The following is a 57671-nucleotide window of genomic DNA, read 5'->3' on the forward strand; positions in this document are numbered from 1 at the left end:
ATACGCCGCGTTCGTCCATCCGCGTTCGGGCCTGGCCGCCCGGCACGGGGTGACACTCGTGAACGCGCCCGGCACCGTGGACGCGGGCTACCGGGGCGAGATCAGGGTGACGCTGATCAACACCGACACCAAGGAGGCCGTACGGCTGCGCAGGGGAGACCGCATCGCGCAGCTCGTCGTCCAGCGGGTGGAGAAGGCGGTGTTCTACGAGGTGGACCGGCTGCCCGGCTCGGCGCGGGGCGCCGGCGGGTTCGGGTCCACCGGACGCTGATGCGGGGCGGGGCCCGGGTGGCGAGCCTCCAGTGAACTCTCAAGGAGCGTGAGGAAAGTGTTCAAACGGCGCCGTCGCGAGGAGCCCCCGGCCACCGCGGAGAAGGCCGCGCAGAGCGAGAAGGCCGTCGAGGAGCCTCGCAGCCGCCCCTCGGGGCCGTGGGACTCGGGTGAGTCGTATCCGGAGCGGGAACGCGTCGATCTCGGCGGGCTGCGCCTGCCCATCGACTCCGGCTTCGAGGTGCAGCTGAACCTGTCCGGCGACCGCATCGTCGGCGCGGTCGTCATGGTCGAGGACAGCGCCCTGCAGGTGCACGCGTTCGCCGCGCCCAGGCGCAGCGGGATCTGGGACGAGGTCCGTACCGACCTCGCCGAGGGGGTGCGCGCCGCGGGCGGCACGGTCGAGGAGCGCGAGGGCCCGTTCGGGGTCGAACTGTTCGCGCGCATCCCCGCCGAGGGGGCGCAGGAACCCCAGCCGGTGCGCTACATCGGCGTGGACGGTCCGCGCTGGTTCCTGCGCGCGGTGGTCAGCGGCCGCGCGGTCGTGGACGAGGAGGTCGCCGCGGTCCTGGAAGGGGTGGTCGGCGACATCGTCGTGGTCCGCGGCGACGAGCCGATGGCCCCGAAGGAGTCGATCGAGCTTCGGCTTCCTCCCGAGGCCAGGCAGGCCGCGGAACAACAGGCCGCCGAGCAGGAGGTGCCCGACCTCAACCCCTTCGAGCGCGGTCCTGAGATCGCCGAGATCCGCTGACGTGAGGGATCGCGTACGCTGATTCAACACGTATGCGAAGGAGAGGTCGTGGGTTCTCAGGAACCGCATAAACAGGGCGGATTTCGAGGCTTCCTCCGTCGGCTGACGACGAGCCAGGCGGAACTGGAGGCCGACGAGCTCCAGCAGGACCTCGATCGTCACGGCGCGACGCCGATCGTCTCCTGCGGCGGGCGACGCAGATTCTGCGTAACCGGTACGCTACGTACGGTCACGTTGCGCCCTCGTGGCGGCGCGCCCGCCCTTGAGGCGGAGCTCTACGACGGTTCCGACGTGATCGACCTGGTCTGGCTCGGACGTAGGAAGATCGCGGGGATCGAGCCGGGCAGGATGGTGCTCGCCGAGGGGCTGGTCAGCCTTCAGGACGGGCGCAAGGTGATGTTCAACCCCAAGTACGAGCTGCGCCCGGCGGGCGGTGCGTGAGTGAAGACGACCACGGAGCGGTGAGCGAGAAGATGAGCACCACCGAGGAGAACGCGGCGTACGTGACCGTCGAGGCGGCGATGCGCGGGCAGCTCGCCAAGGCCTTCGGCGGCGTACGGGGGACCATCGAGGCCGCCGTGCCCACGATCGTCTTCACGCTGATGTGGATCACCACATCCGACCTGAGGACGTCGTTGATCGTCAGCGTCTCCACCTCGGTCGTCCTGCTGCTGGCGCGCGTGCTGCAGCGCTCGACGCCGCAGTTCGTGCTCAACAGCCTGTTCGGCATCGCCATCGGCGCGTTCTTCGCCTCCCGGACGGGTGAGGCGAAGGACGTGTTCCTGCCCGGCATCCTCTACAACGCGGGCTACGCGGTGGCGATGCTGTTGTCGATCGTCGTCCGCTGGCCGGTGGTCGGCTTCCTGATCGGGTCGGTCACCGGTGATCCGACCGCCTGGCGCGCCGACCCGGCCGTGGTGCGCCTGTGCTCCAGGCTCACCTGGCTGCTGATGATCCCCTGTGTGGTGCGGGTGGCCGTGCAGTTGCCCGTCTACCTCATCGGCGGGAACGACGCGGTCGCCGAACTCGGCATCCTGAAGATCGTGATGGGCTGGCCGTTGCAGGTCGCGGCCCTGGGCGCGATGGTCTGGCTGCTGGCCAGGGGCAGGACCCCGGCCACGCCCGCCTCCCCGTGACGACCCTGTGACGAAGAACGGTCCCGTACGGCCAAGCCGTACGGGACCGTTTCGCGTGTGAGGGGGTCAGGCGGAGCGGTGCGGGGACAGCAGCCTGCCCAGTTCCTCCTCGACCTCCTGGCTGGCCACGAACATCAGTTCGTCGCCCGCCTCAAGGGGGTCGTCGGCGCTGGGCACCAGCACCCGGCCCTCGCGCAGGATCGCCACCAGCGCGGTGTCTGCGGGCCAGGGCACCGAGCCCGCCCGGTGGCCGACGACCGGGGCGTCCTCGGGCAGGGTGAGCTCGACCAGGTTGGCCTGTCCCTGGCGGAAGGTCATCAGGCGGACCAGGTCGCCGACGCTCACCGCCTCCTCGACCAGCGCGCTCAGCAGCCTCGGGGTCGAGACGGCCACGTCGACGCCCCACGACTCGTTGAACAGCCACTCGTTCTTGGGGTGGTTGATCCTGGCCACCACGCGCGGCACGCCGTACTCGGTCTTGGCGAGAAGGGAGACGACGAGGTTGACCTTGTCGTCACCGCTGGCGGCCACGACCACGTGACAGTCGGCCAGGCCCGCCTCGTCCAGGGAGGAGATCTCGCAGGCGTCGGCGAGCAGCCACTCCGCCCTCGGCACGGTGTCGATCTTGATGGCCTTGGGGTCGATGTCGATGAGCAGGACCTCGTGGCCGTTCTCCAGGAGTTCGGCGGCGATGGACCGTCCGACGGCTCCGGCGCCCGCGATGGTGACGCGCATCAGTGGCTCCCCTCGGGAGGGCCGGAGAGCACCTTGTTGATGCGCTCCATGTCGTTCTCGGCCGCCATGACGTGCAGGATGTCGCCTTCCTGCACCACGGAGTCGTTCTTGGGCAGCAGGGTCTCGCCCATCCGGTTGATGAACGCGACACGGGTGCCCGCGGCCTCCTCCAGGTCCTTGCTCCTGGTGCCGATCCAGGCGGGGTGGTAGGCCACCTCGGCCAGCACGACGGAGCCGGTGGGGTCGCGCCAGAGGGGTTCGGTCCCCTCGGGCAGGACACGCCGCAGGATCTGGTCGGCGGTCCAGCGCACCGTGGCGACGGTGGGGATGCCGAGACGCTGGTAGACCTCGGCGCGCCGGGGGTCGTAGATCCGGGCGACCACGTTGTCCACGCCGAAGGTCTCGCGGGCGACCCTGGCGGAGATGATGTTGGAGTTGTCGCCGCTGCTGACCGCGACGTAGGCGCTGGCGGTTCCGATGCCCGCCTCCTCCAGCACGTCCCGGTCGAAGCCGATGCCGGTCACCCGGCGTCCCCGGAAACCGGCTCGCAGCCTGCGGAAGGCCTGTGGGTCACGGTCGATGATCGCGACCGAGTGGCCGCTGTCCTCAAGGATGTGCGCCAGAGTCGATCCGACCCGGCCACATCCCATGATCACGATATGCATGCTCCCCCGCCGCTCACATTGAGGCGGATCTTGTTCGTATGTACCTAGTCAGTATGGCCCGCTTCGGGAGTGCCGCGTCAGCGGGGCGTATGGATGGGGACTAGCATCGGCAGACGTGTCAAAGGTGACGGACCTCGTCAAGCGCCTGTTCATCGGGCGCGCGCTGCGCAGCACGCAGTTACACGAGCAATTGCTCCCCAAGCGCATCGCGCTGCCGGTTTTCGCGAGTGACGCGCTCTCCTCGGTCGCCTACGCGCCGCAGGAGATTCTCGTAATCCTCTCCATCGCCGGACTATCGTTCTATCACTTCGCTCCCTGGGTGGCCATCGCGGTCGTCCTGGTGATGCTCACGGTGGTGGCGTCCTACCGGCAGAACGTGCACGCCTACCCCAGCGGAGGCGGGGACTACGAGGTCGCCACGGTCAACCTGGGGCCCAACGCCGGTCTGACCGTCGCCAGCGCCCTCATGGTCGACTACGTGCTGACCGTCGCGGTCTCCGTGGCCAACGGGGTCGACTACGTCGGCGCGACGATCCCCTATGTCGCCGAGCACAAGCCGCTGGTCGCCATCACCATCGTCGTGCTGCTCACACTGGTCAACCTGCGTGGCATCCGCGAGTCCGGTGTGGCGTTCGCGGTCCCCACCTACGCCTTCATGGTCTCGGTCATCGGCCTGGTCCTGTGGGGAGGGTTCCGGCTGCTGGTCATGGGCGAGGAACTGCGCGCGCCGACCGCCGGGTACCAGATCGTCGCCGAACAGACCGACCTGACCTCGCTGGCCGCGGCGTTCCTGATCCTGCGGGCCTTCTCCTCCGGCTGCGCGGCGCTGACCGGTGTCGAGGCGATCAGCAACGGCGTGCCCGCCTTCCGCAAGCCGAAGAGCAAGAACGCCGCGACGACCCTGCTGATGATGGGCCTGATCGCGGTCACGATGTTCGTCGGCATCATCGCGCTCGGCCTGGCCTCCGGCGTCAAGCTCGCCGACCCGGCCACCGCCGCCCGCGACGTGCTCATCAACGGCAAGCCCGCGGGCCCGGACTACTACCAGCAGCCGATCATCGCCCAGGTCGCGGACGCGGTCTTCGGCAACGGCTCGCTGTTCTTCATCGTGATCTCCGCGGTGACGGCCCTCATCCTGTTCCTGGCGGCCAACACGGCCTTCAACGGCTTCCCGGTGCTCGGCTCCATCCTGGCCCAGGACCGCTACCTGCCCCGTCAGCTGCACACCAGGGGCGACCGGCTGGCCTTCTCCAACGGCATCGTCATCCTGGCCGCGGGCGCCTGCCTGCTGCTGTGGGGGTTCCAGGCGGACGTCAGCCGCCTGCTCAACCTCTACATCGTCGGCGTCTTCGTCTCCTTCACGCTGAGCCAGATCGGCATGGTCAGGCACTGGACCAGGCACCTGAAGACCGAGACCGCGCCGAAGACCAGGGCGCAGATGAAGCGCTCGCGGGTCATCAACTTCTTCGGCGCCGTCATGACCGGTGTGGTGCTGGTGGTCGTGCTGCTGACCAAGTTCACCCACGGCGCCTGGATCGTCTGCGTCGCCATGCCGACGCTGTTCCTGATCATGAAGGGCATCCACCGCCACTACGAGAACGTGGCCGCCGAACTCGCGGTCGACGAGGATCTCCAGGTGGACGAGTCGATGCTGCCCGCCCGCAACCACGCCATCGTCCTGGTCTCCAAGATCCACAAGCCCACGTTGCGCGCGCTCAGCTACGCCAGGGCGACCCGGCCCTCGACGCTTGAGGCCGTCACCGTCGGCGTCGAAGGCGAGGACGCGCGGGCGCTGCAGGAGGAGTGGGAGCGCAGGGGCATCCCGGTCCCGCTGAAGATGCTGGACTCGCCCTACCGGGAGATCACCCGGCCGATCCTGGAGTACGTCAAGTCGCTGCGGCGCCGTTCGCCTCGCGACGTGGTGACCGTGTACATCCCGGAGTACGTCGTGGGCCGCTGGTGGGAGCACCTGCTGCACAACCAGAGCGCGCTGCGGCTCAAGGGGCGCCTGCTCTTCCAGCCGGGTGTGATGGTCACCAGCGTCCCCTGGCAGCTGCACTCCTCCGACCGGCTCAAGGGCCGTCCCGAGCCCGCCGCCCCCGGCGCGGTGCGGCGCCCCCGGCACGAGATGGCTCGGGACCAGGGCGCGAAGGCATAACCTTTCGTATGCACTCGTGATCACGAGGAGGCCGGACCGACGAAAGACCTGGGGGCGTGACGATGGCGATCGAACTGACGGTGGGGCCCGTCGCGCACGGTGGCTGGTGCGTCGCGCGCCATGACGGCAGGGTGGTCTTCGTACGGCACGCGCTCCCCGGTGAGCGCGTCCTGGCCGAGATCACCGAGGAGACCACCCGGTTCCTGCGGGCCGACGCGGTCGAGATCCTCGACCCCTCCCCGGACCGGGTGACCCCGCCGTGCCCGTTCGCGGGCCCCGGCCGTTGCGGGGGCTGCGACTGGCAGCACGCCTCCCTCGACGCCCAGCGCCTGCTGAAGACCGCCGTGGTCGCCGAACAGCTGGGCAGGCTCGCCGGGATCGAGTGGAAGGGCGTCGTCGAGGAGGTGCCCGGCGCCCCCGACGGGCTCGGCTGGCGCACCCGGGTTCAGTTCGCCGTCGACCGCGACGGCGTCCTCGGCCTGCGGCGCCACCGCTCCCACGACATCGAGCCGATCGACGCCTGCCTGATCGCCCACCCGGAGGTGGAGAACGTCGGGGCGGAGGTCATGAACTGGCGCAACGCCTCCTCGGTCGAGGTCATCGCCTCGAACACCGGCGACCAGGCCGTCGTGATCGCCCCCAGGCCGCGCCGTACGGTCGCGGTGCCCGACATCGACGCGAGCGTGGCCGTCTTCGTGGACGAGGGCGGGGGCAGAAGCCGTGTCGTCCACGGCCGCAACCATCTCGTCGAGCGGGTCGGCGAACGCGACTTCCAGGTCACGGGCAGCGGCTTCTGGCAGGTCCACCCCGGCGCCGCGGAGACCCTGCTCGGCGCGGTCATGGAGTTCGCCGCCCCACGTCCCGGGGAGTGGGCCCTCGACCTGTACTGCGGTGTCGGCCTGTTCGCCGCGGGCCTGGCCGAGGCGGTCGGCCCGGAGGGCGCGGTCTTCGGCGTCGAGTCGGAGTCGGTGGCCGTACGGGACGCCGAGCGCAACCTGCGCGACCTGCCCCAGGCCCGCTTCGCCAGGGGCCGGGTGGAGAACGCCCTCGACCGCTTCGGCATCGAGCGCGCCGACCTGGTCGTCGTGGACCCGCCCCGCGCCGGTCTCGGCCGCGAGGTCGTCGAGCAACTCGCCGCCCTCGGGGCCACCAGGATCGTCTACGTCTCCTGCGACCCGGCGACGATGGCCCGTGACCTGGCCTGGTTCGGCGACCGTTCCTACCGCCTCGCCGACCTGCGAGCCTTCGACGCGTTCCCGATGACCCACCACGTGGAGTGCGTGGCCCTGCTGACCGGCGAGACGATCTAGCCTCCGGCGGGGAACCGCCCCCGCCTTCAGGGCGGGGGCGCCGTCATGTCCTTGAACCGGGAAGCGCCGCACGCGGGCGTGGCCGGCTCTCTCCCCGTGGAGGCCCTGCCGGCATTCCACGACGTGGACGCGCGGCTGTCCGGAAGGGCGTGGGCAGGGCGACCATTCGCCCGAAATATGGAGAGATGCGAGCTTCTCGCCCGGGGAGGCCGGTAGTCACATTGAGGTGTCCCGATGGATCTCACGAGGAGACAGTGGTGAACCTCCGAAGACCCCATGCCGTCGTGCTCGCGGCGGCACTGACCGCAGGCGTCCTGGCCGTCGTCCCGCCCGCCGCCGCCGACGTTCCCGGCGGGCCGACTGTCGCCCAAGCCGACAACTCTTTCACCAGCATCGTGTGGAGGACCTATTTCCCGTACGAGGTGGGAGAAATAGTCGCCTATCACGGCGCCACCTACCGCTGCCTGCAGGCGCACACCTCGCTGCCCGAATGGGAGCCGGACACGACGCCCCCTCTGTGGCAGCAGATGTAGAAACCGGTCGTGAGGAAGGCTCGGGGGCTGAGCGCCAGTAGGCCCATGGGGCCTACCTGGAATCGAACCAGGAAGAAGGAAGCCCTCGAATGGCCTCACGACCGGACCGCGAGGAGAGCGGGGAGACTACCGGGAAATGGTGAGAAGGAAGTCCCCTCATGGCCTCGCGGCCACACCGTATCAGGCGGGGATCACCTCGTGCAGCGTCGCCGGAGTGTGGACCCGGGCACCCGGCGGCGCCGCCGACGCCTCAAACCCGATGTAGGTGACGTGCCGCCCGGTGGAGGGCCCCTTCGCGCGCCACAGCTCGACCAGGTGACGCACCCGCAGGTAGTCGCGCTCCACGATCGAGCGCACCAGCAGTGAGGCGGTGAGCCGGTTGTCCTCGACCCGGTTGAACTGGGGATAGCCCCTCAGGTAGAGGTGCAGCCACTTCACCCGCCAGTGGCCGTCGTCGCCGCGCAGGAAGACGAGCGGCAGGGCGATCTGCCCCGACCCGCGCAGGTCCGACTTCATCCGCACGGTACGCGGCTCGAAGGGCATGCCCTCCTGCGCGGCGTCTCTCGTCATGTAGCCGAAGAACGCCTCGGCCGCCTCGTCGAACGACTCCCCGGAGAAGACGTTGACCTGGGGGATGACGATCGGACGGGTCGACTCGGCGAGCCGGATGTCGATGAACTCCGAGGCGCCGTGCGGCGCGGGAGCCTCGGTGAGGTCACCGGAGTACCGGGCGAAGCCGTTGGCGAGGTTCGTCCACGAGACGTGCTCAGGGGAGCCGTAGGAGGCGTCGAGCATGAGCGCCGACAGGTCGTAGTCGGTGCGCCGCCTGGCCTCGCGCCAGTGCACGAAGAACCTGAGCAGCTCGCCGTCGACCGCCGAGAGCGAGCCGCGGGGCAGCATGCCGAGCCCGGGGGAGACGGCCTTGGCGGACAGCGGCAGGGCGACGTCCAGCGCGTCGGGATCGACGACCAGCTCACCGGGGTCCGGGAGCCGCCGGACGATCTCGGCGTCCAGTACGGCCAGCACCCGCGTCAGGACCTCCCCGGCGAGCGGCGGACGGAGGTCGGGGGCCGTCCACGCCCTGGCGTGCCGGTTGACGAAGACACGCCCGGCGGCGGGGACGAGCCGGTTCTGCATGTGCTCGCGCAGGGACAGCAGGACACGGCCGGAGGCGCCGGTGACCGCCCTCTCCACGGCCTCGAACACCGCACGCTCGTCGGACCCGGTCCGCAGCAGGTGGTCGAGGCGGCGCAACAGCGCCCCGGGCGCGTTCTCCAGCAGCTCGACGGCCTCGGCCGTACGGCCCGCGGCCAGGGCCGCCTCGACCCGGCTGCCGGTTCCCGCGACCCGCAGGTCGCCCCTGGCCACCTCGAAGACCCGGGCGGCGCGTGGGAAGCCGGGGTGCTCGTGGGGGTGCAGCCGTTCCCCGAGCCGCTTCCACCGCTCCCGGAGACGTGACACGTCGCCGAGCCCGGCCGGGGTGGCCACCGCGTCCAGGGCCCGCAGCAGGGCCCGGCGCTCGGCGCGGCGGAACGAACGGAACCTCGTGGGCACGGCCAGCGTGACGTCGCCTCCGGACAGGCCGCAGGCGAGTCTGAGCACGTCGGTCACCGTGTCGACGAGGAGGGGCAGGCCGGCGGCGAGCCGTACCTCGTTGAGGACCGCGCGGTTCTCCCGCACGGGAACACGCTCGGGGTGACCGGTCCCGGAGGCGACGCAGAAGGCGGCCAGAGCGCGTAGCGCGGCCAGGTCCTCGACGGCAGGCGGCACCTCGGAGCCCGCCAGCGAGAAGTACAGCTCCCGGGCCTCGTCCCGCAGGCTTCCGCCCAGGTCGAGCACGGTCACCCGGTCTCCGGCGAGCGGGACGAGCTCGGCGTGGGCGGCGAGCAGGTCCGCGTAGGTGTGCTGGTAACGGCCGTAGTCGGGCAGTTCGAGCAGGTTGAGCGCGGGGCCCCGGAGGCGGTCCGCGGCGACCGGGTCGAGCAGGGCCTCGTGGAGCATGCCGGCCCAGAACTCCAGGGTGTCCGGCACGTTCCTCGGGAAGTCGACGAAGTAGGCGTTGTGCTGGACGTGGTCGCCGACCAGGCCGCGGACGACGGACACGACCCGTGCGCCGAGGTCGACAACCTCCTCGCCGGGCAGGCTCGACAGGCGTTCGAGCAGCGCGGCCGAGCAGGTGAAGCCGACGCTCAGCAACGCGGCGTCGAGCTGGCGGGCGGCCACCTCCCCCCACCCTGGCGCGGCCTCGTGCGGGGTGTCGACGGGGACCCGAAGCCGTCTCGTGATGACGAGGCTTTCAAGATTGTCCACGGGCGAACCCTATAGCCGTTGCATGTCCGGCTTCAGGGGATTTTTCGCGACAGTCTGGGTGCCCTCACCCCTCCGCGGGCCGGCCGAGCCGTTCCTCAAGCCGTTCCAGGCGCTGGACGATGGGCCGCAGCTCCCGGCGGACGGCCTCGGACAGGGATTCCGGCGAAGACCTCGGCGGCCGTTCGGCCGCGGCCTGGTCCTGCGCCCTGAGGTGGACGTAGCCCGCCAGCGCGGCGGTGACGGCGCGGCGGGTCAGCCTCGGTTCGGCGCCGAGCCTCCGCAGGACGCGTCCCGCCGTTCCCTCCGGCTCCGCGACCAGGCCGAGGAGCAGGTGCTCGCACCCGACGTAGTTGTGTCCCAGGGCGATGGCGTCGGAGACGGTCAGTTCGAGGGCCGCGGCCGCGGGCCCGCTGAATCGCGCCGGGGCGGCGGACACGGCGCCGTTCCCGCCGAGGGCGTCCAGCTCACGCCGTACCTGCCCGGGATCGACCTCCACGGCGCGCAGGACGTGCAGGGCCAGGTTGGTGCCCTCGGCGAGCAGGCCGCCCAGCAGGTGCTCGGTGCCGACCTCGGCGGCCCCGCCCGCGCGTGCCTCCTCAAGCGCGAGGCTCACCGCCGTACGGGCTCGGGGGGTGAAGCTCGCGAAGCGGGCGCCGGAGCCGTCGAGTCCCGGGGAGCCGAGCCCGGTCTCCCTGATGGCGGTGATACGCCGTACGGCCTGCTCCAGGGCACGCTGGCAGACGGCGGAGACCGGGACCCCCGCAGCCTTGACCGCCTCGGCCAGTTCGTCGGGCAGGTACACGTTGATCTTCGGCATGTCTCCCCTGTGGGTTCGACGAGGACTGCGGCGCATGTATAACCCCATGTGGGGTGTCTGTCTAGTGGGCCAGGCCCGCCAGCAGGCGGGACACGCGCCAGGAGGGGGCGGCTCCCCTGGTGGACAGCCAGGCCATCCCCTCGCGGGCGCTGAAGGCGACCAGTTTGCGGGCGTCGGCGGAGGTCAGGTCCTTCGCGCCGCTCAGGAACGGGGACAGGGCGATCCGGTGCCCCGTGCCCGTCCTGCCCAGGGACCTGACGACCTGGGGATGGGCCGCCCGTACGGCCTCGGCGATCGGCCGCAGCCGGGAGCGACGCCCGGGACCGCTCCGGATCGGGACCAGGAGATTGACCGCGGAGACCTCGGCCCCGTGCTTCCGGGTGACCCTGAGCATCCGCTGGTCGGCGAGGCTGAGACCGTCGCCGTTCGCGGGCAGGGTGAAGCTCACCGTGAGGGTCCCGCCCGCCGCGGCGGCCTCACGCTGCAGGGACGCGATGGCCGCCGCGCGGCGCAGGACGGTCGCCTCGTTGTCGCCTCCGCCGAGTTCGAAGTCGACGTAGCCCGCGCCTGAGGCGTTCACCGCGCGCCGGTAGGCGTCGGTGAGGCGCCCGAGGTCGGCGCAGGTGGCGGCCAGTTCCCTGCCTCCGGGACCGCCGAAGACGAGTCCCGCCTCGCCGCCGGAGGCCCGCAGGCGCTCCAGGCGTCCGGCGGGTGACAGACCCGGGTCCCGCCCGTTCCACTCGGGCGTGCAGCCGTCCTCGCCCGCGGTGAGGTGTCCCAGGGTGAACCAGTGCACCCGGCCGGGCGCGGACGGCCCCGGGGGCGTGAACGGCGCCGTGAACGACGGGTTCCTGGCGGCGTCGACGAACGTCACGAACCCCGAGGGGCGTGCGACGGGACCGGGCCGCCCGGCGGGAGACGGGACGGGGGCCGAGGCGAGCGGGGTGGGGACCGGGACGGGCGGGGGAGCGACCGGTCGCTGGGCCCGCGCGGGCCGTACGGCCCCGCCGGGCAGCACCCAGAGGGCGGCGCCCGTCCCCGCGGCGAGGGCCAGGGAGGCGAGCGCGACGAGGGAACGCGGCGGAGTGCCGGGTTCGCGGACGCGGCGGGTGGTGGCTCCGGGCTCAGGACCTGCCTCCGGCCCGGTCGCCGACTCTGTCGCCACCGGCATGGGATCTCCCTCCTCGACGGCACAGAACGGTTGCGATAGGTGCCTGTACGGTCACTTTGCGCACCGAAGAATGAACGGTAGCAAGTGTTCCGCCACGCCGTTGTGTTTCCATGGACGGCGTCCGTAGTGCCCGGATAATGATGTTCATGAAGTTGAGGATCTTCACCGAACCGCAGCAGGGCGCCACATACGACGAGCTCCTGACGGTCGCGCGGACCGCGGAGCGACTGGGCTTCGACGCCTTCTTCCGTTCCGACCACTACCAGCGGATCGGCCCCGGCGACCCCGGCCCCGGCTCGACCGACGCCTGGGTGACCCTCGCGGGCCTGGCCAGGGAGACCTCCACGATCAGGCTCGGCACCCTGGTCACCCCCGCCACCTTCAGGTATCCCGGCGCGCTGGCGATCAGCGTGGCCCAGGTGGACCGGATGAGCGGCGGCCGGGTCGAGCTGGGCCTGGGCACCGGCTGGTTCGACGCCGAGCACGTCGCGTACGGGATCCCCTTCCCGCCGCTCGGCGAGCGCTTCGCCCGTTTCGAGGAGCAGTTGGAGATCCTGACCGGGCTCTGGGGCACGCCGGTCGGGGAGACGTTCTCCTTCGAGGGGGCCCACTACCGGCTCGCGGACTCACCCGCGCTGCCCAAGCCCGAGCAGACCCCCAGGCCGCCGATCATCATCGGCGGGTTCGGCGCCAGGCGCACCCCGCTCCTGGCCGCGCGGTTCGCCGACGAGTACAACGTCCCCTTCCACACCCCGCAGGACAGCGCCGCCGCCTTCGGCCGGGTCAGGAGGGCCTGTGAGGAGGAGGGACGCGACCGGCCGATCGTCTTCTCCGTCGCGCAGACCGTGGCCGTCGGCACCGGCGAGGCAGAGATCGCGCGCCGCGCCCGGGCCGCGGGCCAGGAGCTGGACGCGCTGCGGGCCAGCGGCCTGGCGGGTACCCCGGCCGAGGTGGTCGCCAAGATCGGGGAGTTCGCCGAGCTGGGCGTCGAGCGGGTCTACCTGCAGGTCATGGACCTGTCGGACCTTGAACAGCTCGAACTGATCGCCGCCGAGGTCCTGCCCGGGGTGTAGACCGGGCGCCGGACGCCGGGCGCCCGGCGCCCGGGTAAAGACACGCGCAGCGGAAGGGCATATTCCACGATGCGTCCCATATCCCTCCCGTATCTCTCCTTACTGTGGTGAGAACCCGACCATCAGGGGAGGCGCCGTGGAATTCGAGCGATTCGGCCGTGCAGCTCTGCGGGAGGTCGTCTCCATGCACGACGAGCTGGGGGTGCTGTCGTTCTACGTGACCGCCTCCCCGCAGGAGGAGGCGGCGGTCAAACCCGCCTGGCGGATCCGCTTCGGCAACGAGCTGTCGGAGCTGCGGGAGCAGATGACGGCCGTCAGGGACAGAGAACGGCGGACGGCCCTGCTGAACCGGCTCGACGAACTGGAGACGGACTTCGAGCAGCTGCTCGACCCGACGGAGTCAGGCCTGGGACGCGTCATGTTCGCACCGGTCGGCGACGGCCGGGCGCGGTCGTTCTCCTTCCAGGTGCCGGTCGCCGACCAGATCGTCATGGAGTCGACGGCGTACGTGCGCCCGCTGGTCAACGCTGTCGAGGCCGCGCCTCCCGCGGGTCTCGTCGTGCTCTCCAGGGACGGCCTGAAGATGATCGACTACCGGTACGGCCTGACCGAGGACCTGGGCGGTACCTCCTTCGAGATCCCCGTGGAGGAGTGGAAGCAGATGCGCGGCCCGGCCACCGCGGAACTCGCCAGGTCGGCCGCGACGCACCGCGACAAGTTCGAACGCCGCGTCGAGGAGAACCTCACCCGGCAGCTGCGCGCCGCGGCTCCGGGAGTGGCCGAGGAGGCCAGGCGGCGCGGCTGGCAGACGGTCGTTCTCCTCGGCGACGTCCAGCTGACCGAGATCGTCGCGCCCCTGGTCGGCGGGGACGTTCTCCAGGTCGACGCGGTCGTCGACTCGCTGCCCCCGGCCAAGCTCGCCGAGTACGTCGAGCCGCAGCTGAGGGCCGCCCGCACCCGGCACGGCGTCGAGCTGACCGAGCGGGCCAGGGACGCCGCCCTGTCCGGCGGTCCCGGCGCCCTGGGCCTTGAGGCGACGCTCGGCGCGCTGAACGACAGCCGGGTGGCACAGCTGCTGCTGAACGAGTCCGGCGAGTGGGACGGCGGCCGTACGGAGGACGGGCGGCTCTACGCCCGGGGAGACGTCCCGCGGGGCGAACCGGGGGAGGAGGTCGTGCCCGATCCCACGATGGGGGAACGCATGATCGAACGCGCCCTCGACATCGACGCCGAGGTGATCGTGCTGGACGGAGAGGCCGCACAGGACCTCGCCGAGTCCGGCGGGGTGGCCGCGATCCTGCGCTGGTGAGCCGTACGGGCGGGCCGTGAGGGGGCCGGGTGAGTCGCGCCGCCGGCGTGCGAGGGCGGCGTGAGAGACTCAGGACAGGAATGTTTCCGCAGTTCAGGGCAGGTTCAGAAGGCGAGGGGGCATCGCGGGGCGGCCCGTTAGGCACATGGGTTTCGGGGAAAGGACTGTCATGGTCGGTACCACCCCTTCGGGCACCCCCAAAGAGAACCTCGGGCACGTCGTCTTCATCACCGCCGCGGCCGCCATCGGCGGGTTCCTCTTCGGCTACGACAGCGCGGTCATCAACGGCGCTGTGACCGGCATCCAGAAGCACTTCCAGGTCGGTCCCGTCCAGATCGGGTTCGTCGTCGCGATCGCGCTGCTCGGCTCGGCGCTGGGCGCGTGGATCGCCGGGCGCATCGCCGACCGCTGGGGACGCACCAGGACGATGCAGGTGGCCGCGCTGTTGTTCGCGGTCAGCTCCCTCGGCCAGGCGCTGCCGTTCGCGATCTGGGACCTGGCCCTGTGGCGGGTGCTCGCCGGCGTCGGCATCGGCATGGCCTCGGTGATCGGCCCCGCCTACATCGCCGAGGTCGCGCCGCCCGCCTACCGGGGGCGTCTGGGTTCCTTCCAGCAGCTCGCGATCGTGCTGGGCATCGCGGTCTCCCAGCTGGTCAACTTCGCGATCGCGCAACTCGCCGGGGGAGACGTCAACAACAGGCTGCTCGGCCTGCAGGCCTGGCAGTGGATGCTGGGCGCCTGCCTGGTGCCCGCCCTGCTCTATCTGCTCTTCTCGACGATCATCCCCGAGTCTCCGAGGTTCCTCGTCGCCATCGGCAGGACGGAGATGGCGCGCCGGGTGCTCAAGGAGGTCGAGGGGGAAAGGACCGACCTTGAGGAACGGCTCAAGGAGATCCAGGCCTCACTGCGCCTGGAGCACCGGCCCCGGCTCAGCGACCTGCGCGGCCCGGCGTTCGGCCTGCTGCCGATCGTCTGGATCGGCATCCTGCTCTCGGTGTTCCAGCAGTTCGTCGGAATCAACGTCATCTTCTACTACTCGGCGTCGTTGTGGCAGTCGGTCGGCATCAACCAGAGCGACTCGCTGCTGATCAGCTTCTCCACCTCGATCATCAACATCGTCGGCACGTTCATCGCCATCGCGCTGGTCGACCGGATCGGCCGCAGGCCGCTGCTGCTGATCGGCTCCGCGGGCATGGCGGTCGCCCTCGCCGTCGCCGCGTGGGCCTTCAGCGCGGGCGTCCACATCGGCGACACCGTACGGCTGCCGTCGGCGCAGGGGACCGTCGCCCTGGTCGCCGCGCACGTGTTCGTGCTGTTCTTCGCGCTGTCGTGGGGTGTCGTGGTCTGGGTGTTGCTGGGAGAGATGTTCCCCAACAGGATCAGGGCGGCCGCGCTGTCCGTGGCCGCCGCCGCCCAGTGGGTGGCCAACTGGCTGATCACCGTCTCGTTCCCGTCCCTGGCCGAGTGGAGTCTCGCGGGCGCCTACGTGGGATACGCCTTCTTCGCCGTGCTCTCCTTCTTCTTCGTGCTGTTCAAGGTGCGTGAGACCAAGGGCAGGAAACTGGAGGAGATGGGTTAGGTTCGTCCCGTGCCCCCGGTCCCGGAAACCCCGCCATCGGCGAAGCCGCCGAGGCCGACGAAGGCCGAGCTGGCCGCCGCGGCCGACCTGACCGTCGACGACGTGCTCGGCCCCTCGATCGAGGTGCTGTTCTGCGGCATCAACCCCGGTCTGTACTCCGCGGTGACCGGTCACCACTTCGCCAGGCCCGGCAACCGCTTCTGGCCGGCGCTGCACCTGTCGGGTTTCACCCCCAGGCTGCTGGCCCCCGCTCAGCAGTGGGAACTGCCCTCCTACGGCCTCGGGATCACCAACGTGGTCGCGCGGGCCACGGCCCAGGCGGCGGAGCTGTCCGCCGAGGAGTTCCGTGAGGGAGGGGTACGGCTGGCCGGGCTGGTCGCCGAGGTCAGGCCGAAGGTGCTGGCCGTCCTGGGCGTCACCGCCTACCGGACGGCCTTCGCCGAGCGCGGCGCGGTGATCGGGCCGCAGGACAGACGCATCGGCGAGACGGCCGTGTGGGTGCTGCCCAACCCCAGCGGGCTGAACGCCCACTGGACGCTGGACCGGATAGCCGGAGAGCTGCGGTTGCTGAGGGAGTCTCTGGCCTGACCCCTCCCGTGGGCGGAAGGGGCCGGGCCAGGGGATTCACCTACGGCCGTGGCCCATCCGGTGGTGCCAGTGCTTGCGGTGCAACACGCCCGCCACGGCCATCACGATCCAGGCCAGGAACAGGATCTTGAAGACGCCGAACCCCATGATCGCCGTCAGGGCGACCACCCCGATCAGCACCGGCACGAACGCGCCCCCGCCCCGGTGGTGCCCCGGCCGGTGATGCCGGGCCGCGGCCCACCGCTGGGCGGTCAGCCGCTGCAGTGCCGCCTGGTTCCGCCACTGCTCGTTCCACTGCTGCTGCCATTGCCGCTGCCACTGACCGGAGTGGGACCAGCCGTGATGGGCGTGCCGGTGGAGCCTGCGGGCCTCACGCCACTGATCGCGCCACTGCCTGCGCCACTCCCGCTGGTCCCATGAGTGATGGTCCCACCGCTCCCCGCCACCCTCCGCGACGGCGCCGTGGCCGCCGTTCTCGGTGGCGCCGAAGCCGTACATGCCGGGCAGGTCGGGCAGGTCGGCGCCCGCGCGGGCCAGATCACGACCTGTACGCGCCGTCATGATCACGTCGAGGCGTTCCTCGAACTCCTCGTGGTTCAGCCTGCCCTGCGCGTAGTGCTCACGCAGGGACTCCGTGGCGGCGTCGCGTTCGGCGTCTCCGATGCGGAGATCGTCGGGAAACGTCATCGTGGGATCACTCCTCGCCGGGTTCGCCGTCTGCCAGGATCTGGTAGAGCTTGCGGCGCGTGTCGATCATGATCTGCCGGGCCTGGCGGATCTGCGCCTCACTGCCATTCTGCAAGACCTGGAAGAGAGCGACGGCTGACTGGCGGGCCAGATCCATCAGTTCCCAGGAACTCTCCCCGAGATCGGGGGTCATCTCCTCCCACGGCGCGCGCAGCTCCTCCTGATGCTCGGCGACATAGGCTCTGCCCGCCTCGGTGAGCTGGAAGGACTTGCGCCCGTCGGTCTCCTCGGACAGGACGAGGCCCTCGTCGGTGAGCTGCTGGAGCGCCGGGTAGACCGCGCCGGGACTGGGCTTCCAGCCCCCCTGGCTGCGCTTGGCGATCTCCTGGATGATCTGGTAGCCGTTGCGCGGCTCCTCGGAGAGCAGCGCGAGGATCGCGGCGCGGACGTCGCCCCGCTTCGCCTTGCGCCCCCGCCCGAAGGGGCCGCCCCCGCCGAACGGGCCCCCTCGCCCGAACGGACCGCCCCTGCCGAAGTCCCAGGGGAAGGGGCCACCGGGGAACGGCCCGCCGCGGCGGCCACCGCGCTCCCTGTGCTCCCGGCGCTCTCCGTGCTCCCTGTGCTCCCTGTGGTGGTGCTCGTGCGGCCCGAAGGCATGCGGGCCGTGCTCGCGCGGGCCCGGGCCGTCGTGGTGCCAGGCGGTGGCCATGCCCCTGAAGACCTCCCTGGCGGCGCGCCTCATCTCGCGCCTGATCTCGTGCGGCACGGCCCCCGAGGCCCAGCCTCCCATCGCTTCCGCCGACATGTCGGTACCCCCTGTTCTCGGCGATCGTCCTCCGACCGCTCTTGATGTGTCAAAGATATATCGAGAGCGTTCTAAGAACAACCCCTGATTTCGCATCTCGGGCTTCAGGGCTACCCTGTAACCTTCTAAAGTGTTTTGGGGGTTAGCTGATGATGACTTGCGCGGAACGGGCGCCGCGGCGCAACGAAACGGTGCTCATCGGTTTCACCGTCGCGACCAACCTCGCCGACGGGGTGGCCAAGATCGCGCTCCCCCTGCTCGCCGTCGAGCTGACCGACTCGCCCGGCCTGGTCGCCGGGGTCGGGCTGACCCTGACGCTGCCGTGGCTGCTGGCCTCCCTCCACGTGGGCGTGCTCGTCGACCGGGGCGACCGCAGACGCCTGGCCGCCCTGGCCAACCTGGTCAGGCTCGCGGTCGCGCTCGCCCTGCTGGCCGCGGTCACGGCGGAGGCGCTGACCCTGCCACTGCTCTACCTGTCGGGAGTCCTGATCGGCCTGGCCGAGGTCGTCGCGAACTCCGCGGTCGGCGCCCTGGTCCCCGCCGCGGTGCCCAGGCAACGGCTCGGCCGGGCCAACGCCTGGATCGCGGGCGCGGAGACCGTGGCGAACGAGTTCGCCGGACCGGCCGTCGGCGGCCTGCTGACCGGTGTCGGCGCCGCCTTCGCACTCGGCTCCTCCGCCGGGGCCTTCGCGCTCGGAGCCGTACTGCTCGCCCTGCTCGCGGGCCGCTTCCGCGTCGCCCGCCCGGCCGGTACGGCCACGCGACCCAGCGGGGTGCGGGGGGAGATGGTCGAGGGGCTCGCCTTCCTGTGGCGGCACCGCCTGCTGCGCACGATGTCACTGACCATCGCGGTGCTCGTGGCCTGCTGGAGCGCCTGGCTGGCCCTGCTGCCCTCCTACGCCGTGCGGACCCTCGGCCTCGACCCCGCCGCGTACGGCCTGCTGCTCGGCTCGATCGGCGTCGGCGGCCTGGCCGGCGCGGTGCTCACCGGCCCGGTCAACCGCCTGCTCGGTGTGCGGTGGGCGCTGTTCCTCGACCTCGTCGGCACGATCCTGATGATGGTCGTCCCCGCGGCCCTTCCCCAGGCCTGGGCGGTGGGCGCGGCCGCGTTCCTGGGCGGCATGGGAGGCACGCTCTGGACGGTCAACAGCCGCACCCTGGCGCAGCTGATCGTCCCCGACCACCTGCTGGGACGCTACTCGGCCGCCTCACGCCTGCTGAGCTGGGGAACCCTGCCCGTCGGTGCCGGACTGGCCGGGCTGCTCGCCGAACTGGCGGGGGTGAGAGCCGCCTTCGCGGGCTTCGCCGTACTGGCCGTCGTGCCGGTCGTGCCCTTCCTGCGGACCGTCACGGAGGGCGAACTCTCGGCTGCGAGACGAGAAAGTGAGATAGATCACGTAATTCCCGGCTGAAATTGGAACAACTCCTGAGACCTGCACGTTACAAAGGACATAGACGGGATTCGTTCCGCGCCGGAAGGGCTGGGGGGTGCTTTCGGCACGGAACGGTCCCGTCTGTCGTTTGTGGAGAAACGGGCGGCCTGAGGGAGATCTTCCCCCGGGTCGCCCTTCTCATGCGTGGCCTCGCGTCCCTTCTCGCGTCCGTTAGCCGTTCCCGGCCCCCGGGTAGAACGTCTGTGGAGATCTGCCCCCTGAAGATCGGACGGACCAGGGGGAGAGACCAATGGACATGATGCGCGCCGGACTGCTGGCCGTACTCGTGGGGATCGCGGCCGTGGGAGCCACGCAGCAGCACTCGAAACCGGGGCACGACAGCTCCACCGGCTGGACGGTCGGACGGCAGGGGCCCCCGGCCGGTGAGCACGCCGGAAGGCGGGCCACCGGACGGGCGAACCCGGGAGCCGGCCGACGCGGCTGGCGATGGGGACACGACCGGGGGAGCAGGCGTTCCGCGGGTACCGAGTGGGCCGACGAGTGGCAGGCCGGATGGTCGAGGAAGCACCGGGCGGGGCGGAACACCCGGCGGGCCGGTGAACTCGACGGGGCACACGCCAGGGGCGGGCCACACGGAGGAACGCGTTCCAGGAGATGGACGTTCGAGGGCTCCGGCGGCAGGGCGGGCGCGCGGCGCGGCGGCCGGGGTACCGGACGGTTCGCCGACCGTGGATACGACCGCTCCCGAGGCGGCGATCGGTCATGGAGCGGTGACCGGTCCGGCCGGAGAAGTCACGGCGGGTATGACAGGGCCGACGACCGGAACGGCGGGCGCCCCCTCGGCTGAGCTCCGGGCGATCACGGCGGGCGTCCTCTCGGGTAGGGGCGCCCCTTCGTGGGTCCGGGATCAGGGGCGGCGATGAGGCCCCTGGAGGACCTGCCGGCGCGCGTGGCCGGTACGGCCCTCATGCGGACGGATCCGGGGGAGTGGTTCGAAGCCGCTCCGCCCTGCTCCGGTCGCGCGTATGTTTCCCATCGAGCACTTACGGCCGACACGCCGACGATGAAGAATGACTTGATCCTCTGTTTGGGCGGGCTTTGCCGTACAGTCGATCAAAGTGATCTTGATGGGAGTGTTTGGCCGATGATGGGGCACACGCACGCGCTGACGGGGGCGGTGGCGTGGCTGGGAGTTGCGCCGACGCTGGCGGCCCTGCCGCTGCTCACCGAGTCCTCCAGGTTCATCGAGACCGGGGTCATGGTGCACGCGCTCACCCCGGCGGAGTTCATCGCCGGGACGCTGGTCTGCGCCGGGGCCGCGATGCTGCCGGACCTGGACCACCCGAGCGCGACGATCGCCCAGACCTTCGGCCCGGTCACCTGGGGGCTGAGCAAGGCCGTCTCGTGGCTGAGCGGGGGGCACCGGCACGCCACCCACTCGCTGCTGTTCGCGGTCGCCGTCGGGTTCGGGGCGCACTACCTGGCCAACACCTATCCGATCGGCAGGGACATCCTCGTCGTGCTGCTCATCGGCCTGGCGTTGCGGGCCATCGGCATCGGCGTCCCGGGCAAGAAGGTCGCCTCCGCGATGGTCAACATCGGCCTGACCTTCGGGCTGTTCGTGGTCTTCCGCAATGAGAACGTGGGGTACGCCTGGCTGGGGGTGGCGGTCGCGGTCGGCTGCCTGGTGCACGTCGTGGGAGACTGCTGCACGGAAAAGGGCTGCCCGGTGCTGTGGCCGTTGCGTCAGCGCTGGCTGCTGCCCTGGAAGATAGGCATCAAGACGGGCCGCGCCTTCGAGCAGAAGTTCCTCGCCCCGGTGCTCTCGGTGGTCGTCCTGGGCCTGCTCTACTTCCGTCTTGTCCAACCTTGACCATACCCGTGAGTAACTTGATATCGAGATACATGCCCATATATCTTGATATCGAGACAACCGCTGCAACCTGATGGACGTCCTGCTGGTTAGGCATACCTAACCGAATGAGGCGATCCGGCGGTGCGGCAGGATTCAGTTGCGCCCTTTTCGTGTGGGTGCTTCAGACAACACAGGGTGACAAGGGAGGCGAACCGTGTCCGCGAACAGCTTCGGCAGCCGTGACACGCTCCGCGTCGGAGACGCGGAATACGAGATCTACCGGCTGGACGCCGTCGAGGGGTCGGGGCGCCTCCCGTACAGCCTGAAGATCCTCTTGGAGAACCTGCTCCGCACCGAGGACGGCGCCAACATCACCGCCGGCCACATCCAGGCCCTCGGCCAGTGGGACCCGTCCGCCGCGCCCAGCGTGGAGATCCAGTTCACCCCGGCCCGCGTGATCATGCAGGACTTCACCGGTGTGCCCTGCGTCGTGGACCTGGCCACCATGCGTGAGGCCGTGCGCGAGCTCGGCGGCGACGCCGCCAGGATCAACCCGCTGGCCCCCGCGGAGATGGTCATCGACCACTCCGTGATCGTCGACTTCTTCGGCGGCCCCGACTCCTTCCAGCGCAACGTGGACCGGGAGTACGAGCGCAACCGCGAGCGTTACCAGTTCCTGCGCTGGGGCCAGACCGCCTTCGACGAGTTCAAGGTCGTCCCGCCGGGCACCGGCATCGTGCACCAGGTGAACATCGAGCACCTCGCCCGCGTCGTGATGATCCGCGACGGGAAGGCCTACCCGGACACCTGCGTCGGCACCGACTCCCACACCACCATGGAGAACGGCATCGGCGTTCTCGGCTGGGGTGTCGGCGGCATCGAGGCCGAGGCCGCGATGCTCGGCCAGCCGATCTCCATGCTCATCCCGCGCGTGGTCGGCTTCAAGCTCACCGGCAAGCTCCCCGCGGGCGCCACCGCGACCGACCTGGTCCTCACGATCACCGAGATGCTGCGCAAGCACGGCGTCGTCGGCAAGTTCGTCGAGTTCTACGGCGAGGGCGTCTCCAGCGTGCCGCTGGCCAACCGTGCCACCATCGGCAACATGAGCCCCGAGTTCGGCTCGACCTGCGCCATCTTCCCGATCGACGGCGAGACGGTCAGCTACCTGCGGCTCACCGGCCGCTCCGAGGAGCAGGTCGCGCTGGTCGAGGCCTACGCCAAGGCCCAGGGCCTGTGGCTCGACCCGTCCGCCCCCGAGCCGGTCTTCTCCGAGTACATCGAGCTCGACCTGGCCACGGTCGTCCCGTCGATCGCCGGTCCCAAGCGCCCGCAGGACCGCATCGCGCTGTCCGACGCCAAGCGGGCCTGGCGGGCGGCCGTCAAGGATTACGCCCCCAGCATCCAGGGGCCGGTCGACGAGGCCTCCGCCGAGTCCTTCCCCGCCTCCGACTCCCCGGCGATCGGCCACGACGGCAACGGCGACAAGCCGCACGCCGCCGGGCTCAACGGCGAGCGTCCGCACCGGCCCGTCGAGGTCACCCTGTCCGACGGCACGAGCTTCGAGATCGACCACGGCGTCGTCACGATCGCGGCCATCACCAGCTGCACCAACACCTCCAACCCGTACGTCATGATGGGCGCCGCCCTGCTGGCGAAGAACGCGGTGGACAAGGGCCTGACCCGCAAGCCGTGGGTGAAGACCTCCCTGGCCCCCGGCTCCCAGGTCGTGACCGGCTACTTCGAGCGCTCCGGGCTGCAGCCGTACCTCGACAAGATCGGGTTCAACCTGGTCGGCTACGGGTGCACCACCTGTATCGGCAACTCCGGCCCGCTGCAGGAGGAGATCTCCGCCGCCATCCAGGCCAACGACCTGGCGGTCACCGCGGTGCTGTCCGGCAACCGCAACTTCGAGGGCCGCATCAACCCCGACGTCAAGATGAACTACCTGGCCTCGCCGCCGCTGGTCGTCGCCTACGCCCTCGCGGGCACCATGGACATCGACCTGAACAACGAGCCGCTGGGCACCGGCGTGGACGGCGAGCCCGTCTTCCTCGCCGACATCTGGCCCTCGCCCGAGGACGTCTCCGCGGTCGTGGCCTCCTCCATCGACCAGGACATGTTCCTGCGTGACTACGCCGACGTGTTCAAGGGCGACGAGGCCTGGCAGTCACTGCCGATCCCGACCGGCGACACCTTCGAGTGGGACCCGGCCTCGACCTACGTCCGCAAGGCCCCCTACTTCGACGGCATGCCGCAGGAGCCGGACCCCGTCACCGACATCACGGGCGCCAAGGTCCTGGCCAAGCTGGGCGACTCGGTCACCACCGACCACATCTCCCCGGCGGGTTCCATCAAGGTCGGCACCCCGGCCGCCGACTACCTCAAGGCCAACGGCGTCGAGGTCAAGGACTTCAACTCCTACGGCTCCCGCCGCGGCAACCACGAGGTGATGATCCGCGGCACCTTCGCCAACATCCGGCTGAAGAACCTGCTGCTGAACGGCGTCGAGGGCGGCTACACCCGTGACTTCACCGTCGAGGGCGGCCCGCAGTCCTTCATCTACGACGCCTCGGTCAACTACCAGGCCGCCGGCGTCCCGCTCGTCGTCCTGGCGGGCAAGGAGTACGGCTCGGGCTCCTCGCGTGACTGGGCGGCCAAGGGCACCGCGCTGCTCGGCGTCCGCGCCGTCATCGCCGAGTCCTACGAGCGCATCCACCGCTCCAACCTCATCGGCATGGGTGTGCTTCCGCTGCAGTTCCCCGAGGGCGAGACGGTCGACTCGCTGGGCCTGACCGGTGAGGAGACCTTCGACATCGTCGGTGTCGAGGAGCTCAACGGCGGCGGAATCCCGCGGACCGTGACGGTCAGGGCGGACGGCAAGGAGTTCCAGGCGGTCGTGCGCATCGACACGCCCGGAGAGGCCGACTACTACCGCCACGGCGGCATCATGCAGTACGTCCTGCGCTCCCTGATCGCCAAGTAACACCTGCGGAAAGGGCGGGTGAGACCTTCACGGGTCTCACCCGCCCTTTCTTCGTTCTTCAGGACTGTTCCCGCCGGGCACGTTTCTCGCCAAGGGGAGACCGTTTCTGAGGGTGATGGGGTGCTCACTAAGGGCTCTGGCTGTTCCGGAAGCATTCGGCTGTTTCAAGAGGCGGTTCCGAAGGAATTTTCCCTGAGCGGTTCCCCGTAGGGCTTTCCAGGGTTTCTCAAAGGGCAGGGCCTGCTCTCGAAAAGCGAGGTCGTTCACGGAAGGAGTTGTCTCGAAGGCGGATTGTCGGGACAATCTTCTGAACGGGGAAGGGGAGTACCCTCACGCTGCCTGGTCGTCAGTACGGCCAACGCCCGGTCAGGCAGGGTCCGCGCGGACCAGGGGAGACCTTCCGGCTACGTCGACGTGGCTGGAAGGAGAGGCATGCGCGGCCTGTACGTCCGGATGTTCGTCTCGCTGGCGTTGCTCGGTGCGCTCTACGCGATCCCGGTGGCCGTCGCCCTGCGGTGCGGGGTTCCCTCGCCCGTCGTCGCCGTACTGACCGCGCTGACCGTCGCGCTGCAGTGGTTCGGCACGGAGCGGCTCGCCCGGCGGGTCGCGGGGGCCAGGTTCGTCGACGCCGAGCGCGAGCCCGAACTGCACGCGGCGCTCGACCGCCTCTGCGCGCTCAGCGGACTGCCCAAACCCCGTGTCGCAATCAGCCTCGACCCCGTCCCCAACGCCTTCACCGTCGGCCGTTCCCGCAGGCACACCACCCTGATCGTCACCAGTGGGCTGCTGCGCGTCCTGGAACCCGACGAACTCGCCGCGGCGCTGGCCCACGAGATCGCGCACATCCGTCACCGTGACGTCGCGGTGACGACCCTGGCCGGCTCGTTCGCCATCGCACTGGCCTGGGCCGGCCGCGGCCTCGGCGAACTGTTCGAGACGGGGCTGCCCATCGCGGTGGCCGGTGTCCTCATCGCCCTGGCCCGGCTTCCGCTGCGACCGCTCAGCCGTTACCGGGAAATGGCGGCCGACCGGGGTGCCGCCGTACAACTGGGCCGCCCCGCCCTGCTCGCCTCCATGCTCGTGAAGGTCCACACGACCCCGAGGCCGCGGGCCCTCCGGCTCCCCGCCCTCGGCCTGGTGTCTTCCGGCCCGGCTCATTCCATGTTGGTCCAGCGGGTGAACGGTCTGAAGTCCCTGGCCCGTGAGTGACGGCCTGGGATTCGCGGTCGTGAAACAAAGGATTCACCGGAATTCGGGTTTCGCTCTTCGTTTTAACGGGAATCGGCGCTGCTCTCCGTGCTCGGGGCCGACCGTTTCCATGGCTTCTTGCCAGAGGGTGAAATATTACTCTGGGTGATCATGTATGTGGAAATCTGATATTTCCTTATGTCGTGTAGGTGATCACCTTATTTCCTTTTTATGCGGATCTTGCGGGTTCTGTTGATGTATGTGTACCTTCTGATGGTCTAACGAGACGCATGCTCTGAACCGCCAACCTTGTCCCTTATGCGAGCTTGGGATCTGGTGGGGCGGGTTTTTGGGCTGCCTATTGATGGTCCGGAGGGTGACGGCGTATGCGCCGTACTTTGTCATGGCCGAATTCGGTTCGCTTTGTCTCCCTTGTACTGCTTGCTTCTTTTCCCGGCTTGATGCAGTTACCTGCTCAACCCGTATACGCGGGGCAGACGGCGCCTGTTGCGCGACGGGTGGTGGAGACGCCGAAGCAGATGCAGGGGTCGGCCGCCGGGCTTTCGCACTTCGTGGAGACGAAGGCCACTCAGTCGCAAAGCGCCGCGGGTACGGCGAAGGCTTCAGCCTCGGAGCCGAAGCTCCCCAAGGGGGCGTTGCCGCTTGATACCCGCAGCGAACCGAAGGCCACGTGGACGTCGCCCAAAAGGCCCGGTTCGGGGGTTCTCCTGCCTAAGGGCCGTAACACGCTGACGCTGTACAGTCCGTGGATCGCGACCTACTTCCCCAAGAGCAATGAGCAGGTGGACACGCTGACGCCGTACCTGCGCGCCAATGCCGCGGGGTCCAACGCAGGAGGCGGCAATGACGAGTACCGCTACAAGGTCTGTCCGGCGGGCAGCAGCACCGGCTGCGCCGACTCCGGATGGCGCAGCTGGATCGAGGCGGGATGGAGGGTGCCCGCCGGAGTGCTGCAGTGGGGCAAGGCCTACACCTGGAGCGCCTCGGTACAAGACACCGTAACCGGCGAGGCGAACACGCTCAGCAACCTAGTCTTCGTCACCGGAGTCCGGCAGCCCGTCATCGGTTCACAACTGGCGACCCGAGGCGTCAACGGCCAGGAGTTCCACCAGCTGGCCGGGAACTACACCACCGCCTTCACCGACGCCACCGTCGGCACCCCCGGGCCGCCGCTGTCGATCGTGCGTTCCTACAACAGCCTCGACGGACGCCTCGACGGAATCTTCGGCGCCGGGTGGTCGACCCGCTACGACATGAAGATCCAACCCCAGGGCGGCACCCCGCAGACCCTCATGGTGACCTACCCCGACGGCCGCAAACTGCGCTTCGCCGCCAAGGCAGCCGCCGCGGGAAGCCCCGTCTTCTTCCAGCCCCCTCCCGGAATCCACGCCACCCTGGCCACGGTCACCGCAGGCGGCTGGAAGCTGATGGACAAGTCCTCCACCTCCTACCTCTTCGACGCCCAAGGCCGTCTGACGAAGGTGACCGACCAGCGCGGCCGTACCCAGGATCTCACCTACGACACCGGCGGCAAACTGACGCAGGTCACCGCGACGGGCGGCCGCTCCCTGTCCTTCACCTGGAGCGGCGACCACGTCGCGTCGGTGGCCACCGACCCGGTGGACGGCCAGCCGCTCACCTGGACCTACACCTACGACGGACAGCGCCTCACCCAGGTCTGCTCCCCGCTGGCCGCCCCCAACTGCACCACCTACGGTTACACGACCGGCTCCCGCTACAAGGACGTCGTGCTCGACGACCTGCCCGTCGGCTACTGGCGGATGGGCAACACCCTGTCCGGATCCGGCGGGGAAGGCGGGCCGTACACCTGCTTCCCCGACGAAGCCGACATGGTGGGCTGCGCCAACCTCCCCGCAGGCGTCCAGACCGGCAAACCCGGCGCACTGAGCGGCACCTCCAACGCCTCGGCCAACTTCCAGGGCAGCGGCACCTCCTCCGGGATGGAACAGCCCGAACTGCTGCCCCAACTGGGCACCAGCATGTCGGTCGAATCCTGGTTCAAGACCACCGACTCGGGATTCCTGTTCTGGGCCGGATCCAACTCCTGGAACCCATTTGATTCGGGAATCACCGTTCCCGGCCTGTATGTGGGCGTCGACGGCAAGCTGCGCGGACAACTGAACGCCTGGTTCGGGGGGACGCCGATCACCTCCACGCAGACGGTCAACGACGGCCAGTGGCACCACGCCGTCATCACCGCCGCCGACGACACCACCAAGCTGTACGTGGACGGCGCGGCCGCGGGCACGCTCAACGACGGCGTGGACACCGGGACCTGGTTTCCCACCGCGATGATCGGAAGCGGCGCCGCGGACTCCTCCCTTCCCGGCTCCCCGGCCGGACGGTCCAATCCGGCCGAATTCGGCTTCAAGGGCCTCATCGACGAGTTCGCCGTCTACGACCACGCACTGACCCCTCAGCAGGTCAGCGCGCACTACAACGCCCGCGCCGAAGAGTCCTCCAAACTGAACAAGGTCACGCTGCCCTCCGGCCGGGTGTGGATGTCGACCACCTACAGCACGACCACCGACCGGGTCGCCACACACACCGACCAGAACGGCGGCACCTGGACCCTGGGCGAGGTGGATCGCATCGACGGCGACGGCCTGTCCACGATCACCGTGACCGACCCCAAGAACAACACCCTCAACTACACCCACGACGCCTGGCGTGGTGACCGTCTGGTGAGCCGGAAGGACCAGCTCGGCAAGATCACCGCCTACGAGTACGACACCGGCGGCTTCTTGGCCAAGGTCACCGATCCCAACGGCAACACCGTCAAACAGGTCAACGACGCCCGGGGTAATGTCACCGCGGTCACGACCTGCCGGGCGGCGGGGAACTGCCAGACCGCCTACCGCTCCTACTACCGCAACACGAGTGACGAGTTCGACCCGCGCAACGACCAGCTGACCGCCAGCCGCGACGCCCGCTCGACAAGTGCCACCGACAACACCTACGCCACCACCTCCGAATACACCACCTACGGTGAGTTGTCGAAGACGACCACCCCGGTGACGCCGGACTTCACCGGTGGTCGGTCGGTGACCTACACCTACACCGACGGGACCGAGGCGGCGGTCGGTGGTGGGACGGTTCCGGCGGGGCTGGTGAAGTCGAGCAAGGACGCCAGGAACAACGAGACGACCTACCGCTACACCGCGGCCGGGGACCTGGCCGAGCAGACCAGCCCGTCCGGCCTGGTCGTCGCGTTCACACACGATGCGCTGGGCCGGGTGACCTCCCGTAAGGAGATCTCCGAGGCGAACCCGGCCGGGGTGACCACGACGTTCACCTATGACGGGGTCGGCCGGGTGCTCACCCAGACCGGGGCCGGGGTGAAGAACGAGGTCACCGACGTCACCCACACCGCCAAGGTGACCTTCACCTACGACGCCGACGGCAACAAGCTCACCGAGACCCTGTCCGACCTGACCGGTGGGGATCCGGCGCGCACCACCACCTACACCTACGACACGAACGGCCGTCTGAAGACGGTCACCGACCCTGAGGGGGGTGTCACCCAATCGACCTGGGACAACATCGGAGCGCGGGTCTCGGAGACCGATCCGATGGGCACGGTGACCACGTTCGGCTACACCAACCGCGGTGAACTGGCCACGAAAACGTTGAAGAACTGGACCGGAAGCCCGGTCAGCCCGCAGGCCCCGCAGGACAAGGTGCTGGAGTCCTACACCTACGACCCGGCCGGACGGCTGGGCGCCAAGGTCGACGCGATGGGCCGCAAGACCTCCTACACCTACTTCACCGACAACCGGCTGTCGCAGGTGACCGCCGACGACGTGCGGTTGAACGGTTCCACGACCCCCGTGGACGTGGTTCTGGAGGACAACACCTACGACGCTGCGGGAAACCTCACCAAGAAGATCACCGGGGGTGGTAAGACCACCGTCGAGACCGTCTACGACGCCGCGGGCCGTACGACCTCCACCACGCTTGACCCGGCCTCCCTCAAACGCAAGACCGCCTTCACCTACGACGCGGCCGGCAACGTCACGAACAAGACCTTCACCGGCGCCGGGACCACCCGCACCGAGTCCACTGACTACGTCTACAACACCCTGAACCAGGTGACCCGGCAGACGGTGGAGAACGGCACCGACGACCTGGAGACAACTTGGGCTTACGACGACCGTGGCCTGCTGACGTCGCGGACCGATCCGCGGGGTAACGCCTCCGGAGCCACTGCGGCCGACTTCACCACCACGATGCGCTACGACATCGCCGGGCAACTGGTGGAGACCAAGGCGCCGCAGGTGGCGATCGAGAAGAACGGCGCGGCCGCCGTCAACGGCAGGCCGACGACCGTGTCCGGCTACAACACCGCAGGCGAGGTCACCCACAGCGTGGACGCCGAGGGCCGTGCCATCACCTCGGCCTTCGACAAGGCGGGCCGCCTGACCTCGATAACCTCCCCGTCCTACACCCCGCCGGGCGGCAGCGCGGTCACCCCGACGGCCAGTGTCGTCTATGACGCGGCGGGCCACCGTACTCAGACGACCGATCCACGAGGGTATGTCACCAAGACCGACTACGACGCGCTGGGACGCCCGGTGCGCCAGACCGACCCGGGGCCGTCCGGGCCGGGCGGAGTGTGGGTGTTGGAGTATGACCTGCTGGGTGAGCAACTCGCCATGGTGAGCCCGACCGGGGCGCGGGGCGAGGCCACCTACGACGACCTGGGCCGGAAGATCACCCAGACGCAGATCGAGCGTGTCCCGACCACCGCGTCCTACACCACCAAACTGACCTACGACAACGCCGGTAACCTCACCAAGTCCGTGGCGCCGGGCAACAAGACCACCACCTTCACGGTCAACGCCGCCGGAGAGATCACCGCGAGTTCCGACCCGTTGAGTCACTCCACGACGTTCGCCTACGACATCCAGGGCCGCCAGACCAAGGTCACCGACCCGCTGGGCAACGCCACCGAGGCCGTCTACGACCTGGCCGGCCGCAAGACCTCCATGAAGGACCTGGACGGCACCGGCGCCACCGTGCGCACCGTCAGCGCCGGTTACGACCCGGTCGGCAACGCGACCAGCACGACCTCCGGCGAAGGACATGTCACCACCCGCTCCTTCGACGCTGCGGGCAGGTTGACCTCGCTGGTCGAGCCGGTCTCCGCCACCAAGACGATCACCACCACGTTCGGCTACGACGCCGCGGGCGCCCGTACCCGCGTCACCGATGGGCGGGGCAACGCCACCTGGACCACCTACAACAGTCTGGGCCTGGCCGAGTCGGTGATCGAGCCGTCCACCACCGCCCACCCGGGCGCCGCCGACCGCACCTGGACCACCGCCTACGACGCGAGCGGTAACGCGGTGTCAACCGTCCAGCCGGGCGGGGTGCGCATCGACCGCACCTTCGACCCGCTGAACCAGGTCACCAAGCAGGCCGGCACCGGCGCCTCGGTCACCACCCCCGACCGTGACGCCGTCTACGACCAGGCGGGCCGGCTGACCACGATCGGCGACTACACCCTGGAGTACAACGACCGTGGTCTGCTGACCAAGGTCTCCAAGGCGGGCACCCAGGTCGCCACCTACGCCTACGACAACCTGGGCAACCCCACCCAGCGCGTCGACCCGACCGGTACGGCGACCTTCACCTGGGACAACGCCAACCGACTGGCCACTGCCTCCGACCCGGTGACAGGCCGGACCTGGACCTACGGCTACGACAACGCCGACCGGCTGACCAGCCAGACCTCCGCGGGGACGGTCAACAGCCAGGCCTACACCTACGACGCCGTCGACCGTGTCGCCACCCACACCCTGAAGAACGGCTCCGGCACCCAGCTGGCGAAGATCACCTACGGGTGGGACAAGGACGACAACCTCACCGGCAAGACCACCGTCGGCACCGCAGGGGCGGGCGCCAACACCTACGCCTACGACCGCTCCGGCCGCCTGACCTCCTGGACCGCCCCCGGCGGCGCCGTCACCGACTACGAGTGGGACGACGCGGGCAACCGCACCAAGGCCGGTACCACGACCTACACCTACGACGAACGCAACCGCCTCCTGTCCGGGGACGGTACCGACTACACCTACACCCCGCGCGGCACGACAGCGACCGAGACCAAGGCGGGCGCCACCCGCAACCTGGCCTTCGACGCCTTCGACCGGCTCATCTCCGACGGCGACGTCACCTACGGCTACGACGCCCTCGGCCGGGTCGTCTCCCGCAGCAAGGGAACCGACCAGCAGCGCTACGTCTACTCCGGCCTGACCAACGACATCGCCGCCGTCACCGACAGCGTCGGAGCCGTCCAGGCCAAGTACGGCCGCGACCCGTTCGGCGGACTGCTCGGCCTCCAGGAGGGCGGCACCACCGCCGTGGGCGCGATGACCGACCTGCACGGCGACCTGGTGGGGACCTTCTCCGGCACCGCACTGGCGGACTCGACGGCCTACGACCCGTTCGGGCAGGTCATCCAGCGCTCCGGAGCCACCCGTGGGCTGGGCTACCAGGGCGAGTACACCGACCCGGACACCGGCAAGGTCAACATGAACGCCCGCTGGTACCAGCCCGGCACCGGCGCCTTCACCTCCCGCGACACCGCCACCCTCAACCCGGACCCGTCTGTTCAGGTCAACCGCTACACCTACGGCAACGCCGGTCCGCTCACCGGGATCGACCCCACTGGACACAAGACAACGATCCAAACCGGAGTCTCAACCGGAAACAGAGTCAGCGGATCTGGCTGGCAAGGCGCCACTTTCGACTCCGCGCCGTCTCTCAGCTCGGAGGGAAGCTGGGGAACGTCATCTTCCATGGGCCGTAACGAGTCGTACTATAACTACGGAGAAAACTGCTGTGTAACCTTCAACGGAACCAGTGAAGCTGACTTCGACTGGTATAACGACAACTTCGGAGAATGGACGATTTTCCCGCTGTTCCCTCGCGAGGAGGGAATTCGGATCGGTGTGATGGAAAATGGTCGTGAGATAGACCAGGTGAATTACTGGGACGCCTCAAAAAAAGTGCGGATGGACTACATCAAGCACTGGAGCTTGAGTTTGAATGCGGACCAGCTGGCTGAGAACTGGGTGCTATATGGTGGCCTGAAAAGTATGAACAGTAATAAGATTTCAACGATGCCAAGTGGGGGTACATATTACAGCAGTTCTGCCGGAAAGATAAAGTTTGAGAACTACGATAAATTTAAGCATATTCTGAAATATTATAGTTCGATCCAGAAGGCGGCGGTGGGTCACAGGATCAGTGAGAACATCCTGGCTGCCGTCATCATGTGGGAGAGCAAGGGATGGTGGGGGGAGGCCGAGGACCTTGTGGCGATAGCTGAAGACTCTAAGAACAAGAAGAATCGCGGGTGGGGTGCCTCTGTCGGCCTCCCCCAGCTGGAGCTTTACAAGGCGAGAATGATGCTGGAAAAGTTCTATGGCAAGGCAAAATGGGGTGCGCCGAAACTAAAGAGCGTTCTGAGGGAGATGCTGAATCCGGACAGGGCGATACATCTGGCCGCAGCCTGGATGGAGCATCTGAAAGAAAACATTTCCTGGAAGGGTGCTAATGGTACTCATCATCTCACTGACGAGGAGGCTGCAATTGCCTATTGCGGGTGCTCGGGGGTCACGGTAGACAGGCCTGGGCTTGGTAATACGAAGCTCAACAGTAAGCGCTTTGTTGACTGGGCGAAAACTGGCTTCGCGGACTGGGGCCTCCTCACAAGTAGTCGAAGCGCTGCGATAAAGCGGAGGGAGGAACTGATGCGGTTGTGGGCTCCTGGCGGAGCTTCCGATGAGTATTCGCTGTGCGCTAGCATGGGCTGGAAAAATTGCTACTGAGCAAATGGAAAAAGGGAGGTTCTGGGCATGCTTCTCGAATGGCCATATCCTTTCTTTCGGTAATCCTCTTAAGCGTTGGGTGCTCTTCGGTTTCCTCGACATTGAAGGTTCCCTCCGCCGCCCTGGAAAGTATCCGTAGTATAGGAAAGACGCGTGCGGAGATCAGCGTCGAGAACGATGGGCGAGACACCACGCAGGTCGAGCACCTGCTGGTTGTCGATATCGAATCTGCGGGCAGCCGAGGGGCGTTCGACAAGGCTGCGGATCTTCTGCTCGCCCGCAAGTGGACGGTGGTCGGAGAAAGACGCCCGCTGATCGTCTCGCTGAAGTCTCTCGAATGGAAAAACACACACCTGATCCTGTATCCATACAATGCCAAGGAGCTTGAGCAGTATCCAGAGCTGGTGGATCAGCTTAAAGAACCTGTCAACGAGGAGTCGCTCGTATATCTCTCGGTGTTCGAGGGGGAAGTATGATGGCTTTGGAGACGATGACACGTTCCGCTGCTTAAGTTCGGTGAATTTTTAGTCGGGGCGCGTCAATTTCAGCCCTTCGGTTAGGTCCGGTGGACTGGGCGTTGACGCCTGTCCGCCATGATCGGGTAAGGAGGAATCAGGTTTCACTGTTGGGCCGATGGATGGGTCGGTGCTGAGACAGGTACCGCATCCGTCGGCCCTATGGGTATGTCATCTTTTTCTCCTGAGATGCAGGGCGACTGCCCAGGTTTCAGCCCCCGCCATGTCGGGGTATATGGCGGACCTAGGATGCAAGGCGCTTCATTATTAATGATTGCTTTTCGCTCTGGGCGGCTATTTGTTCCGATGGCCGTAGGGTCGTGACGGCCTGTACGGCCGTGGCGCAACTCCGCCGGGCTGCGCAGCCTGGCGCGCACGGTTCGCGTTCTTCTACGCGACCGGCTTGTTTCTGCCCCTTTACGGAACACGCACATGCTCGCCCTCGCCGATTGGAGATGGCCAGGCAGCGCGGGATGCCCCAGATGGGGGAGGCTTTCAGATCGTGCACTGTCCCAGGCAGAGCCCGAGGTCTACAGTATGTCGTCAGGATCGGCCAGGGCCCGGCATTCATGCCATGCTTTTTGTGCTTGCCGCAGCAATGGAAGCCGATCGGCAGCCGCACGGTCGATGGGGGCCAGAGCGCCCTCCAGCACGGCGAATGCACGACTGGTGCGCGGGGCCGCCCCGGGGCGGGCGAGTGTGGTGATGCTCTCACGGGCTTAACGCCAGGCGGTGGTCGTGCCTACGCCGAATCCAGCGGCCATCTCGGCGAGCGTTTCACCTTTCTGACGGTAAACCAGTACCAACAGGTCCGTCGATCGGGGTCCAGGCGTCGTTTGGCGGAATCGATCGCCCGGCGTGAGCCGGCCGCATAGCTCACGGTCTGGTTGAGTCACCCATCGCTGAGGAGGAGTTGTCTCGGGGCTACGAGCAACAGAGCGAGAGGGGACCCAACGCCGGTCTGTGCAGCTATCACGTTCGTTTCGAGGTCGAGACGGCAGCCTCGGCGGAGGAGGTGCTGACGTATTATCGGGTCGCGAAAGTCGTTTGCCATCGGCGAGAGCGGTTTGGTGGTCGACGGACCATCGTTGAAATTCAGGACAACCACCACGGCGGAGGCTTCTGGGACCTCCGTTGTCTCTGAGATTCATGATCTCTGGCTCCTGAAAGCCGGAGGCGACTCATCAAGAGTCCGGTGTCCTCATCGTCTGTGCATCGCGGTCGTGAACGTGAGGCACTTTTGAGGTGGCCCGCCCAATACCTCAGCCGCGCATCTGGATTCTGGTTGAAGTAAGCGCTCTTGTACGTGCATACGCACCGGATGAGGGAATGGCCAACGCTGTGATCATTCAGGTGTGATAAAAGTGAAGATCACGCGGTAGCCGAGTTGCCAGGTTGAACACCTCAGCGCTACCCGCCTGCGGGTCAGTCTGGGTGACGCCGTCATCGCGCGAACCCATACCGACAAGCACGGCACCTTCAAATTTCGAGAGTCCCTGTTCAAGAGCTCCGGCGGCTTTCTTCCCTTCGAAACCGCTTGGCGAGTGACCGATAACGGTCTGCGTCTCGTAATCCTGATCTCCGAAGGAGGGCAATGGCGACATATCGGCAGTTCATTGTGTCCGCCGAAGAAGAGATCCTGGATGTTCTAGGAGTCGACCCTTGTGAGGTCGAGGGCGAGCAGACGACCCGGATGATTCGCATCGAAACAAAGGCAGGCGATGAGCTGATCCTCTCCTATGACGTTCCAAGTCGGTTTGTTCGATGCATCTAGCGTCGAGGTCCGTCAACCTTCGTCGATATCTTTCGAGAAGGTGCGCAGCGGCTGGATGCTTCCTCATCAAAAGATGAATCAAGCGTTACGGTTCGGTTCCTGACCGATTCGCTGGAGGGGATTTTGGTCATCAAACTCACTTCTTCCGTAGAGATTTCTGACAGGCTGCTTTTTCGATAGGGGTACACATAGGGCGGCCAGGACCCCGTTCGTATGACGAAGCTCTGGCTGCCCTTGACGGCTACGTGGTTCGTAATCGTTTTCCGACGGCTACGGTCCGAAGTGTTACCGAGTGCGCCTGACATGCGTTCGACGGCGTCGCGTTGGAGGCGGAGCCGGACGTAGATGTCGGTGGTGACGGAGATGCGATTGTGTCCGAGCAACTCCCTGGCCACCATCAGGTCCACGCTCTGGTCCAGCTGGGCGAGGTGCACGAATGGACGCGGATCGCATGCTTTCTCGCAGTCCCTTCAAGAAGCCTCGGGAAGGTTCGCCCATCACAAGGTTTGGGCGAAACCCTTCGGTCAGGGTCCGGCTGGACGGCTCCCCACGAAGGTGAACGGCGTCAGGCGACCTTTGCGACCGGTGCGGTGAAGCCGTCGGGGGCGTCGGCAGATCCAGTGGTCGAAGCTGAAGTTCTCGCCGCGGGTGGCGTGGCTGGTGGAGACCTTGACTTGATCATGTAGGTCAGGTCCTCGCCCCGGTGCCCGGGGGACCGCCGGACACTGCCGACGAAGGACCCGTCGATGGCCATGGCCCCGCACTGACCACCTGCCTGAGCGGCAGTCGAAGCATCAAGACCTTGGCCGACGTGCCCGCCGTCTCTCAGGACACCGACGCCGGCAAAGGGACCGTCGGCCGCAGGCACAACATCGTCACCGACACGGGGACCGCCACCGCCTGTTGCGGATGCTCGGTGGTGACCATGGTAAACGGCGAGCTTGAATAAGCTGAGTTCGACAGGCGGATGAAAGGGCTGTGGGCTCACCAGCGGGAACGCTGAGACGGGGCGGAGACGGAGAGATACGTTTCCGGAGGGGCTACCAAAAAGCCCTAGGATCGCGCTCTTGGTCGTAGATGATACGAGGCGGTGTCTGCAAGGGAATGGTCTTGATCATAGGTGGGAGTGCGCGACGAACCGGTCGGCTCCTCGGCGTGGCTGTGGTTTTCCTTGGCGCATGCCTCCTTACGTCGGGGTGCGGGGTGTTCTCTGGGAAGACTCAAGTCGATCCGGCTGTTCTCGACGAGGTGCGTGGTATCGGCAAGGTGCTGGGAGAGGACATCGACGAAGGGGACTATGGAGCGGGAATCGAAGTCACGAATCTGCTCGTCATCGATGTCGGGGGCGTGAACGGCCCTGATGCGTCCCGCAAGGCCCGTGATCTCTTGAGTGACCGCAAATGGGTGGTTGTCAGGGAGGTGGCTCCCGAAGGGGTTGAGATGAGGTCGAACGCATGGAAAGGCGTATATCTGGATTTCCAGCCGTTCTACTCCGAGGAGCGCCGGACCTATCCAGATGGGATCAACAAAGCGATCAAGGCGTCGGCCAGGCCGGAGACGCTTCTGATCGTGAGCCTGGATCAGACCTGACGATAATTCAGTTTCCCGTTCACTGGGTTGCACTTAAACAAGAAGATGAAACGCGCTTCATGCCTTAGCTGGATTCTGATTGCTGTGGTCCATAGGTGCCTAAGGTGAGGTGAGCTCCGCCCGTCGATTTCTTCGCGAAGAGGCCGACGGGCGGAGCTGTATTTGGGCTTGAGTGGATCATCCTTCTTGAGGATTGATGACGAGCCGTTGGTCATGGTTTCCGTTACGTGCAATTCGGCGACTGTGCGAGAAAATTCTTGATTGGCATGTGCCTGTCGTGCCCGCGTGATTCGCCGGTCGTTGTTGGATGATTCATTCTGTTAGGGCTTTGAAAAAGCCATAGGATGCGGGAAGATGAGGAGGAAGGGGGTACTCGTGGAAGGGCGGTGGGGCGTTGGTTGCCTCTTCGGAAGGGAAACGAAGCGAGTCGGGTCCGTGGAAGCGATGGCCTCGTCGTGCAGTGTGGGTGCTCGCGCCGGTTCTGCTGCTTTACGTGGTCGTCATGACACCGGCGTGGATGCACGACCATCAGTTGGCCGGTCTGGTTGACCGGGCTCTGGGCTACCCCCTGCCGAAGGGGAGCGATCTCGGGGACTACGAGCCACAGAGCGAAGTGAGACCAGGCGCCGATCTGTGCAACTATCACGTTCGTTTTGAGATCGAGACGGAAGCTTCGGCCGAAGAGGTGCTGACGTACTATCGGACCGCGAAAATCACCCCTGTCGGAGAGGGCGACTTGGCGGTCAACGTCTGGGAACCTTTCGGTCCCCCTGCTTCTCCTATGGACGATCCGAAGGAGAACGGCGGTCGTCGGCGGATCATCGTCGAACTTCAGGACAACCATCACGACGGCGGCTTCTGGGATCTCCGCTGTCTTTGAGGGTCATGGTCTCCGGTCCTGAAGGCCGGAGACGACTCAGCTGAAGGCCTGGTGCCCTCACGGGCTCGACATTGTGACCGCGGCGGACGTGATTTTTTCAGGTGATCCGGCTGGCCACTGAAAAGGTGCAATACAACGTGGGCCGACACATTGAATCGACTGTTTGCGGGTGGTCCGGTGGGTCGTCGCCAAATGAACCGCCTTCTCGGTGGCCGGGTCGTGTTCGTGAGCACGCCCTCCAACGGTCTTGAGAGTGAGAACCGAACCTTCGAGCTCTTGAAACCGCGGGGAAGAGGACGTTGTTCTCCTGCTCGGCATCGCGGCGATACTCATGGACGGAAACGATCAACCCTCCAGAGCGTGAGTGGAGGACGGAACGAGACTCTCGGCTTGAGAAAGCCGGTCTTGTCGTGCTGGGCGTACGGCGTCGGGAGGCCTGATGCGGCCGGAGGACGCGTGGAGGCTTGTGATTTCAACCGGGGTCGAGCCCCCTGCGACCGTGGACGAGGAAAGCGAGGATCACCTCGGGGAGGCCGACCGGCAGTGGGAGAACGTCGCGCGCCGGACCGGGGCGATCGACCGTGACGGGACCTTCCTGCCGTCTCCCTCCGGGGCGGGGCGTCTGGATCAGCCAGGTGACGTCCGGCTGGCCCAGGAGCTGGCGCTTGATCCTGGAGAGCCGAAGTTCGTCACGAGGTCGAACCCCGGAAACGCCGTCATCGGTGTCACGACCGAAGAGCACAGTACGTGGATAAGAGGCCTGGACCACCTGACAGACCAGAAGGACAAGTCTGACCGTTCTTCCGTCCTTCATGGCCGGCCTGATCCGTGTGCCCAGGCCGAGAGGCAGGACCGCGCATGCCGATCGAACAGTCCCGTTCTGAGGGGCAGAACCCGGCTGGACGACGCCCCTCGAAGATGAACGGAGTCAGGCGACCTTTGAGGCCGGGGCGGTGAAGGTGTTGCAGGCGTCGGGGGAGTCGGCGGCGAAGCCTCGGCGGATCCAGTAGGCGATGTTGGCGTGTTTGCCGTGGGTGGCGTTGCCGATGGCGACCTTGATCATGTAGTTCAGGTCCCTCTTGTGGCGGCCGAGGGACATCCAGACGCTTCCGATGAAGGCGCCGCCGAAGCACTCGGCCTGGAGCTCCATTCTGCGGGTCGCGTCGAGTTCCGCCGCCTTGTTCCTGTACTTGCGGTTGAGATACGACGTCATGATCCCGGTGAGCTGCTGCACGTGGTGGCCGTACTCGTGGGCGATCGTCGCGAACAGGAGCAGCTCTGTCTGCTTGGAGAGGATGTCCCGGTCGAGCCGGAAGGTGATCCTCTGGTTGTTCGGGCAGTAGACGGCCTGGGCGGTCTTTGGATACTTGCCGCAGCCGGTCTGCAGGTCCGTCCGGGTGGTCGTGACGAGCTTGGGCCTGGAGAACGAGAAATTCGCCTCGGTCAGATGGTCTCCCCAGCCGGTGTTCAGGCAGTCGAGCAGGAACTCCAGGTCGACCCGGGCAGCGTCGAGGTCGTCGGGCTGGGTCGGCTGCTCGTCGCACGACTTGATCCTGAACCGCCCGCTGTCGTAGATCGGGTTGCTCTTCGTGGGGTCCTTGCCCGCGAACGCCTGCGCGAAGGGGGCCGCGCCGGCCGTACCGGCGAACAGCAGGCTCGCCAGCACACCGGAAACAAGGGAGATGGCGGGGATACGCATGATCCCGAACCTTAATGGAGGTAAAGAGGGGGGTAAAGCGAAATGCCCCCGGCGAGTATGGTCAACGAAACGGGGGATATCGGATGTTAAGCCTGATAGGCGGACCTAGGGCGGTTTAAAGACGACCGAAAGCTGAGATAAGAGGCATCCGAAGAGATAATACGAAAAATCCGGAAAAAGACGGAAGAGGTCAGGAGACCGTGCTCGCGGAGGCGGACCAGGTGTTGCACGCCGACGGGGAACCCACCTCGAAGCCGCGCTGCATCCAGTAGGCCTGGCTGCGGCCCTTCCCGTGGTCGTTCCTGATCCAGTTCTTGTGGCCGTTGGCCGTGACCCACTCGATGATCGAGTCCCAGTCGGCCTGCTCGACGGACAGGTCGGCGGAGACCTGGCGGAGGAAGGCCGAGCCCAGGCAGTCGGCCTGCAGTTCGAGGCGGCGGGAGAAGGCGAGCTTGGTCGAGAGCCTGGCGTTCCAGACGCTCCTGCCGTAGTAGTCCATGACGCCCATGAGCTTCTGCACGTGGTGACCGTACTCGTGGGCCATGAACTGGGCGTGGTTGATCGGGTAGGGGTTGCTCAGCGCCTCGCGGAGCACACCGATGTAGATCGTGCGGTTGGTCGAGCAGTAGAACCCCGCGGCCTTGGCCGGCCACCGCCCGCACGGGCTGGTCACCTTGGTCGTGGTGGTGAAACGCAGGGCCGGGCGGGAGAAGGGCAGGCCGGCGGCGGTGAGCCGCGCCCTCCACACCCGGTCGAGACAGCGGGTGATGCGGGTCATGAACGTCCGGTACGAGGAGGCGCTTCCCTCGCGGATTCCCCCCGCCAGGCACCGCGAGGACGAGGAGACGCCACGCACCCGGTAGAGGGGGCTGGTCGTGGCGGCGGCGCGCCCGGTGGGCGCCTCCCGCTGCGCGCCCCCGGAGAGCCGGGAGGGCTGGGGAGACGGCTTGGCCGCCGGTGAGTCGGCCGCGGGGGTGCTGAGGTTCGTGGTGGCCGAGGCGGCCGTGGCGGGCTTGGCGCCACCGAGGGGGCCGGTGAAGGGACCGATGGGAGCGCACGCACTCACGGCGCCTACGACCACGAGCAGGAGAGATGCCGTGATCGCGGTGGTGAGTGATGGTTGTTGCCCGGAGGGGGAAGTGCGCATGGTGAGGCAAAGGGTATTGCAAGTGTGGATAAAGTGTGCAGAATCGCCGTCCCCGGGGGAGGTGTCCGTCATGCGAACTAGACTCGGCTCTGACGCTGACCGACAGAGGGGATGATTCCGTGAGCGAGCGGACCGGACGGCCTGGCAGTCTGCTGGATTCGGTCAAGGGACCACGGGACCTGAAGGCGCTGGGGGCGGACGAGTTGCCCCGGCTCGCCGCGGAGATCCGGGATCTGCTGATCAGTTCGACGGCGCGTGGCGGCGGTCACCTGGGCCCCAACCTCGGTGTGGTCGAGCTGACGATCGCGCTGCACCGGGTCTTCGACTCCCCGCGCGACCGCATCCTGTGGGACACCGGTCACCAGGCCTACGTCCACAAGATGCTCACGGGCAGGGCGGCGGACTTCGACCGGCTCCGGCAGGAGGGCGGCCTGTCCGGCTACCCCAGCCAGGCCGAGTCCGAGCACGACGTCATCGAGAACTCGCACGCCTCGACCGCGCTGTCCTACGCCGACGGCCTGGCCAAGGCCCACCGGCTGCGCCGCGAGAACGACCGCACGGTCGTCGCGGTGATCGGCGATGGAGCGCTCACCGGCGGCATGGCCTGGGAGGCGCTCAACAACATCGCGGCCCACAAGGACCTGCCGCTGATCATCGTGGTCAACGACAACGGCCGCTCCTACTCGCCGACCATCGGCGGTCTCGCCTCGCACCTGGCCTCGCTGCGCGCCACCCAGCGCTACGAGGACATGCTGGAGTTCGTCAAGGACAACCTGGCGAAGGTCCCCGTGGTCGGCTCCCCGGTCTACGACGCGCTGCACGGTGTGAAGAAGGGCATCAAGGACGTCCTGGCCCCGCAGGTGATGTTCGAGGACCTCGGCCTGAAGTACATCGGCCTGGTCGACGGCCACGACGAGCAGGCCGTCGAGGCCGCGCTGCGCAAGGCCCGCGACTTCCGTCGCCCGGTCATCGTGCACGTCCTGACCAAGAAGGGCTTCGGCTACTCCTTCGCGGAGAACCACGACGAGGACCGCTTCCACTCGCCCAGCGCCTTCGACCCGCTGACCGGCGAGGAGAAGCCCAAGCCGCACGGCTGGACCAACGTCTTCAGCGAGGAGATCGTACGGCTGGCCGCAGAACGCCAGGACATCGTTGCCATCACCGCCGCGATGCTCGGCCCGGTCGGCCTGATCCCGTTCTCCGAGGCCTACCCCGAGCGTCTCTACGACGTCGGCATCGCCGAGCAGCACGCGCTGACCAGCGCGGCGGGCCTGGCCCTCGGCGGGCTGCACCCGGTCGTCGCGCTCTACTCGACCTTCCTCAACCGGGCCTTCGACCAACTGCTCATGGACGTCGCCCTGCACCGCCTGCCGGTCACCGTCGTGCTCGACAGGGCGGGTGTGACCGGTGACGACGGCGCCAGCCACAACGGCATGTGGGACCTGTCGATCCTGCAGGTCGTCCCCGGCCTGTCGATCGCCGTGCCGCGTGACGAGCCGCGCCTGCGCGAGCTGCTGGCCGAGGCGGTCGCGATCGAGGACGGCCCGAGCGTGGTCCGCTACCCCAAGGGGCCGGTGTCCACGGAGATCGAGGCGGTCGGACGGCTCGGCGAGATGGACGTGCTGCGCCAGGGGCGGCAGGGCGGCGACTCCGACGTGCTGCTGGTCTGCGTCGGCCCGATGGCCGAGCTGTGCGTCGAGGCGGCCGCGCTGCTCGACGCCCAGGGCATCTCGGCGACCGTGGTCGACCCGCGCTGGGTCAAGCCTCTCGACGAGGAGGCCCTGGTCAAGGCCGCCTGCGCGCACAAGCTGGTCGTGGTCGTCGAGGACAACGGCCGGGTCGGCGGCGTCGGCGACGCGGTGGCCAGGGTGCTGCGCGACGCCGACGTGGACGTTCCGGTCCGCACCCACGGCATCCCGCAGCGCTTCCTCGACCACGCGAAGCGGGCGAAGATCCTCGGCGACATCGGGCTGACCGCGCAGGACATCGCCCGCCAGATCACCGAGGCGGTCGCGCGGCGCTCTCCGGCTCTGGAGAACCAGCCGGCCCGCTGACCGCCGTCGCCTCGGCGGCCGGTGAGACGGCCGCCCTGGCGGCGCGGCTGCGCCGTACGATCACGAACAGGCCGACGGCCAGTACGGCGGCGCAGGCGGCGATCGGCACCAGCAGGTGCTGGTGCTCACGGGCGAAGGTGCCCGCCACGGAGCCGAGCGTCAGATAGGTCGTCACCCACAGGGCGCTGCCGGGAACCGCCCAGCGGATGAACCTCCTGTACGGCACGCCGAGGCTCCCCGCCAGGACCGGGGTCAGCCCGTTGACCAGCGGCAGGAAGTAGGAGGCGGCCAGGGCGGGGCCGCCTCCCTCACTCATGGCCACCCGCTCGGCCCTGTTCCAGCGGCGTTCGCCGATCCACCGGCCCGCCCTGCTGTGACGCACGCGCGAGCCGTACCGGCGGCCGATCAGCCAGCCGCCGGTCGAGCCGAGGAAACAGCCCACGACCCCGGCCAGCGCCGCGACCGCGATCTCGGCGGGGCCGGTCAGCGCGGTTCCCGCCACGACGATCGCGGCGTCCCCGGGGACCACGGTCCCGATCAGCAGGGAACCGTCCAGCGTGAGCAGCGCCAGCAGCACCGCGCCGACCAGGAATGGGTCCAGCTGGCCCAGCGTGTCCAAGAGCATGACCCCATGCTTCCTCTGGACGGGCAGGCGGACATCGGGATTTTCCCCTAAAGAACCCCGAGTATCACCGTTCAGCGACTGATCGGTTGGGCATGACTTGCTCCATAAAGGTGGGCGACTGTGGATGGTCAAGGAGGACCCCATGGGTGCGCAACGTGCCAGAGGAGTATTACGCGTAAAGTCGGTCGAGCAGTCGATCAGGGACACCGAGGCCCCCGAGCACCGGCTTCGCAAGGATCTCTCCGCGCTCGACCTGACGGTCTTCGGGATCGGCGTCATCGTCGGCACCGGAATCTTCGTGCTCACCGGGCGGGTCGCCAGAGACCTGGCGGGACCCGCGGTCGCGTTGTCGTTCGTGGTGGCCGGAGTCGTCTGCGCGCTGGCCGCGCTCTGCTACGCGGAGTTCGCCTCGACCGTGCCCGTCGCCGGTTCGGCCTACACCTTCTCCTTCGCCACACTCGGCGAGTTCCCCGCCTGGATCATCGGGTGGGACCTGACGCTGGAGATGGCCCTGGCGGCCGCGGTCGTCGCGGTCGGCTGGTCGGGCTACCTGACGTCGTTGCTGAGCTCCTACGGGATACATCTGCCCGATGCGATCGCGGGGGAGGGGGCGGCCTTCAACCTGCCGGCCGCGTTGATCGTGCTGATCCTCACCGCGGTCCTGGTCGCCGGGGTCAAGCTGTCGTCCCGGGTGAATCTGATCATCGTCGCGATCAAGGTCGCCGTGGTGCTGCTGGTCATCGTCGCGGGGCTGTTCTTCCTCAACGCGGAGAACTACACGCCGTTCGTCCCGCCGGCGCAGCAGACGCCCGCGGTCGAGGGCCTGGCCGCGCCGCTGATCCAGGTGTTGTTCGGGGTCACACCGGTCGCCTTCGGCGTCTTCGGCATCTTCGGCGCGGCGGCGATCGTGTTCTTCGCCTACATCGGCTTCGACATCGTCGCGACCGCCGCGGAGGAGACCCGCCGCCCGCAGCGCGACCTGCCGATCGGCATCATCGCCTCACTGGCCATCTGCACGGTCCTGTACGTCGCGGTCTCCCTGGTCGTCGTCGGCATGCAGCCGTACTCCAGACTCAGTGAGGCCGCGCCGCTCGCGGACGCCTTCAAGGCCGTCGGCCAGACCTGGGCGGCCACGCTCATCAGCGTCGGCGCGCTGGCCGGTCTCACCACCGTCGTGATGATCCTCATGCTCGGCCAGTCGCGGGTGCTGTTCGCGATGTCCCGCGACAACCTGCTGCCGCGGAGCCTGGCCAGGGTCCACCCCAGGTTCGGCACCCCGGCCAGGATCACGATCATCATGGGCGTCGTCGTGGCCGTGCTGGCGGGGCTGGTCCCGCTGTCCACGATCGCCGAGCTGGTCAACATCGGCACGCTCTTCGCGTTCGTGGTCGTCTCGATCGCGGTGGTCATCCTGCGCCGGACCCGTCCGGATCTGCCGCGTTCGTTCCGTACGCCGCTGGTGCCGCTGGTGCCGATCCTGTCGGTGCTGGCCTGCCTCTACCTGATGCTCAACCTGCCGGTGGAGACCTGGCTCAGGTTCGTGGTGTGGATGATCATCGGAGTCGTCATCTACGCCCTGTACGGCTACCGCCACAGCCGCGTCGCCCATTCGGCCGAGACCGGCTCGTAGCAGGTCAGAAGGAGAACACCGGGCCGGTGAGGGCCGTCATCTCACACCGGTTGTCATAGGTGTGCTCGAACCGCACCGGTCTGCCCTCCCATGTCCCCGAGGCGCTCACGGCGTGCGCCACGTGCTTCCGGCCGCAGATCCTGTCGACGTCGTAGGTCATCCTCGCCAGGTCACCCCCGAACCTCCCGAGCATGCCGCAGGCGGTGGTGAAGGAGGGGCGGGACTCGGCCCGGCCACAGCGCAGCAGGACGCTCCTGGCGGGACCGCCGCCGACCGACAGGCTCAGCACGACCGCCGAGGCGGGGAGCGCCCCGGAGACCGCGCCGGAGAGCGCGGACGGCGCGGCCGCGGCGGCGAACGTCAGGACGGCGGACACGATCTTGACGGTTCTCATGCCATCCGTTGTTCCCGGTCACTCCCGCCCCCGGGCAAAGATCGCGACCGGATCGTCCCAAGGATCACCCGGCGGTGGCCGCCCCGTGCGGGGTGGCCACCGTAGGCGTCACGCCGGGACGGAGGCGACGCCGGGAGGAAGGAAACGGGGCTCGGCGACGCCCGTACGGTCGAGATAAGGGGTGACGCCACCCAGGTGGAACGGCCAGCCCGCGCCGAGGATCATGCACAGGTCGATGTCCTGGGCCGCGGCGACCACGCCCTCGTCGAGCATGAGACGGATCTCCTCGGCCAGCGCGCGCAGGGCGCGAAGCCGTACCTCCTGCGCGGTCGAGGGGGAGGACCCGCCGGAGAAGAGGGCCGTGGCCTGCGGGTCCAGCGACAGGTCGGGGGCGTAGACCCCCGGCCTGCCCTCGGCCACCAGCCGGGCGAGGTTCTCCGAGACTCCGTAGCGGGACGGGAAGGCGGCGTGCAGGGTCTCGGCGACGTGCAGCGCGACGGCGGGACCGACGAGCTGGAGCAGCGTGAACGGGGTCATCGGCAGGCCGAGCCCGTCGAGCGCGTGGTCGGCGACCTCAAGCGGGGTGCCCTCGTCGACGGCGGCGATGACCTCGCCCATGAACCGGGTGAGCAGCCGGTTGACCACGAAGGCGGGCGCGTCCTTGACCAGCACCGACGACTTCTTCAGCGTCCTGCCGACGGTGAAGGCCGTGGCCAGGGTGGCGTCGTCGGTCTCCGCGGCCCGGACGATCTCCAGCAGCGGCATCATGGCGACCGGGTTGAAGAAGTGGAACCCGACGACCCGCTCCGGGTGCCGCAGGCCCGCGGCCATCTCGGTCACCGACAGGGAGGAGGTGTTGGTCGCCAGCACGCACTCGGCGGAGACGACCTCCTCGACCTCGGCGAACACCTTCCTCTTGACCCCGAGGTCCTCGAAGACCGCCTCGATCACGAAGTCGGCGTCGGTGAAGGCGTCCTTGGTCAGCGATCCGGTCACCAGGCCCTTGAGCCGGTTGGCCTGGTCGGCGGACAACCGGCCCTTGCCGAGCAGCTTGTCGATCTCGGCGTGCACGTGGCCGACGCCCCGCTCCAGCCTGTCCTGGTCCAGGTCGGTCAGCACGACCGGAACCTCAAGACGGCGGGCGAACAGCAGCGCCATCTGGGAGGCCATCAGGCCCGCGCCGACGACGCCGACCTTGGTGACCTTGCGGGCCAGCTCCCGGTCCGGGGCCCCGGCGGGCCGCTTGGCCCTGCGCTGCACCAGGTCGAAGGAGTACAGGCCCGCGCGCAGCTCGTCGCCCATGAGGAGGTCGGCCAGGGCCCGGTCCTCGGCGGCGAAACCCTCGTCGCGGGAGGCGGTACGGGCCAGTTCGATCAGGTCGAGGGCGCGGTAGGGGGCGGGGGAGGAGCCACGCAGCTTCATGTCGACCAGGAAGCGGGCGTCGGCGAGGGTCTTGGACCAGTCGCCGGCGGTGTGGTCGGTCCGGGAGACGGTCACCTCGCCGCGCAGCACCCGGGCCGCCCAGCGCAGCGACTCCTCAAGGAAGTCGGCGGGCTCGAACATCGCGTCGGCGACGCCCGCCTCGAAGGCCTCCCGGCCCTTGATCATGCGGTTCTGGGAGAGCGGGTTCTCGATGATCAGCCTGATCGCGGCGGCCGGGCCGACGAGGCGGGCAAGCAGCTGGGTGCCGCCCCAGCCGGGCACCAGGCCGAGGAAGCACTCGGGCAGCGCGACGGCCGTCACGCCGGAGGAGATGGTCCGGTAGGTGCAGTGCAGGGCGATCTCCAGGCCGCCGCCCATGGCCGCGCCGTTGACGAACGCGAACGACGGCACGTCCAGCTCGCCGAGGCGGCGGAACACCCGGTGGCCGAGCTCGCCGATCCGCAGCGCCTGCTCCCGGCCGGTGATCACCGGGAGGCCCTTGAGGTCAGCGCCGACCGCGAAGATGAACGGCTTGCCGACGACGCCGACGGCCGCAAGGTCGTTCCTGGCCGCGACCGCGTCGAGCGCCTCGCCCAGCGACGCGAGCCCCGCCGGGCCGAAGGTGGACGGCTTGGTGTGGTCGAAGCCGTTGTCCAGGGTGATCAGCGCCATGAGGCCGGCGCCGTAGGGCAGCTCGACGTCGTGGACGATCGCCTTCGTGACGACCTCGTCGGGGAACAGTTCTTCGAGGTTGCTTCCGTTGTCGGTCACTTCGTGCCCTCCCAGGCGAGGTTCTCCCAGACGACCGTTCCGCCCATGCCCATGCCGACGCACATCGTGGTCACGCCGTACCGTACGGCGGGGCGCTCACCGAACTGACGGGCCAGCTGCGTCATCAGCCGCACCCCCGAGGAGGCCAGCGGGTGGCCGTAGGCGATGGCGCCGCCGTACGGGTTGACCCTGGGGTCGTCGTCGGCGATGCCGAAGTGTTCGAGGAAGGCCAGAACCTGCACGGCGAAGGCCTCGTTGATCTCGAACAGGCCGATGTCGGAGACCGAGAGCCCGGCCAGGCGCAGCGCCCGCTCCGTCGAGGGGATGGGGCCGATCCCCATGACCTCCGGATCGACACCGGCGAAGGCGTAGGAGACCAGGCGCATCCTGGCCGTCAGGCCCAGCTCCTCGGCGACGTCGGCGGCGGCCACGATGCAGCCGGTCGCTCCGTCGTTGACGCCGGAGGCGTTGCCCGCGGTGACCCGGCCGTGCGGGCGGAAGGGGGTCTTGAGCGGGGCCAGCCCGTCGAGGGTGGTACCGGGGCGGGGAGCCTCGTCGGCGGTGGCCAGCCCCCAGCCCCGTTCTGCCGAGCGGGTCGCCACGGGGACGAGGTCGGGCTGGATGCGGCCGTCGGCGTAGGCCTTGGCGGCCTTCTCCTGGGAGGCGGCGGCGAAGGCGTCCGCGCGCTCCTTGGTGATCGACGGGTAACGGTCGTGCAGGTTCTCCGCGGTCATGCCCATGACCAGGGCCGAGCCGTCCACGAGCCGCTCGGCGAGGAAGCGGGGGTTGGGGTCGACGCCCTCGCCCATCGGGTGGCGGCCCATGTGCTCGACGCCCCCGGCGATGGCCACGTCGTAGGCGCCGAAGGCGATGCCCCCGGCGACCGAGGTCACCGCGGTCATGGCGCCCGCGCACATCCGGTCGATCGCGTAACCGGGCACCGTCTTGGGCAGCCCGGCCAGAACGGCGGTCGAACGACCGATGGTCAGGCCCTGGTCGCCGATCTGCGTGGTGGCCGCGATCGCCACCTCGTCGACGCGCTCGGGCGGCAGGTTGGGGTTGCGCCGCATCAGTTCGCGGATGACACGGATCACCAGGTCGTCTGCGCGTGTCTCGGCGTACAGACCCTTGGGGCCCGCCTTGCCGAAGGGCGTGCGCACACCGTCGACGAATACGACGTCACGAGACGAAGGCACGGGTTCGCTCCTCGTTGCTGGGTGGCTACCCGTCCATGCTACTCGTCGGTAACAACCCCTGGCACGACCGGGCGCGCCACGTCCCTGTCGCGGCGGACATTGAGCGGATGCTGATATATCGGGTTTCAAATTGAGATGACGATTGAGGGTATTTCTCGGAAATATCGATTAACCGGGAATTCGCTCCCTGTTTGGGGTGATAAAAGGCATCCGTCCGACGACCTTTTCGGGTGTCGCCGCAGGTAGAGGTTCCTTTTTGGATGGTTGGCGGCATTATCCGCCTAATCGATATCCATATCATCGTCAAACACTGATATTTGTGTGGTTATTCTCGCTTGAGAAGTTCCGTCTGTTCCCGCCTCGTGAAGCCCAGACCTCCCACTGGCCGGGGCGGGAGACAGAAGGGGCCACTCGTGAGACGAGTCGTCACCGCGGCTCTCGCCGCCCTCACCGCCGTTCTCCTCACCTCCACCCTCACCACCGGTACGGCATGGGCCGTCCCGCCCGGCATCCCCTCGCCGTCCACCGCCGCCGCCAGGCTCGACACGCTCACCGTGGAGAGCGAGTCGCACCAGGACACCTACAGCCGCACCCTCTTCCCGCACTGGATCACCATCAGCGGCACGTGCAACACCAGAGAGACCGTGCTCAAGCGGGACGGCTCCGGCGTGGTCGTCAACTCCAGCTGCGCGGCGGTCTCGGGAAGCTGGTACTCCCCCTACGACGGCGCCACCTGGACCGCCGCGAGTGACATCGACATCGACCACATGGTTCCGCTCGCCGAGGCGTGGCGGTCGGGGGCCTGGGCGTGGACCACCGCCCAGCGGCAGGCCTTCGCCAACGACCTGGACGGTCCCCAGCTGTGGGCGGTCACCGACAACGTCAACCAGCAGAAGAGCGACCAGGACCCCTCGACCTGGCAGCCCTCCCTGCCCGGCTTCCGCTGCACCTACGCCTCGGCCTGGATCCAGGTCAAGTGGGCCTACGACCTGACCCTGCAGAGCTCGGAGAAGGCCGCCCTGCAGGACATGCTCTCCTCCTGCTGACCCTCTCCGGGTACGGCCGCCGCCCCACGACGGGCGACGGCCGTACCGAGGGAGACGGTGAGATCGGGCGTTTCCGGAGTGCCGTTTCACTTTCGCCGGAAAAGCGGGCCTTGCTACCGTCCACCGCTTCGACAACCCTGTGAACAGATGCCCGTTCCAGGTGCCGTGACAGCGAGGAACGCACGCGTGAAGTACATGCTGATGATCTACAACAATCCCGAAACCTGGGAAGTCCTGTCGAACGCGGAACAGGACGGCCTGATGGACGAGGCCAGGAAACTGGCGGCGGAACTGACCGCCTCGGGGGAGTGGGCCGGCGGGGACGCCCTGGCCGACAGGTCACGGGGCAGGACCGTCCGGGTGCGGGACGGGGGCCCGATGATCACCGACGGGCCGTTCATCGAGGCGAAGGAACACCTGGCGGGTTACTGCGTGATCGACTGCGCCACCGAGGAACGCGCCCTGGAGATCGCCGCCCGCTGGCCCGACGCGAGGATCTGCGCGGTGGAGATCCGGCCGATCGAACCCCCGAAATGACGGCGCCCCTCGGGCCGTGACGGCCTCAGCCGAAAACGGCCCCGAGGGGCACAGCCGTGCGAACGGCCTGGATCAGGCCTCGCCCTTGGTCTCAAGGCGGCGCAGCGCCTTGGCCATCGGGTGGGCGGTCAGCCCGATCTGCCACTCCCGCGCGCCCAGCTCGCGCAGCCGGGCCGCGACGGTCTCGTCGTCGATGACGGCCGGTGGCTCCCAGGTCAGGCGGCGGACGGCGTCCGGCTGGACGAGGTTCTCCGTCGGCATGTGGTGCTCGTCGGCGAGCGCGGCCACCACGGTCCGCGCGGCGGCCAGGCGTCGCGCGGCGGCCGGGTCACGGTCCATCCACCGGTTGGCGGGCGGCGGTCCGTCACCCGGCGCACTCGGCTGCGGGAGCTGAGCCTCGGGCAGCGCGCGCGCCCTGCCGATCGCGGCCAGCCAGTCACGCAGGTGCCTGCGGGCGCTACGGCCGGTGAACGGGGGGATCTCGGTGAGCGCCTTGGTGGTGCGGGGCTGTTCCAGGGCCGCGGTGACGATCGCCGCGTCGGGCAGGACCCGGCCGGGTGCGAGGTCGGAGTCCCTGGCCAGCCGGTCGCGGAGCGTCCACAGCTCCCTGACCACGGCGAGCCCGCGCAGCGAGCGGACCTTGTGGATGCCCGAGGTGCGCCGCCACGGGTCGGAGCGGGGCGCGGGGGACTTGTGCGCCAGCACCGCGGAGAACTCCTCCTGGGCCCAGGACAGCTTCCCGCTGGCGTCGAGTTCCTGGTAGAGGACGTCACGCAACTCGACCAGGACCTCGACGTCGAGCGCCGCGTAACGCAGCCAGTCCTCGGGCAGCGGCCGGGTCGACCAGTCGGCGGCCGAGTGACCCTTCTCCAGCCTCAGGCCGAGGACGTTCTCCACCATCATCCCCAGGCCGACCCGTTCGTAGCCGAGCAGCCGCCCGGCCAGCTCGGTGTCGAACAGCTCCCGGGGATGGAAGTTCAGCTCGGCCAGGCACGGCAGGTCCTGGGAGGCGGCGTGCAGCACGATCTCGGCGTCGGCGAGCGCCTCGTCGAGCCCGGACAGGTCGGGGCAGTGGGTCGGGTCGATCAGCGCGCTGCCCGCACCGGCGCGGCGCAGCTGTACCAGATACGCACGTCCGCTGTAGCGGTATCCCGAGGCGCGTTCGGCGTCGACGGCGACCGGCCCGGTGCCCTCGGCGAAGGCGCGCACGACACGTGCGAGATCGGCTTCGTCCTCGATGACGGGTGGGATTCCCTCTCGCGGCTCCAGCAGCGGAACGATGGTTGTCTCGTCGGTCACGTTCGGAAGGACTCCGGATCTTCGCGACGGCGTGGCGGCAGGCTCGCCACGTCGGGTGGCAGGGGTGGTATACCGGCCGCCAGGCACATCAGATCGCACCAGGCGGCGACATGGCCGGAGAGGTCCTCCTCCAGCGGAGACCAGGAGGCGCGCAGCTCCAGTTCCGTGGTCACCGGATCTCCGTCCTTGTTGCCGAAGCCCTCGGAAACCGCCTTGGTGACGGTGCCTCCGGCGGCGGCGTAGGCGACGCCGTGCGCGTCGAGTGACTCAGTGAGCCAGCTCCACGCGACGGGGCCGAGCAACGGATCCTCGGTGATCTCGGGCTCCATGTCGGCCCGGACGTAGGCGACCAGCCGGAACTGGCCGTCCCAGCCGCGCTGGCCGTCCGGGTCGAAGAGCATGATGAGACGGCCGACCGCGAGTTCGTCGTCGTCGCGGTAGACCGACGCGCCGATGGCGGCCGAGTAGGGGGCGAGGCGCTGTGGCGCCGGGATGTCCTCCAGCTCGATCTCCGGTCTGACCTCGGTGGGGCGCATGCTGGCTGCCGCGCGCGTGAAGGCGGCGGGAGCGGGCGGCGCGTCACCGGCGGTCATACCGGAAGCGTAGGTCGGAACTGAACGCATGGGGACCACTGGGGTGTGTGTAGGAGCCATCGGGACCGATCAAGCCACTGCCGCCGCCCGGTGGGGGGCGGGCACGTCCGCGTAGTGGGGGAAGGCATGGGGGGGCTGCCCGGACACCCGCTCGTCGGCACAGGAAGCGCAGTGCTCACCGCGGTGCTCAGGTGAACTCCACATCGTGGACATCGCACAGGCCTTTCGTCGGGTCGTGGTCCGACGTTGGCACGTCGCGCCGACATTTCCGCGCAACGTGCTCGGCGTGTCCCGAAAGTGGTGCCGGAATGATGCCGCGCGGTGACTTGGCGAACATTTGGCTCAGCCGAGGGCTGGGCCAGGTTCGTCAATGGGAGGAACTGTACCCGGAAACATGATCGCTTCGCGCGGCCCGTAGCCTCCCGGGGCGCTCCGCTCCAGGATTCCAGCCGGTGGGGCGGCGGACGAAGCGCTCGAAACGGGTAGAACCCTATCGTCATCATGACTTGAAGCTGTCTGGGTGTTGTTAGGTGTGATCTCATTTAATAACCGGTGATTTCATACCCAGAACGACGCTCAGCAGCCGTGAAGAACGGACCGCGTCACCGGCATGGCACCCTGGTGGGGTGACTCCCGAGCTCGCCGACTCTCCGTTCCTGCGCGCATGCCGCCGCCAGCCCGTCTCCCGCACTCCCGTGTGGTTCATGCGGCAGGCCGGTCGTTCGCTGCCCGAGTACCGGGCGGTGCGCGGTGAGGTGCCCATGCTCACCGCCTGCGCGACCCCGGATCTGATCGTGGAGATCACGATGCAACCCGTGCGCCGCTACGGCGTCGACGCGGCGATCTTCTTCAGTGACATCGTGGTGCCGCTCAGGGCGATCGGGATCGACCTCGACATCAAGCCCGGCGTCGGCCCGGTCGTCGCGGAGCCGATCAGGGACGCCGCGGGGATCGGCAGGCTCCGCCCGCTCGAACCCGGAGACGTCTCCTACGTCACCGAGGCCGTCGGCGCCCTGACCGCCGAGCTGGGCTCGACCCCCCTCATCGGCTTCGCGGGCGCGCCGTTCACCCTGGCCTCGTACCTCATCGAGGGCGGCCCCTCCAAGAACCACGACCACACCAAGGCCATGATGTACGGCAGGCCCGACCTGTGGCACGCCCTGATGGAGCGGCTGACCGGCATCACCGTCGGCTTCCTGCGCGTCCAGGCGGACGCCGGGGCCTCGGCCGTACAGCTCTTCGACTCCTGGGTCGGCGCCGTGGCGCCCGACGACTACCGCGAGTTCGTCATGCCCTACACCACCCGGATCTTCGAGGAACTGGCCGACCTGGACATCCCGCGCATCCACTTCGGCGTCGGCACCGGCGAGCTGCTCGGGCTGCTCGGCGAGGCCGGGGCGGACGTGGTCGGCGTCGACTGGCGGGTCCCGCTCGACGAGGCCGCCAGGCGCGTCGGGCCGGGCAGGGCGCTGCAGGGCAACCTCGACCCGGCGATCCTGCTGGCCCCGTGGGAGGTCGTCGAACGCAGGGCCGCCGACATCCTGGCGCGCGGGGCCAAGGCCGAGGGGCACGTCTTCAACCTCGGCCACGGCGTGCTGCCCTCGACCGATCCCGACCAGCTCGCCCGCCTGACGGACTTCGTCCACGAGGCCTCGACCCGCTGAGGCCGTCAGGTCTCCTCGGTCTCAGCCGGCCCGGAGACCCCGGCGGTCTCGGCGGGCTCGACCGGCTCCCGATCCGGTGCGGCGGGCGCGGACCCGCCCCTGAACAGACGCCGCAGGAGGACCACGGCCAGCCCGACCAGGCCCAGTACGGCCAGCCAGGGCAGCAGCGCGCCCAGCACGACGAGGCCGATCCCGACGGCCGAGACGAGGGACCGCCAGCCGGAGCGCAGACCGCCGAGGAAACCGGGGGACTCCTCCTCCGGTTCCTCGACGGTGACCTCAGGACCGATCAGGTTCAGCGTCAGCGTCGCCATGCTCGTCTGCGAGGCGAGCGTCTTCTGCCGGGCCTGGAGGGATTCGAGGTCGGCCTCGCGTGCCGAGACCTCCCGCTCGACGTCCAGCACCTCACCGATCGTCTTGGCCTTCTTCATGAGGGAGCGCAGCGAGTCGAGCGCGGCCTGCGACGACCGCAGCCGGCTCTCCACGTCGGCGACCTGCTCGGTGACGTCCTCGGTGTTCTGCTGCAGGGACTCCCGTCTGCCCAGCTCCCCGCCCAGGCGCTGCAGTACCCCCGGGTAGGCCGAGGGCGGGACCTTGAAGGTCAGGCTGGTCGAGGCGCGGTCACCGTAGCCGGTGTCCGACTTCTCCGTGGACAGGTAGCCGCCCGCCGTGGTGACGATCCGCCGCGCCGTGTCGGCCGCGGCGACGACGTCCTTGGCGCGGACGGTCAGCTCGGCCGTGTAGATGATCGCCCGATCCTGCGCGACCAGCTTCACCTGTTCGTCCCGCTTGGGTGCGGCCTCTTTCCCCGGTCGGGGGGACGACTCGGCCATCGCCGGTGCGGCCTGGTTCTCGGCGGAGCCACCCGAGTCCGGGATCGATCGCATGCTCTGTCCGGCGCAGGAGGACAGGGACAGCGCGATGGCCGTCACGCACACGCCGTACGCGAGTTTTCTCATGCCCCTGGAGACGGCCCCGGCGGCGGCGTGGTTTTGCCGGGGGGATCACGATGGCATCACGTTCCGGTACGGCCCGCCACGGGGCGGGGGGAGACACGCGGGCGGCCATGGCGGGAGGTACGGTCAGGAGTCATGGAAGGCAACCGGTGCCATGTGGTGGTCGTCGGCGGGGGGATCGCGGGTCTGGCGGCCGCGTGGTACCTCAGGCAGGGCGGTGAGGGCGTCCGGGTGACCGTGCTCGACGGCGCCCGGCGGATCGGCGGCAAGCTGTTCGCCTCCGAGGTCGCGGGTGTCCAGGTGGACGCCGGGGCGGAGGCCATGCTCGCGCGGCGCCCCGAGGGCAGGGCACTGGCCGAGGACGTCGGCCTCGGCGGGGAGCTACGCGACCCCGCGACGACCCAGGCGGCCATCCTCAGCAGGGGCGCGCTGCGTGCCATGCCCGCGGGGCAGGTCATGGGCGTCCCCTCGGACCTGGCCGCGCTGGTCAGGTCGGGGGTGCTGAGCCCCGCCGGTCTCGCGCGTGTCCCACTGGATCGTGTCCTGCCCGCCACCCTCGTCACGACCGACGTCTCCGTCGCCTCCTACATCAGGGCCAGGATGGGCGAGGAGGTCGTCGAGCGGCTGGTCGAGCCGATGCTCGGCGGCGTCTACGCGGGCCGGGCCGAGCGCCTGTCGCTTGAGGCGACGATGCCCGGGATCGCCGCGGCGGCCAGGTCGGAGCGGTCACTGCTCACCGCCGCCCGCGAGATCGTCACCGGGGCGCGGAAGGAAGGGCCGGTCTTCACCACGCTGCACCGGGGCATGGGCTCCCTGCCCGCGGCCGTCGCCGAGGCCTCCGGCGCGGAGATCAGGACCGGTGTCACGGTCAGGGAGCTGCGCCGTACCGAGAGCGGCTGGCGTCTCGTCGCGGGGCCGGTGCCCGAGCCCGAGGTGATCGAGGCGGACGCCGTGGTCGTCGCGGTGCCCGCTCCGGCGGCCGGTCGCCTGCTCGCGGCCGAGGTGCCCGGGGCCGCGGCCGAGCTGGCCAGGATCGAGTACGCCAGCATGGCCGTCGTCACGCTCGCCTACCCCAGGGCGGCCTTCCCCGTACCGCCGACCGGCAGCGGTTACCTGGTCCCGCCCGTCGAGCGGCGCGCGGTCAAGGCCGCCACGTTCAGCTCGGTCAAGTGGCCGCACCTGGCCGAGGCAGACCCCGATCTGGTCATGCTGCGCTGCTCCGTCGGCCGCCTGGGCGAGGAGGCGCTGCTCCAGCGCGACGACGCCGATCTGGTCGCCCTGGCGGTGGAGGAGATGGCCGAGGTCGCCGGGGCGCGCGGGCTGCCCCGCGACTCCAGGGTGACCCGCTGGGGCGGCTCCCTGCCGCAGTACGACGTCGGCCACCTCGACCGGGTGGCCCGCATCCGCGCGGCCGTCGCCTCGCACCCCGGCCTGGCCGTGTGCGGCGCCGCCTACGACGGCCTCGGCGTCCCCGCCTGCGTCGCGACCGCCCGTACCGCGGCGGCCCGGATTCTGGACCACCTGGATCCGGCGGGACAATGGCATGGGAAAGCTGATTCGCTGACGAAGGGGTGAGGACGACGGACGGGAACCCGCGGCCGAAGGCACGCGACCTGAACCAGGTGATCCGCTACACCATGTGGTCGGTCTTCCGGCTGCGCGAGCGCTGCCCGGCCAACCGCGAGGGCATGGCCGACGAGGTCGAGGACCTCCTGGCCCAGGTGGCGGAGAAGGACGTGGTCACCCGGGGTCTGTACGACGTCGCCGGGTTCCGCGCGGACGCCGACTTCATGTTCTGGTGGCACGCGCCGTCCGCCGACGACCTGCAGGAGACCTACTCCAGGTTCCGCCGCACCGAGCTGGGGCGGCTGGCCGAGCCCGTCTGGTCGGTCATGGCGCTGCACCGGCCCGCCGAGTTCAACAAGTCGCACATCCCGGCCTTCCTCGCCGAGGAGGAGCCACGCGGATACGTCTGCGTCTACCCGTTCGTCCGCTCCCTGGAGTGGTACCTCCTGGAGGACGCCGAGCGCCGTGCGATGCTGGCCGAGCACGGCAAGATGGCCCGGGAGTACCCCGACGTCAGGGCCAACACCGTCGCCTGTTTCGCGCTGAACGACTACGAGTGGATGCTCGCCTTCGAGGCCGACGAACTGCATCGCATCGTCGACCTCATGCGCACCCTGCGGGGCGCGCGGGCACGGCTGCACACCCGGGAGGAGATCCCCTTCTACACGGGCGTCCGCAAGCCGGCCGGAGAGCTGATCGCCGCGCTGCCGTAGTGGCGCCATGACACCGCCCCCGGGGGAGGCCCGGGGAGAACGACGCCGTCTGTGAGGCCGAGGATGGAAACGGGCGGGAACCGCCGCAGGAGGAGCCGGAGCCGGTCCCGTCTCCCGGGGACGCTCCGGGCGCTGGTCGGGGCGGCCGCGCTGGTCGCGGCGCTGCTGGTGCTCGGCGGCTCGCTGCTGCGGCCGGGCGCGCGCACGCAGGAGCAGGAGATGGGGCGGGCGCTGGTGACCGCCCCCGTGGCGGCGCCCGCCGAGACGGAGGGTCCGGCGAAGGACCCTGGGAAGGCCACCGGGAAGGCCGCGGAGAAGGCCACGGCCGACAAGCCGCGTAAGGCGAAGAAGGGGCAGGAGGCCAAGGCCGGGGGGCTGTCCAAGCACACCGACAAGCAGGCGC

46 protein-coding genes (2 of these 46 only partly in view) are annotated in these 57671 nt (G+C 68.6%); 29 read left to right on the forward strand and 17 right to left on the reverse strand.

Translation table 11 applies throughout. From position 1 onward, the window contains the following. The 4 genes in view from dut to ACFOYY_RS19340 are tightly spaced (at most 48 nt apart) and all read left to right on the forward strand, a layout consistent with a single transcriptional unit that may run on beyond the window. A protein-coding gene (dut, locus tag ACFOYY_RS19325; protein WP_352016169.1) for a dUTP diphosphatase crosses the window boundary here: on the forward strand, window positions 1–271 show its 3' portion. The gene continues 173 nt to the left of window position 1, outside the view; the window shows 271 of its 444 coding nt (coding positions 174–444); its start codon lies beyond the left edge, outside the window; the stop codon is at window positions 269–271. 48 nt (window positions 272–319) lie between these two features. After that, window positions 320–1021, forward strand: a complete 702-nt coding sequence (locus ACFOYY_RS19330) for a DUF3710 domain-containing protein (RefSeq protein WP_352016168.1) — start codon at window positions 320–322, stop codon at window positions 1019–1021. 48 nt (window positions 1022–1069) lie between these two features. Next, on the forward strand, window positions 1070–1462 hold the full coding sequence (locus ACFOYY_RS19335; protein ID WP_352016167.1) for an OB-fold nucleic acid binding domain-containing protein: 393 nt from the start codon (window positions 1070–1072) through the stop codon (window positions 1460–1462). 32 nt (window positions 1463–1494) lie between these two features. After that, window positions 1495–2157 carry a DUF3159 domain-containing protein gene (locus ACFOYY_RS19340; RefSeq protein WP_352016209.1) on the forward strand — a complete coding sequence of 221 codons (663 nt, stop codon included), beginning with the start codon at window positions 1495–1497 and terminating at the stop codon, window positions 2155–2157. Window positions 2158–2223: 66 nt separating this feature from the next. Here the strand turns inward: ACFOYY_RS19340 and ACFOYY_RS19345 are convergent, their stop codons facing one another. Together ACFOYY_RS19345 and ACFOYY_RS19350 are read right to left on the reverse strand one after the other, a co-directional pair. Further along, entirely contained in the window at window positions 2224–2892 is a 669-nt protein-coding gene (locus ACFOYY_RS19345) for a potassium channel family protein (RefSeq protein ID WP_352016166.1), read from the reverse strand. Then, window positions 2892–3557, reverse strand: a complete 666-nt coding sequence (locus tag ACFOYY_RS19350; protein ID WP_352016165.1) for a potassium channel family protein — start codon at window positions 3555–3557, stop codon at window positions 2892–2894. Before ACFOYY_RS19350 ends, ACFOYY_RS19345 begins: the two co-directional genes overlap by 1 nt. Window positions 3558–3672: 115 nt before the next feature. Between ACFOYY_RS19350 and ACFOYY_RS19355 the strand changes: the two genes are divergently transcribed. The 3 genes from ACFOYY_RS19355 (at window position 3673) to ACFOYY_RS19365 (ending at window position 7558) form a co-directional block, all read left to right on the forward strand. After that, window positions 3673–5715 carry an APC family permease gene (locus ACFOYY_RS19355; protein ID WP_362775473.1) on the forward strand — a complete coding sequence of 681 codons (2043 nt, stop codon included), beginning with the start codon at window positions 3673–3675 and terminating at the stop codon, window positions 5713–5715. Window positions 5716–5777: 62 nt separating this feature from the next. After that, complete coding sequence (locus tag ACFOYY_RS19360) at window positions 5778–7025, forward strand: class I SAM-dependent RNA methyltransferase (protein ID WP_386190476.1); 1248 nt, start codon at window positions 5778–5780, stop codon at window positions 7023–7025. A gap of 257 nt (window positions 7026–7282) precedes the next feature. Next, window positions 7283–7558, forward strand: coding sequence for a carbohydrate-binding protein (locus ACFOYY_RS19365; RefSeq protein WP_386190477.1), 276 nt, complete (start codon window positions 7283–7285; stop codon window positions 7556–7558). Window positions 7559–7738: 180 nt separating this feature from the next. Here ACFOYY_RS19365 and ACFOYY_RS19370 read toward each other — a convergent pair whose 3' ends face one another. The 3 genes from ACFOYY_RS19370 to ACFOYY_RS19380 all read right to left on the reverse strand — a co-directional run bounded on the left by ACFOYY_RS19370 (window position 7739) and on the right by ACFOYY_RS19380 (window position 11856). After that, window positions 7739–9868, reverse strand: coding sequence for a hypothetical protein (locus ACFOYY_RS19370; protein ID WP_386190478.1), 2130 nt, complete (start codon window positions 9866–9868; stop codon window positions 7739–7741). Between the two features lie 64 nt (window positions 9869–9932). Next, window positions 9933–10685: a Clp protease N-terminal domain-containing protein gene (locus tag ACFOYY_RS19375; protein WP_352016160.1), complete on the reverse strand. Its 753-nt coding sequence runs from the start codon at window positions 10683–10685 to the stop codon at window positions 9933–9935. 61 nt (window positions 10686–10746) lie between these two features. Further along, window positions 10747–11856, reverse strand: coding sequence for a hypothetical protein (locus tag ACFOYY_RS19380; RefSeq protein WP_386190479.1), 1110 nt, complete (start codon window positions 11854–11856; stop codon window positions 10747–10749). A gap of 146 nt (window positions 11857–12002) precedes the next feature. Here ACFOYY_RS19380 and ACFOYY_RS19385 point away from each other — a divergent pair, with 146 nt between their 5' ends. The 4 genes from ACFOYY_RS19385 to mug all read left to right on the forward strand — a co-directional run bounded on the left by ACFOYY_RS19385 (window position 12003) and on the right by mug (window position 16405). Further along, window positions 12003–12929, forward strand: coding sequence for an LLM class F420-dependent oxidoreductase (locus ACFOYY_RS19385; protein ID WP_386190480.1), 927 nt, complete (start codon window positions 12003–12005; stop codon window positions 12927–12929). Window positions 12930–13065: 136 nt separating this feature from the next. After that, complete coding sequence (locus ACFOYY_RS19390) at window positions 13066–14238, forward strand: VLRF1 family aeRF1-type release factor (protein WP_352016157.1); 1173 nt, start codon at window positions 13066–13068, stop codon at window positions 14236–14238. 169 nt (window positions 14239–14407) lie between these two features. After that, window positions 14408–15817, forward strand: a complete 1410-nt coding sequence (locus ACFOYY_RS19395) for a sugar porter family MFS transporter (protein ID WP_352016156.1) — start codon at window positions 14408–14410, stop codon at window positions 15815–15817. A gap of 9 nt (window positions 15818–15826) precedes the next feature. Next, on the forward strand, window positions 15827–16405 hold the full coding sequence (gene mug, locus ACFOYY_RS19400) for a G/U mismatch-specific DNA glycosylase (RefSeq protein WP_352016155.1): 579 nt from the start codon (window positions 15827–15829) through the stop codon (window positions 16403–16405). 36 nt (window positions 16406–16441) lie between these two features. On the opposite strand, the gene ACFOYY_RS19405 is transcribed toward mug, so the two are convergent. Both ACFOYY_RS19405 and ACFOYY_RS19410 read right to left on the reverse strand, forming a co-directional pair. Then, window positions 16442–17092, reverse strand: a complete 651-nt coding sequence (locus ACFOYY_RS19405) for a DUF1707 SHOCT-like domain-containing protein (RefSeq protein ID WP_362775487.1) — start codon at window positions 17090–17092, stop codon at window positions 16442–16444. Window positions 17093–17099: 7 nt separating this feature from the next. Further along, a complete protein-coding gene (locus ACFOYY_RS19410; protein WP_352016153.1) occupies window positions 17100–17897 on the reverse strand; it encodes a PadR family transcriptional regulator in 798 nt (265 codons plus the stop codon). Window positions 17898–18046: 149 nt separating this feature from the next. Here ACFOYY_RS19410 and ACFOYY_RS19415 point away from each other — a divergent pair, with 149 nt between their 5' ends. From ACFOYY_RS19415 to ACFOYY_RS19445, 7 genes are all read left to right on the forward strand, one after another. After that, window positions 18047–19309, forward strand: a complete 1263-nt coding sequence (locus ACFOYY_RS19415; protein WP_386190481.1) for an MFS transporter — start codon at window positions 18047–18049, stop codon at window positions 19307–19309. A 271-nt stretch (window positions 19310–19580) separates the two neighbouring features. Continuing rightward, window positions 19581–20138 carry a hypothetical protein gene (locus ACFOYY_RS19420; protein WP_386190482.1) on the forward strand — a complete coding sequence of 186 codons (558 nt, stop codon included), beginning with the start codon at window positions 19581–19583 and terminating at the stop codon, window positions 20136–20138. A gap of 297 nt (window positions 20139–20435) precedes the next feature. After that, entirely contained in the window at window positions 20436–21164 is a 729-nt protein-coding gene (locus ACFOYY_RS19425; RefSeq protein WP_352016150.1) for a metal-dependent hydrolase, read from the forward strand. A gap of 196 nt (window positions 21165–21360) precedes the next feature. Then, the gene (gene acnA, locus ACFOYY_RS19430) at window positions 21361–24129 is read left to right on the forward strand and encodes an aconitate hydratase AcnA (RefSeq protein WP_386190483.1); all 2769 of its coding nucleotides are present in this window, start codon (window positions 21361–21363) and stop codon (window positions 24127–24129) included. 432 nt (window positions 24130–24561) lie between these two features. Then, the gene (locus tag ACFOYY_RS19435) at window positions 24562–25338 is read left to right on the forward strand and encodes a M48 family metalloprotease (RefSeq protein WP_386190484.1); all 777 of its coding nucleotides are present in this window, start codon (window positions 24562–24564) and stop codon (window positions 25336–25338) included. 635 nt (window positions 25339–25973) lie between these two features. Next, window positions 25974–33197, forward strand: a complete 7224-nt coding sequence (locus ACFOYY_RS19440; RefSeq protein ID WP_386190485.1) for an RHS repeat-associated core domain-containing protein — start codon at window positions 25974–25976, stop codon at window positions 33195–33197. Between the two features lie 38 nt (window positions 33198–33235). After that, window positions 33236–33673 (forward strand): hypothetical protein, encoded by a 438-nt coding sequence (locus ACFOYY_RS19445; RefSeq protein WP_386190486.1) that lies wholly within the window; start codon window positions 33236–33238, stop codon window positions 33671–33673. Between the two features lie 1388 nt (window positions 33674–35061). On the opposite strand, the gene ACFOYY_RS19450 is transcribed toward ACFOYY_RS19445, so the two are convergent. Then, window positions 35062–35316, reverse strand: a complete 255-nt coding sequence (locus ACFOYY_RS19450) for a hypothetical protein (protein ID WP_386190489.1) — start codon at window positions 35314–35316, stop codon at window positions 35062–35064. 1325 nt (window positions 35317–36641) lie between these two features. Here ACFOYY_RS19450 and ACFOYY_RS19455 point away from each other — a divergent pair. The 3 genes from ACFOYY_RS19455 to ACFOYY_RS19465 all read left to right on the forward strand — a co-directional run bounded on the left by ACFOYY_RS19455 (window position 36642) and on the right by ACFOYY_RS19465 (window position 38878). After that, a complete protein-coding gene (locus ACFOYY_RS19455) occupies window positions 36642–37076 on the forward strand; it encodes a hypothetical protein (protein WP_386190492.1) in 435 nt (144 codons plus the stop codon). A gap of 460 nt (window positions 37077–37536) precedes the next feature. Then, window positions 37537–37956: a hypothetical protein gene (locus tag ACFOYY_RS19460; RefSeq protein ID WP_352011290.1), complete on the forward strand. Its 420-nt coding sequence runs from the start codon at window positions 37537–37539 to the stop codon at window positions 37954–37956. 439 nt (window positions 37957–38395) lie between these two features. Continuing rightward, window positions 38396–38878 carry a hypothetical protein gene (locus tag ACFOYY_RS19465; protein WP_386190494.1) on the forward strand — a complete coding sequence of 161 codons (483 nt, stop codon included), beginning with the start codon at window positions 38396–38398 and terminating at the stop codon, window positions 38876–38878. Window positions 38879–38884: 6 nt separating this feature from the next. Here ACFOYY_RS19465 and ACFOYY_RS19470 read toward each other — a convergent pair whose 3' ends face one another. Both ACFOYY_RS19470 and ACFOYY_RS19475 read right to left on the reverse strand, forming a co-directional pair. Then, window positions 38885–39655: a neutral zinc metallopeptidase gene (locus tag ACFOYY_RS19470; RefSeq protein ID WP_386190497.1), complete on the reverse strand. Its 771-nt coding sequence runs from the start codon at window positions 39653–39655 to the stop codon at window positions 38885–38887. A gap of 190 nt (window positions 39656–39845) precedes the next feature. Next, complete coding sequence (locus tag ACFOYY_RS19475; protein ID WP_352011293.1) at window positions 39846–40802, reverse strand: neutral zinc metallopeptidase; 957 nt, start codon at window positions 40800–40802, stop codon at window positions 39846–39848. Window positions 40803–40921: 119 nt separating this feature from the next. Between ACFOYY_RS19475 and dxs the strand changes: the two genes are divergently transcribed. Further along, window positions 40922–42856 carry a 1-deoxy-D-xylulose-5-phosphate synthase gene (dxs, locus tag ACFOYY_RS19480; protein WP_362775511.1) on the forward strand — a complete coding sequence of 645 codons (1935 nt, stop codon included), beginning with the start codon at window positions 40922–40924 and terminating at the stop codon, window positions 42854–42856. Here the strand turns inward: dxs and ACFOYY_RS19485 are convergent. Continuing rightward, window positions 42801–43481: a DedA family protein gene (locus ACFOYY_RS19485; RefSeq protein ID WP_362775513.1), complete on the reverse strand. Its 681-nt coding sequence runs from the start codon at window positions 43479–43481 to the stop codon at window positions 42801–42803. The genes dxs and ACFOYY_RS19485 overlap by 56 nt on opposite strands. A gap of 142 nt (window positions 43482–43623) precedes the next feature. On the opposite strand from ACFOYY_RS19485, the gene ACFOYY_RS19490 reads away from it, so the two are divergent. Next, window positions 43624–45111: an amino acid permease gene (locus ACFOYY_RS19490; RefSeq protein ID WP_352011296.1), complete on the forward strand. Its 1488-nt coding sequence runs from the start codon at window positions 43624–43626 to the stop codon at window positions 45109–45111. Window positions 45112–45115: 4 nt separating this feature from the next. Here ACFOYY_RS19490 and ACFOYY_RS19495 read toward each other — a convergent pair whose 3' ends face one another. From ACFOYY_RS19495 to ACFOYY_RS19505, 3 genes are all read right to left on the reverse strand, one after another. Beyond that, a complete protein-coding gene (locus ACFOYY_RS19495) occupies window positions 45116–45505 on the reverse strand; it encodes an SSI family serine proteinase inhibitor (protein ID WP_362775515.1) in 390 nt (129 codons plus the stop codon). Between the two features lie 108 nt (window positions 45506–45613). Further along, window positions 45614–47698, reverse strand: coding sequence for a 3-hydroxyacyl-CoA dehydrogenase NAD-binding domain-containing protein (locus ACFOYY_RS19500; RefSeq protein ID WP_386190504.1), 2085 nt, complete (start codon window positions 47696–47698; stop codon window positions 45614–45616). Further along, a complete protein-coding gene (locus ACFOYY_RS19505) occupies window positions 47695–48894 on the reverse strand; it encodes a thiolase family protein (RefSeq protein ID WP_386190507.1) in 1200 nt (399 codons plus the stop codon). Before ACFOYY_RS19505 ends, ACFOYY_RS19500 begins: the two co-directional genes overlap by 4 nt. Before the next feature lie 413 nt (window positions 48895–49307). Here ACFOYY_RS19505 and ACFOYY_RS19510 point away from each other — a divergent pair, with 413 nt between their 5' ends. Both ACFOYY_RS19510 and ACFOYY_RS19515 read left to right on the forward strand, forming a co-directional pair. Further along, a complete protein-coding gene (locus ACFOYY_RS19510; RefSeq protein ID WP_362775521.1) occupies window positions 49308–49940 on the forward strand; it encodes a GmrSD restriction endonuclease domain-containing protein in 633 nt (210 codons plus the stop codon). Between the two features lie 195 nt (window positions 49941–50135). Continuing rightward, the gene (locus ACFOYY_RS19515) at window positions 50136–50477 is read left to right on the forward strand and encodes a YciI family protein (protein ID WP_352011720.1); all 342 of its coding nucleotides are present in this window, start codon (window positions 50136–50138) and stop codon (window positions 50475–50477) included. 72 nt (window positions 50478–50549) lie between these two features. On the opposite strand, the gene ACFOYY_RS19520 is transcribed toward ACFOYY_RS19515, so the two are convergent. Both ACFOYY_RS19520 and ACFOYY_RS19525 read right to left on the reverse strand, forming a co-directional pair. After that, on the reverse strand, window positions 50550–51776 hold the full coding sequence (locus ACFOYY_RS19520; RefSeq protein WP_362911602.1) for a ribonuclease D: 1227 nt from the start codon (window positions 51774–51776) through the stop codon (window positions 50550–50552). After that, entirely contained in the window at window positions 51773–52369 is a 597-nt protein-coding gene (locus ACFOYY_RS19525; protein ID WP_352011302.1) for a DUF3000 domain-containing protein, read from the reverse strand. The genes ACFOYY_RS19520 and ACFOYY_RS19525 overlap by 4 nt, the downstream gene beginning before the upstream one ends. Window positions 52370–52995: 626 nt before the next feature. Here ACFOYY_RS19525 and hemE point away from each other — a divergent pair. Next, a complete protein-coding gene (gene hemE / locus ACFOYY_RS19530) occupies window positions 52996–54033 on the forward strand; it encodes a uroporphyrinogen decarboxylase (protein WP_352011303.1) in 1038 nt (345 codons plus the stop codon). A gap of 5 nt (window positions 54034–54038) precedes the next feature. Here the strand turns inward: hemE and ACFOYY_RS19535 are convergent, their stop codons facing one another. Then, window positions 54039–54992 carry a DUF4349 domain-containing protein gene (locus ACFOYY_RS19535; protein WP_386190511.1) on the reverse strand — a complete coding sequence of 318 codons (954 nt, stop codon included), beginning with the start codon at window positions 54990–54992 and terminating at the stop codon, window positions 54039–54041. 132 nt (window positions 54993–55124) lie between these two features. Here ACFOYY_RS19535 and hemG point away from each other — a divergent pair, with 132 nt between their 5' ends. The 3 genes from hemG to ACFOYY_RS19550 form a co-directional block, all read left to right on the forward strand. Beyond that, window positions 55125–56564, forward strand: coding sequence for a protoporphyrinogen oxidase (gene hemG / locus ACFOYY_RS19540; protein WP_386190514.1), 1440 nt, complete (start codon window positions 55125–55127; stop codon window positions 56562–56564). Window positions 56565–56626: 62 nt separating this feature from the next. Further along, window positions 56627–57268: a hydrogen peroxide-dependent heme synthase gene (gene hemQ / locus ACFOYY_RS19545; protein ID WP_386190635.1), complete on the forward strand. Its 642-nt coding sequence runs from the start codon at window positions 56627–56629 to the stop codon at window positions 57266–57268. A gap of 63 nt (window positions 57269–57331) precedes the next feature. Continuing rightward, window positions 57332–57671, forward strand: the 5' portion of a protein-coding gene (locus ACFOYY_RS19550; RefSeq protein WP_386190517.1) for a hypothetical protein. Its footprint extends 284 nt past the window's final position; 340 of the gene's 624 nt are visible here — the first part of the coding sequence; the start codon lies at window positions 57332–57334; the stop codon falls past the right edge of the window.

Source organism: Streptosporangium jomthongense, assembly GCF_042650425.1.
GTDB lineage: Bacteria > Actinomycetota > Actinomycetes > Streptosporangiales > Streptosporangiaceae > Streptosporangium.

Excerpts from the sequence above, each read along its gene's own strand:
- ACFOYY_RS19380 (WP_386190479.1), bottom strand. The coding sequence starts at position 11,856 with ATGCCGGTGGCGACAGAGTCGGCGACCGGGCCGGAGGCAGGTCCTGAG.
- ACFOYY_RS19345 (WP_352016166.1), bottom strand. The coding sequence starts at position 2,892 with ATGCGCGTCACCATCGCGGGCGCCGGAGCCGTCGGACGGTCCATCGCC.
- ACFOYY_RS19395 (WP_352016156.1), top strand. The coding sequence starts at position 14,408 with ATGGTCGGTACCACCCCTTCGGGCACCCCCAAAGAGAACCTCGGGCAC.
- ACFOYY_RS19490 (WP_352011296.1), top strand. The coding sequence starts at position 43,624 with ATGGGTGCGCAACGTGCCAGAGGAGTATTACGCGTAAAGTCGGTCGAG.
- ACFOYY_RS19445 (WP_386190486.1), top strand. The coding sequence starts at position 33,236 with ATGGCCATATCCTTTCTTTCGGTAATCCTCTTAAGCGTTGGGTGCTCT.
- ACFOYY_RS19385 (WP_386190480.1), top strand. The coding sequence starts at position 12,003 with ATGAAGTTGAGGATCTTCACCGAACCGCAGCAGGGCGCCACATACGAC.
- ACFOYY_RS19350 (WP_352016165.1), bottom strand. The coding sequence starts at position 3,557 with ATGCATATCGTGATCATGGGATGTGGCCGGGTCGGATCGACTCTGGCG.
- ACFOYY_RS19515 (WP_352011720.1), top strand. The coding sequence starts at position 50,136 with ATGCTGATGATCTACAACAATCCCGAAACCTGGGAAGTCCTGTCGAAC.
- ACFOYY_RS19415 (WP_386190481.1), top strand. The coding sequence starts at position 18,047 with ATGATGACTTGCGCGGAACGGGCGCCGCGGCGCAACGAAACGGTGCTC.
- ACFOYY_RS19375 (WP_352016160.1), bottom strand. The coding sequence starts at position 10,685 with ATGCCGAAGATCAACGTGTACCTGCCCGACGAACTGGCCGAGGCGGTC.
- ACFOYY_RS19410 (WP_352016153.1), bottom strand. The coding sequence starts at position 17,897 with ATGTCGGCGGAAGCGATGGGAGGCTGGGCCTCGGGGGCCGTGCCGCAC.
- hemQ (WP_386190635.1), top strand. The coding sequence starts at position 56,627 with ATGTGGTCGGTCTTCCGGCTGCGCGAGCGCTGCCCGGCCAACCGCGAG.
- ACFOYY_RS19485 (WP_362775513.1), bottom strand. The coding sequence starts at position 43,481 with ATGCTCTTGGACACGCTGGGCCAGCTGGACCCATTCCTGGTCGGCGCG.
- ACFOYY_RS19450 (WP_386190489.1), bottom strand. The coding sequence starts at position 35,316 with ATGTCGCCATTGCCCTCCTTCGGAGATCAGGATTACGAGACGCAGACC.
- ACFOYY_RS19465 (WP_386190494.1), top strand. The coding sequence starts at position 38,396 with ATGCGGCCGGAGGACGCGTGGAGGCTTGTGATTTCAACCGGGGTCGAG.
- ACFOYY_RS19475 (WP_352011293.1), bottom strand. The coding sequence starts at position 40,802 with ATGCGCACTTCCCCCTCCGGGCAACAACCATCACTCACCACCGCGATC.
- ACFOYY_RS19495 (WP_362775515.1), bottom strand. The coding sequence starts at position 45,505 with ATGAGAACCGTCAAGATCGTGTCCGCCGTCCTGACGTTCGCCGCCGCG.
- ACFOYY_RS19360 (WP_386190476.1), top strand. The coding sequence starts at position 5,778 with ATGGCGATCGAACTGACGGTGGGGCCCGTCGCGCACGGTGGCTGGTGC.
- ACFOYY_RS19525 (WP_352011302.1), bottom strand. The coding sequence starts at position 52,369 with ATGACCGCCGGTGACGCGCCGCCCGCTCCCGCCGCCTTCACGCGCGCG.
- hemG (WP_386190514.1), top strand. The coding sequence starts at position 55,125 with ATGGAAGGCAACCGGTGCCATGTGGTGGTCGTCGGCGGGGGGATCGCG.
- ACFOYY_RS19405 (WP_362775487.1), bottom strand. The coding sequence starts at position 17,092 with ATGACGTTTCCCGACGATCTCCGCATCGGAGACGCCGAACGCGACGCC.
- ACFOYY_RS19425 (WP_352016150.1), top strand. The coding sequence starts at position 20,436 with ATGATGGGGCACACGCACGCGCTGACGGGGGCGGTGGCGTGGCTGGGA.
- ACFOYY_RS19535 (WP_386190511.1), bottom strand. The coding sequence starts at position 54,992 with ATGAGAAAACTCGCGTACGGCGTGTGCGTGACGGCCATCGCGCTGTCC.
- ACFOYY_RS19435 (WP_386190484.1), top strand. The coding sequence starts at position 24,562 with ATGCGCGGCCTGTACGTCCGGATGTTCGTCTCGCTGGCGTTGCTCGGT.
- ACFOYY_RS19420 (WP_386190482.1), top strand. The coding sequence starts at position 19,581 with ATGGACATGATGCGCGCCGGACTGCTGGCCGTACTCGTGGGGATCGCG.
- ACFOYY_RS19470 (WP_386190497.1), bottom strand. The coding sequence starts at position 39,655 with ATGCGTATCCCCGCCATCTCCCTTGTTTCCGGTGTGCTGGCGAGCCTG.
- ACFOYY_RS19340 (WP_352016209.1), top strand. The coding sequence starts at position 1,495 with ATGAGCACCACCGAGGAGAACGCGGCGTACGTGACCGTCGAGGCGGCG.